The 55,147-nt window shown below is 72.2% G+C and carries 53 protein-coding genes (1 of these 53 cut by a window edge); 23 read left to right on the top strand and 30 right to left on the bottom strand.

The genetic code is table 11. The annotated features are described in order from the left end of the window. Positions 1-152 precede the first annotated feature (152 nt). From ABZ193_RS23995 to ABZ193_RS24005, 3 genes are all read left to right on the top strand, one after another. Positions 153-800: an amino acid ABC transporter permease gene (locus ABZ193_RS23995; protein ID WP_020419608.1), complete on the top strand. Its 648-nt coding sequence runs from the start codon at positions 153-155 to the stop codon at positions 798-800. After that, on the top strand, positions 797-1,657 hold the full coding sequence (locus ABZ193_RS24000) for an amino acid ABC transporter permease (protein ID WP_020419609.1): 861 nt from the start codon (positions 797-799) through the stop codon (positions 1,655-1,657). The genes ABZ193_RS23995 and ABZ193_RS24000 overlap by 4 nt, the downstream gene beginning before the upstream one ends. A gap of 123 nt (positions 1,658-1,780) precedes the next feature. Further along, positions 1,781-3,187 carry a hypothetical protein gene (locus tag ABZ193_RS24005; protein ID WP_354711526.1) on the top strand — a complete coding sequence of 469 codons (1,407 nt, stop codon included), beginning with the start codon at positions 1,781-1,783 and terminating at the stop codon, positions 3,185-3,187. Between the two features lie 5 nt (positions 3,188-3,192). Here ABZ193_RS24005 and ABZ193_RS24010 read toward each other — a convergent pair whose 3' ends face one another. From ABZ193_RS24010 to ABZ193_RS24030, 5 genes are read right to left on the bottom strand one after another with little or no spacing between them, the layout of a single operon-like run. After that, complete coding sequence (locus tag ABZ193_RS24010; RefSeq protein WP_020419611.1) at positions 3,193-4,584, bottom strand: glycogen debranching protein; 1,392 nt, start codon at positions 4,582-4,584, stop codon at positions 3,193-3,195. Next, positions 4,585-5,661 carry an ABC transporter ATP-binding protein gene (locus ABZ193_RS24015; RefSeq protein ID WP_020419612.1) on the bottom strand — a complete coding sequence of 359 codons (1,077 nt, stop codon included), beginning with the start codon at positions 5,659-5,661 and terminating at the stop codon, positions 4,585-4,587. Between the two features lie 9 nt (positions 5,662-5,670). After that, entirely contained in the window at positions 5,671-6,519 is an 849-nt protein-coding gene (locus tag ABZ193_RS24020; protein ID WP_237337229.1) for a carbohydrate ABC transporter permease, read from the bottom strand. Next, positions 6,516-7,409 (bottom strand): sugar ABC transporter permease, encoded by an 894-nt coding sequence (locus ABZ193_RS24025; protein ID WP_020419614.1) that lies wholly within the window; start codon positions 7,407-7,409, stop codon positions 6,516-6,518. The genes ABZ193_RS24020 and ABZ193_RS24025 overlap by 4 nt, the downstream gene beginning before the upstream one ends. A gap of 1 nt (position 7,410) precedes the next feature. Then, positions 7,411-8,730 carry an ABC transporter substrate-binding protein gene (locus tag ABZ193_RS24030; protein ID WP_020419615.1) on the bottom strand — a complete coding sequence of 440 codons (1,320 nt, stop codon included), beginning with the start codon at positions 8,728-8,730 and terminating at the stop codon, positions 7,411-7,413. Between the two features lie 78 nt (positions 8,731-8,808). On the opposite strand from ABZ193_RS24030, the gene ABZ193_RS24035 reads away from it, so the two are divergent. Then, positions 8,809-9,972, top strand: coding sequence for an ROK family transcriptional regulator (locus tag ABZ193_RS24035; protein ID WP_020419616.1), 1,164 nt, complete (start codon positions 8,809-8,811; stop codon positions 9,970-9,972). A 16-nt stretch (positions 9,973-9,988) separates the two neighbouring features. Further along, on the top strand, positions 9,989-11,701 hold the full coding sequence (locus tag ABZ193_RS24040; RefSeq protein WP_237337227.1) for a P-loop NTPase fold protein: 1,713 nt from the start codon (positions 9,989-9,991) through the stop codon (positions 11,699-11,701). Here ABZ193_RS24040 and ABZ193_RS24045 read toward each other — a convergent pair whose 3' ends face one another. From ABZ193_RS24045 to ABZ193_RS24060, 4 genes are read right to left on the bottom strand one after another with little or no spacing between them, the layout of a single operon-like run. Continuing rightward, positions 11,702-12,457 (bottom strand): succinate dehydrogenase/fumarate reductase iron-sulfur subunit, encoded by a 756-nt coding sequence (locus ABZ193_RS24045; protein WP_237337226.1) that lies wholly within the window; start codon positions 12,455-12,457, stop codon positions 11,702-11,704. It abuts the gene before it with no gap. Then, on the bottom strand, positions 12,454-14,364 hold the full coding sequence (locus ABZ193_RS24050; RefSeq protein WP_020419619.1) for a fumarate reductase/succinate dehydrogenase flavoprotein subunit: 1,911 nt from the start codon (positions 14,362-14,364) through the stop codon (positions 12,454-12,456). Before ABZ193_RS24050 ends, ABZ193_RS24045 begins: the two co-directional genes overlap by 4 nt. A 38-nt stretch (positions 14,365-14,402) precedes the next feature. Then, the gene (locus ABZ193_RS24055) at positions 14,403-15,209 is read right to left on the bottom strand and encodes a hypothetical protein (protein WP_020419620.1); all 807 of its coding nucleotides are present in this window, start codon (positions 15,207-15,209) and stop codon (positions 14,403-14,405) included. Beyond that, entirely contained in the window at positions 15,206-15,496 is a 291-nt protein-coding gene (locus tag ABZ193_RS24060; protein WP_017983947.1) for a hypothetical protein, read from the bottom strand. The genes ABZ193_RS24055 and ABZ193_RS24060 overlap by 4 nt, the downstream gene beginning before the upstream one ends. A gap of 235 nt (positions 15,497-15,731) precedes the next feature. On the opposite strand from ABZ193_RS24060, the gene edd reads away from it, so the two are divergent. The 5 genes from edd (at position 15,732) to ABZ193_RS24085 (ending at position 22,310) form a co-directional block, all read left to right on the top strand. Continuing rightward, the gene (edd, locus tag ABZ193_RS24065; RefSeq protein WP_354711528.1) at positions 15,732-17,600 is read left to right on the top strand and encodes a phosphogluconate dehydratase; all 1,869 of its coding nucleotides are present in this window, start codon (positions 15,732-15,734) and stop codon (positions 17,598-17,600) included. A gap of 8 nt (positions 17,601-17,608) precedes the next feature. Then, positions 17,609-18,232, top strand: coding sequence for a bifunctional 4-hydroxy-2-oxoglutarate aldolase/2-dehydro-3-deoxy-phosphogluconate aldolase (gene eda / locus ABZ193_RS24070; protein WP_354711529.1), 624 nt, complete (start codon positions 17,609-17,611; stop codon positions 18,230-18,232). Between the two features lie 122 nt (positions 18,233-18,354). Then, positions 18,355-19,791 (top strand): lipase maturation factor family protein, encoded by a 1,437-nt coding sequence (locus ABZ193_RS24075; RefSeq protein WP_354711530.1) that lies wholly within the window; start codon positions 18,355-18,357, stop codon positions 19,789-19,791. A 10-nt stretch (positions 19,792-19,801) separates the two neighbouring features. Beyond that, positions 19,802-21,319 (top strand): PLP-dependent aminotransferase family protein, encoded by a 1,518-nt coding sequence (locus tag ABZ193_RS24080; RefSeq protein WP_354711531.1) that lies wholly within the window; start codon positions 19,802-19,804, stop codon positions 21,317-21,319. Beyond that, positions 21,237-22,310, top strand: coding sequence for a pyridoxal phosphate-dependent aminotransferase (locus ABZ193_RS24085; RefSeq protein ID WP_354711532.1), 1,074 nt, complete (start codon positions 21,237-21,239; stop codon positions 22,308-22,310). Before ABZ193_RS24080 ends, ABZ193_RS24085 begins: the two co-directional genes overlap by 83 nt. Here the strand turns inward: ABZ193_RS24085 and ABZ193_RS24090 are convergent. Then, positions 22,299-23,441, bottom strand: coding sequence for an MFS transporter (locus ABZ193_RS24090; protein WP_354711533.1), 1,143 nt, complete (start codon positions 23,439-23,441; stop codon positions 22,299-22,301). The genes ABZ193_RS24085 and ABZ193_RS24090 overlap by 12 nt on opposite strands. Positions 23,442-23,507: 66 nt before the next feature. Between ABZ193_RS24090 and ABZ193_RS24095 the strand changes: the two genes are divergently transcribed. Beyond that, positions 23,508-25,118 carry an ArsR family transcriptional regulator gene (locus tag ABZ193_RS24095; protein WP_354711534.1) on the top strand — a complete coding sequence of 537 codons (1,611 nt, stop codon included), beginning with the start codon at positions 23,508-23,510 and terminating at the stop codon, positions 25,116-25,118. Positions 25,119-25,496: 378 nt separating this feature from the next. Here ABZ193_RS24095 and ABZ193_RS24100 read toward each other — a convergent pair whose 3' ends face one another. The 3 genes from ABZ193_RS24100 to ABZ193_RS24110 all read right to left on the bottom strand — a co-directional run bounded on the left by ABZ193_RS24100 (position 25,497) and on the right by ABZ193_RS24110 (position 27,476). Next, positions 25,497-26,033, bottom strand: a complete 537-nt coding sequence (locus tag ABZ193_RS24100; RefSeq protein WP_020419628.1) for a regulatory protein RecX — start codon at positions 26,031-26,033, stop codon at positions 25,497-25,499. A gap of 3 nt (positions 26,034-26,036) precedes the next feature. Further along, positions 26,037-27,077, bottom strand: coding sequence for a recombinase RecA (gene recA, locus ABZ193_RS24105; protein ID WP_017983956.1), 1,041 nt, complete (start codon positions 27,075-27,077; stop codon positions 26,037-26,039). Between the two features lie 204 nt (positions 27,078-27,281). Next, a complete protein-coding gene (locus tag ABZ193_RS24110) occupies positions 27,282-27,476 on the bottom strand; it encodes a DUF3046 domain-containing protein (RefSeq protein WP_017983957.1) in 195 nt (64 codons plus the stop codon). Positions 27,477-27,518: 42 nt separating this feature from the next. Between ABZ193_RS24110 and ABZ193_RS24115 the strand changes: the two genes are divergently transcribed. Continuing rightward, positions 27,519-27,644, top strand: coding sequence for a hypothetical protein (locus ABZ193_RS24115; RefSeq protein ID WP_020419629.1), 126 nt, complete (start codon positions 27,519-27,521; stop codon positions 27,642-27,644). Here ABZ193_RS24115 and ABZ193_RS24120 read toward each other — a convergent pair whose 3' ends face one another. Further along, entirely contained in the window at positions 27,645-29,495 is a 1,851-nt protein-coding gene (locus ABZ193_RS24120) for an Hsp70 family protein (RefSeq protein WP_020419630.1), read from the bottom strand. 112 nt (positions 29,496-29,607) lie between these two features. On the opposite strand from ABZ193_RS24120, the gene ABZ193_RS24125 reads away from it, so the two are divergent. Together ABZ193_RS24125 and def are read left to right on the top strand one after the other, a co-directional pair. Continuing rightward, entirely contained in the window at positions 29,608-34,224 is a 4,617-nt protein-coding gene (locus tag ABZ193_RS24125) for an ATP-dependent helicase (protein WP_354711535.1), read from the top strand. 81 nt (positions 34,225-34,305) lie between these two features. Continuing rightward, positions 34,306-34,806, top strand: a complete 501-nt coding sequence (gene def / locus ABZ193_RS24130; protein WP_020419632.1) for a peptide deformylase — start codon at positions 34,306-34,308, stop codon at positions 34,804-34,806. Between the two features lie 284 nt (positions 34,807-35,090). On the opposite strand, the gene ABZ193_RS24135 is transcribed toward def, so the two are convergent. From ABZ193_RS24135 to ABZ193_RS24150, 4 genes are all read right to left on the bottom strand, one after another. Continuing rightward, complete coding sequence (locus tag ABZ193_RS24135; RefSeq protein WP_235716184.1) at positions 35,091-36,191, bottom strand: GNAT family N-acetyltransferase; 1,101 nt, start codon at positions 36,189-36,191, stop codon at positions 35,091-35,093. Positions 36,192-36,284: 93 nt separating this feature from the next. Continuing rightward, positions 36,285-37,013, bottom strand: coding sequence for a VOC family protein (locus ABZ193_RS24140; protein ID WP_020419634.1), 729 nt, complete (start codon positions 37,011-37,013; stop codon positions 36,285-36,287). A gap of 44 nt (positions 37,014-37,057) precedes the next feature. Continuing rightward, positions 37,058-37,822 (bottom strand): maleylpyruvate isomerase family mycothiol-dependent enzyme, encoded by a 765-nt coding sequence (locus tag ABZ193_RS24145; protein ID WP_020419635.1) that lies wholly within the window; start codon positions 37,820-37,822, stop codon positions 37,058-37,060. After that, positions 37,819-38,328, bottom strand: a complete 510-nt coding sequence (locus tag ABZ193_RS24150; protein WP_020419636.1) for an SAV_6107 family HEPN domain-containing protein — start codon at positions 38,326-38,328, stop codon at positions 37,819-37,821. The genes ABZ193_RS24145 and ABZ193_RS24150 overlap by 4 nt, the downstream gene beginning before the upstream one ends. 423 nt (positions 38,329-38,751) lie before the next feature. Between ABZ193_RS24150 and ABZ193_RS24155 the strand changes: the two genes are divergently transcribed. After that, entirely contained in the window at positions 38,752-39,306 is a 555-nt protein-coding gene (locus tag ABZ193_RS24155; RefSeq protein ID WP_354711536.1) for a copper resistance CopC family protein, read from the top strand. Here ABZ193_RS24155 and ABZ193_RS24160 read toward each other — a convergent pair. Beyond that, positions 39,275-40,177, bottom strand: coding sequence for a DUF2268 domain-containing putative Zn-dependent protease (locus ABZ193_RS24160; RefSeq protein ID WP_354711537.1), 903 nt, complete (start codon positions 40,175-40,177; stop codon positions 39,275-39,277). The two genes, ABZ193_RS24155 and ABZ193_RS24160, sit on opposite strands and share 32 nt — an antisense overlap. 43 nt (positions 40,178-40,220) lie before the next feature. After that, complete coding sequence (locus tag ABZ193_RS24165) at positions 40,221-40,805, bottom strand: DUF5134 domain-containing protein (protein WP_354711539.1); 585 nt, start codon at positions 40,803-40,805, stop codon at positions 40,221-40,223. Positions 40,806-40,975: 170 nt separating this feature from the next. Here ABZ193_RS24165 and ABZ193_RS24170 point away from each other — a divergent pair, with 170 nt between their 5' ends. Beyond that, positions 40,976-41,476 (top strand): YbaK/EbsC family protein, encoded by a 501-nt coding sequence (locus ABZ193_RS24170; RefSeq protein WP_354711540.1) that lies wholly within the window; start codon positions 40,976-40,978, stop codon positions 41,474-41,476. Beyond that, entirely contained in the window at positions 41,473-42,042 is a 570-nt protein-coding gene (locus tag ABZ193_RS24175; RefSeq protein ID WP_237337214.1) for a GNAT family N-acetyltransferase, read from the top strand. The genes ABZ193_RS24170 and ABZ193_RS24175 overlap by 4 nt, the downstream gene beginning before the upstream one ends. Here the strand turns inward: ABZ193_RS24175 and ABZ193_RS24180 are convergent. From ABZ193_RS24180 to ABZ193_RS24195, 4 genes are all read right to left on the bottom strand, one after another. Continuing rightward, positions 42,027-42,920, bottom strand: coding sequence for an EamA family transporter (locus tag ABZ193_RS24180; protein WP_354711541.1), 894 nt, complete (start codon positions 42,918-42,920; stop codon positions 42,027-42,029). The genes ABZ193_RS24175 and ABZ193_RS24180 overlap by 16 nt on opposite strands. Before the next feature lie 420 nt (positions 42,921-43,340). Beyond that, positions 43,341-45,002 carry a DUF885 domain-containing protein gene (locus ABZ193_RS24185; protein WP_354711543.1) on the bottom strand — a complete coding sequence of 554 codons (1,662 nt, stop codon included), beginning with the start codon at positions 45,000-45,002 and terminating at the stop codon, positions 43,341-43,343. Positions 45,003-45,033: 31 nt separating this feature from the next. Further along, the gene (locus ABZ193_RS24190) at positions 45,034-45,918 is read right to left on the bottom strand and encodes a methylenetetrahydrofolate reductase (RefSeq protein ID WP_020419644.1); all 885 of its coding nucleotides are present in this window, start codon (positions 45,916-45,918) and stop codon (positions 45,034-45,036) included. A gap of 59 nt (positions 45,919-45,977) precedes the next feature. Beyond that, the gene (locus tag ABZ193_RS24195; RefSeq protein WP_354711545.1) at positions 45,978-46,985 is read right to left on the bottom strand and encodes a bile acid:sodium symporter family protein; all 1,008 of its coding nucleotides are present in this window, start codon (positions 46,983-46,985) and stop codon (positions 45,978-45,980) included. Between the two features lie 84 nt (positions 46,986-47,069). Between ABZ193_RS24195 and ABZ193_RS24200 the strand changes: the two genes are divergently transcribed. Next, the gene (locus ABZ193_RS24200) at positions 47,070-47,924 is read left to right on the top strand and encodes a LysR family transcriptional regulator (RefSeq protein WP_237337210.1); all 855 of its coding nucleotides are present in this window, start codon (positions 47,070-47,072) and stop codon (positions 47,922-47,924) included. Between the two features lie 12 nt (positions 47,925-47,936). Here ABZ193_RS24200 and ABZ193_RS24205 read toward each other — a convergent pair whose 3' ends face one another. Next, positions 47,937-48,284 carry a helix-turn-helix domain-containing protein gene (locus ABZ193_RS24205; RefSeq protein ID WP_020419647.1) on the bottom strand — a complete coding sequence of 116 codons (348 nt, stop codon included), beginning with the start codon at positions 48,282-48,284 and terminating at the stop codon, positions 47,937-47,939. Between the two features lie 53 nt (positions 48,285-48,337). Here ABZ193_RS24205 and ABZ193_RS24210 point away from each other — a divergent pair, with 53 nt between their 5' ends. Next, entirely contained in the window at positions 48,338-49,090 is a 753-nt protein-coding gene (locus tag ABZ193_RS24210; RefSeq protein ID WP_354711546.1) for an antibiotic biosynthesis monooxygenase, read from the top strand. Here the strand turns inward: ABZ193_RS24210 and ABZ193_RS24215 are convergent. Together ABZ193_RS24215 and ABZ193_RS24220 are read right to left on the bottom strand one after the other, a co-directional pair. Next, a complete protein-coding gene (locus tag ABZ193_RS24215; RefSeq protein ID WP_237337207.1) occupies positions 49,087-49,398 on the bottom strand; it encodes an AzlD domain-containing protein in 312 nt (103 codons plus the stop codon). The genes ABZ193_RS24210 and ABZ193_RS24215 overlap by 4 nt on opposite strands. Beyond that, a complete protein-coding gene (locus ABZ193_RS24220) occupies positions 49,395-50,057 on the bottom strand; it encodes an AzlC family ABC transporter permease (protein ID WP_027936111.1) in 663 nt (220 codons plus the stop codon). Before ABZ193_RS24220 ends, ABZ193_RS24215 begins: the two co-directional genes overlap by 4 nt. A gap of 69 nt (positions 50,058-50,126) precedes the next feature. Here ABZ193_RS24220 and ABZ193_RS24225 point away from each other — a divergent pair, with 69 nt between their 5' ends. From ABZ193_RS24225 to ABZ193_RS24235, 3 genes are all read left to right on the top strand, one after another. Continuing rightward, the gene (locus tag ABZ193_RS24225) at positions 50,127-50,684 is read left to right on the top strand and encodes an XRE family transcriptional regulator (protein ID WP_020419651.1); all 558 of its coding nucleotides are present in this window, start codon (positions 50,127-50,129) and stop codon (positions 50,682-50,684) included. 804 nt (positions 50,685-51,488) lie between these two features. Continuing rightward, positions 51,489-52,007: a PadR family transcriptional regulator gene (locus ABZ193_RS24230; protein ID WP_354711548.1), complete on the top strand. Its 519-nt coding sequence runs from the start codon at positions 51,489-51,491 to the stop codon at positions 52,005-52,007. Continuing rightward, entirely contained in the window at positions 52,004-52,780 is a 777-nt protein-coding gene (locus ABZ193_RS24235) for an alpha/beta hydrolase (RefSeq protein ID WP_354711549.1), read from the top strand. Before ABZ193_RS24230 ends, ABZ193_RS24235 begins: the two co-directional genes overlap by 4 nt. Here the strand turns inward: ABZ193_RS24235 and ABZ193_RS24240 are convergent. Beyond that, positions 52,777-53,529 (bottom strand): helix-turn-helix domain-containing protein, encoded by a 753-nt coding sequence (locus ABZ193_RS24240; RefSeq protein WP_354711551.1) that lies wholly within the window; start codon positions 53,527-53,529, stop codon positions 52,777-52,779. The two genes, ABZ193_RS24235 and ABZ193_RS24240, sit on opposite strands and share 4 nt — an antisense overlap. Positions 53,530-53,538: 9 nt before the next feature. On the opposite strand from ABZ193_RS24240, the gene ABZ193_RS24245 reads away from it, so the two are divergent. After that, the gene (locus tag ABZ193_RS24245; RefSeq protein ID WP_354711553.1) at positions 53,539-53,976 is read left to right on the top strand and encodes a VOC family protein; all 438 of its coding nucleotides are present in this window, start codon (positions 53,539-53,541) and stop codon (positions 53,974-53,976) included. 20 nt (positions 53,977-53,996) lie between these two features. On the opposite strand, the gene ABZ193_RS24250 is transcribed toward ABZ193_RS24245, so the two are convergent. Beyond that, positions 53,997-54,392 (bottom strand): transposase, encoded by a 396-nt coding sequence (locus ABZ193_RS24250; RefSeq protein WP_354711554.1) that lies wholly within the window; start codon positions 54,390-54,392, stop codon positions 53,997-53,999. A 62-nt stretch (positions 54,393-54,454) separates the two neighbouring features. After that, positions 54,455-55,147 carry the 3' portion of a PIG-L family deacetylase gene (locus ABZ193_RS24255; protein WP_354711555.1) on the bottom strand. 102 nt of this gene lie beyond the right edge of the window, so 693 of the gene's 795 nt are visible here — the last part of the coding sequence; its start codon lies off the right edge, out of view; it ends in the stop codon at positions 54,455-54,457.

A 55,147-nucleotide genomic window follows, 5' to 3' on the forward strand; every position in this document is an offset into this window, starting at 1 on the left:
TTTTTTTGTTGTTTGTTATTGTTTTTATGTGTTGTTATCTTCTGTAGTGTTATCCGGCGCTTCTTCAACGCCGGGGGGGGGGGTCGGCGCGAGCGCGCTCACCGGCCACACCCGTTTCCACCCATCAATCGAACCGCGGCGGGGAAGGCCCGATGGACGTCCTGCTCGACAACTTGGACCTCTACGGTCCGTTCTTCTGGACCACGATCAAGCTGTTCCTGATATCCGGTGTGGCGAGCCTGATCTTCGGCACGTTCCTGGCCGGCCTGCGGGTCAGCCCGGTCCCGGTGTTCCGCGCCGTCGGCGCCACCTACGTGACACTGCTCCGCAACACCCCGCTGACGCTGGTGTTCGTGTTCCTGGTGTTCGCCTACCCGCTGCTCGACATCCTCGACCTGAGCTACTTCACCGCCGCGGTCGTGTCGCTGACGCTCTACACCTCGGCGTTCATCTGCGAGGTCGTCCGCTCGGGCATCAACACCGTCCCCGTCGGGCAGGCCGAGGCCGCCCGCGCGCTGGGGCTGACCTTCACCCAGATCCTCGGCCAGATCGTGCTGCCGCAGGCCATCCGCTCGGTGGTGCCACCGCTGATGAGCATGCTCATCGCGTTGCTGAAGAACACCACCATCGCCGCCGGGTTCTCCGTCGCCGAAGCGGGCGCGATCCGGCAGTACCTGTCCGAGCGCGGTGACAACCAGCTGGTCGGCCTGCTGTGGGTCGCCCTCGGGTTCATCATCCTGGTCGCGGTCCTGTCGTTCATCCAGCGGACCCTCGAGAAGCGCTGGAGCGTGGCGCGATGAGCAACGTCCTGTTCGACGTCCCCGGTCCCAAGGCGCGTGCCCGCCACCGGGTGCTGGCCGTGGTCGGCAGCCTGATCGTGGCCGCGGTGATCGCCTACATCATCTGGCGCTTCATCGACAGCGGCCAGTTCTCCGCGCGGCGCTGGGAGTGGCTCCAGTACGCCCAGGTCCAGCGCGACCTCGTGGACGCGTTGCTGGCCACGTTGCAGGCCTTCGCGCTCGGCGCGGTCCTGGCGCTGGTGTTCGGCGCGATCTTCGCGGCCGGGCGGCTGTCCGACCACGCGTGGGTGCGCGGCGTCTCCACCGCCGTCGTCGAGTTCTTCCGCGCCATCCCGCTGCTGATCCTGATGTTCCTCTTCTACTACGGCGCACCGGTGCTGGGCGTGTCCCTGCCGCCGTTCGCCGCCGTGGTGCTGGGCCTGACCCTGTACAACGGGTCGGTGCTGGCGGAGGTGTTCCGCGCCGGCATCCTGGCGCTGCCGAGGGGCCAGAGCGAGGCGGCGTACGCGCTGGGCATGCGCAAGACGCAGGTGATGACGCTCGTCCTGATCCCGCAGGCGGTCCGGTCGATGCTGCCGACCATCATCAGCCAGCTCGTGGTGCTGCTCAAGGACACCGCGCTCGGGTTCCTGGTCACCTACCCCGAGCTGCTGTACTACGCTCGCTACATCGGCTCGCAGGGCACGTTCGGCCGCCCGATCGTGCCGTCCACGCTGGTGGTCGCGGCGATGTACATCGCGTTGTGCCTGCTGCTCACCGCGCTGGCGAACTACATCGAACGCCGCCAGCGGCGCAGCAAGAAGCACGTGGAAGTCCAGCGCCCGCCGACGACGGAGGACGTCGTGGGCGTGGCCTGATTCAGGCGGGAACGAGGGGCGTGACGGCTGCCGTCACGCCCCTCTTTTCGTTTCCGCACCGGCACCGCCGCGCCCGCGGATAACATGGATCATCCGCTGGTCCTGGCCGGGAAGTGACGCCACATGGGAAACCACCTCGAAACGTTCGCCAAGATCATCGGCAAGCTGAAGACGCCGCTCACGCTCGCCGGCCTGGCCGTGGTGATCCTCTACCTGCTCTACCAGCAGGTGCTCAACCTCAGCGTGCTGTCCCCACTGCAGGGCAACGAGACGTTCACGCTGGTCGATTCAATCGTGTCGAAGGTGTTCTGGCTGGCCGTGGTGGCCGTGGTGTTCGGGTTCGCCGGATTCGTGCTCACCGCGCTGCTCCCGCGCCGCACCAGGCCCAAGCAGGCGGTGGTGTCCCTGGTGGGCACCGCGCTCGACCCGGAACTGTCCAGTCCGGCCGCCAACCCGCCCACGGACAACCGGTACGAGGTGCTCGAGCAGAAGTTCGAGGTCGGCGCGATCGACTGCAAGTTCGTCAACCGCGGGGACGCGACGGCGTTCCTCGATTCCTTCTCGGTGCTCGTCAAGGGCGTCACCGTCGACCGGGCGCCGGTGCTGTCCTACAGCTACGCGGTGCGGGGCCGGTCCGTGGTCGTCTCGGCGCGCAACGCGGGCTGGGGCGCGGCCAGGCGGATGCGGTTGCGGCTCGTCGACCCGGTTCTGCCGGACCTGTTCCCCGCGCAGTCGGAGGTGACGGTTCCCGTCGTGGAGCCGGGGGCGACGGTTCCGGTGCTCCGCCTCGACCCGGACCCCGCCATCGCCGGCGCGATCGGCGACCTGAGGCGACGGCGGGCGGAGTTCCTGCCCAGCGTCGTCGAAGCGATGCGGCGGGAGGACGACTCGATCCGCGCGTCGGCGGACTTCCGGGCGTTGCTGTCCCACCACGAGCGCTGGCACGTCGGCGAGTACTTCGAGAACCTCCCCCGCGGTGACAGCCCGCGCCAGCAGTGGCACCTCCGCTACGTCGGCGCTCTCCCGGAGACGGCGGCGGTGCCGGTCGGCATCACCGTGACGGGGAGCTACGAAACCGAGGACGGCAACTCCCACGAGATCACCCGCACCGACGTGCGGTGCGCAATCGACGAACCGGTCTCGCCGGGGGTGCTCTGGCTCGGCGACCACGGGTTCTCCTACGAGTTCCACGAGGTCAGCCACAACGCGGTACCCCCGTCCACGGTGCACGCGGTGGTGCTCGACGCGGAGCCCGGACAGCGGCGGGACTACGCGTTGTCCAGGGCGATCGAACCCGGCGGTGTGGAGCGCTTCCACGTCGCGCTCGCCTCCGTCAAGTCGGCCACGTACGAGATCGCCCTGGGCTTCCGCGTCGACGGGCGCGAGCACATCTGGTCGAAACCGATGCCGGTCCGGCTGGAGCGCCTGCACGGCTCCGCTCTGCCGGACAACTTGACCGACGGCGCGTCCTTCGAGGTGCGGGACGGCCGCCTCGTCCTCGGCGGCCGCCGGACGTCGCCCTGGTGGTGACCGCGTCAGTCGGCGTCGGCGCAGAGCCAGTCCAGCACCACGGCCGCCGTCCAGCTCTGGTCGGTGCTGCCCAGCGGTTCGCCGGTGAAGGGCTCGTAATACTCGCCGAACGCGCCGTCGTCGGTCAGCCGCAGTCCGGCCTCCCGCAGCTTGCGAGCCCGCTCGTGCCAGCCGCGGCGCTCGAAGGCCCACCCGAACAGCCAGTTCACCACCGGCCACTGTGGACCGCGCCAGTACTGGCGCGGGTTGAAGCCCGGCCGCATCGGTGACACCGACGGCGGCACTGGCGCCAGCAGGCCGGGGTGGCCGCACCAGCGGTCGCTGTCCAGCAGCGACAGCAGGCGCAACTGGACCTCGTCCGGCGCGCCGCCGCACAGCAGCGGCGCGAACCCGGCGATCGTCTGCGTGTCGAGCCACCGGTTGGCGCGCAGGTCCCGGTCGCGGGCCATGCCGGACACCGCGTGGCAGCTCGCCGCCACCGCGTCCCGCGCCCGCGACGCCCACAGCGCCAGGTCCGCGAGCTTGTCCTCGGCCTGGCCGAACTCCGTGCCCAGCTCGATCAGCACGTCGCAGGACACCGCGAACAGCGCGGTGATGAACACGTCGCCGACCAGGAAGCTGGAGCGGCGCACGATCTCCTTCTGGTCGTACCCCGCGCGGCGCATCTCCTCGATGAGCCACAGGTAGCGGTCGTACTCCTTGTCGGTCGGCCGCTCGCTCGGGTCGCCGATGACGCGCACGTCCTTGCGCACGTACGGCGGCAGCTCGTCGCCCGGGTTGACCGCCGCGTAGGGCACGTCCCAGCGCGGCGAGTTGTCCATTCCGGACTCCCAGCCGTGCACGATCGCGATCAGCCCGCTCGACCCCGGGGTGCGGTACTCGACGAGCCAGCGGTGCCAGGAGTACAGCCTGGGCCAGATCGAGCGGGCGAACCGCTCGGCGTCGGCGCGGTCCTCCGGCGAGGACGTGCGCGCGATCTCCAGCATCCGCTGCACCGCGATCGCGTGCACCGGCGGCTGGCAGATGCCCGAGGTGCGCACGTCGCGCGGCCCGTCGACCGCCGTGTCGGTGCCCCAGCGGTCCGGGCCCGGGAAGTACGCGTCGTCGTCGGTGAAGACGATGTGCGGCACCATCCCGTTGCGCCACTGCGCCTTGAACAGGGTCTCCAGCTCGGCGACCGCGCGCGGCAGGTCGAGCCGGGCCAGGCCGATCGAGATGAACGCGGCGTCCCAGCTCCACATGTGCGGGTAGAGCCGCGGCGCCGCGGTGATCACGGCACCGGTGTCGTTGTCCCTCAGCACTCGTGCGGCCCGCGCGGCCAGGGTGGGCCTGGCGTAGCGGACCGGTCTTCTGCCGCCGGCGGCTCCTTCGCAGGGACTGGTGACGTCGACGGTCATCTACTTCGCCTCCAACAGGAGTTGGGTTTCGGGGTCGTACCACCGGCACTGCTCCGGTGGCAGGCCCAGCGTCAGGGTCTGGCCGGGCTCGGCGCGGAAACCCGCCGCGGCCTGCACTTTCAGCACCTGCCCGCACAACTCCGTGGTGAGCAGCGTCGAGGAGCCCAGCGGCTCGTACACCTGCACCTCGCAGCGCAGGCCGTCCGCGCCGGGCGCCACCGTGATCGACTCCGGCCGGATGCCGAGCCGCAACTCCTTGCCCCCGAACGTCTTCAGCGCGCCCGGGACCGGCAGCGTCTGGCCGCCGAAGTCGATCCGCGAGCCGTCGTCGCTGACGGTGCCGGTGAGGAAGTTCATCGGCGGGCTGCCGAGGAAGCCACCGACGAACTCGTCCGCGGGCTCGGTGTAGACGGCGACCGGGTCGCCGCACTGGGCGATGCGGCCGTCGCGCATGACGGCGACCCGGTCGCCCAGCGACAGCGCCTCGACCTGGTCGTGCGTCACGTACAGGGTGGTCACGCCGATCTCGTTGACCAGCTTCTTCAGCTCCGCGCGGAAGGACAGCCGCAGCAGGGCGTCCAGATTGGACAGCGGCTCGTCCATCAGGAGCACGTCGGCGTCCATCACGATCGCCCGCGCCACCGCGACGCGCTGCCGCTGGCCGCCGGACAGCTTCGCCGGGTACCGGTCCAGGTAGGGCGTGAGCTGCAGCAGCTCCGCGGCCCACTCGACCTTCTTGCGCACCTCGTCCGCCGGCACGCCGTGCACCCGCAGGCCGAAGCCGATGTTGTCGGCGACCTTCTTGTTGGGGAAGACCGCGTAGGACTGGAACACCATGGACAGGTTGCGCCGCCGCGGTTCCAGGTAGGTGACGTCGCGGCCGCCGATCACGATCTGCCCGGCGTCCGGGGTCTCCAGACCGGCGACCATCCGCAGCAGCGTGGTCTTGCCGCAGCCGGACGGGCCGAGCAGGACCATGAACTCGCCGTCGGCCACCTCCAGGGACACCTCGTCGGTGGCGCGGGCGGTGCCGCCCGGGTAGGTCTTCACGAGCTCGTGCAAGACGACCTCAGCCATTGCGCTCCCTCATCGCAGCGTGGTCCCCCACATGTTCACCAGGTACCGGCGCATCACGAAGATGAACACCAGCGCGGGCAGGATCAGCGCGAAGCCGCCGGCGAACCGGTAGGCCTGCGGCGCCTCCCCGAGCGAGGCCAGCACCTGGGCGGGCAGCGTCCGGTGCCCGAGCGTGATCACGGCGGCGCCGAGGATCTCGTTCCAAGACAACACGAACGTGAAGATCGAGGACGCGGCCAGACCCGGCAGCGCCATCGGGAACACGACCCGGCGCGCCGCCTCGAACCGGCTGCAGCCGAACACCTGCGCCGCTTCCTCCACGTCGGTGGGCACCGAGACGAAAATGCTCGCGCTGATCAGCACGGTGGTCGGCATCGCGAGCGTGGTGTGCAGCAGCGTCACCGAGAACACCGTGTCGTAGACGCCGGTGTTCAGGAACATCGTCGCCAGCGGCACGGACAGCACCACGATCGGCAGCGCGCGGGCCAGCACCATGAACACCTGGTAGGCGTCCTTGCCGCGGAACACCTGCCGCGCCAGCGCGTACCCGGCGGGCGCGCCGACCAGCAGCGACAGCACCACCGTGTAGACGCCGACGAGCAGCGAGTTGCCCAGCGCCGGGATGGTGCCGGTGGCCTGGACGAACGCCAGCAGCGTGTCCCCGGAGAACCCGCTCGGGATCAGCGGTTTCGGGAACTCCAGCAGCGCCTGCGGCGAGGACACCGCGGCCAGGCCGATCAGGACCATCGGCACGAGCATGAACAGGCTGATCAGGATGCACGCGACCTGGACGGCGACCGCGCGGCGACGGCGGCGACGCAGCGGCGCCCGGTCGATCGGGGGCAGGGTCGTGGTCACTTGGCCGCCTCCTGCTGCCGCATCGTGCGCAGGTAGAACAACGCCGTCGCCAGGGACAGCGCCAGCACGACGAGCGCCGCGGCACTGGCGACCGCCGGATTCTGCAGGTTCACGTACCACTGGTAGGTCTCCCCGACCAGCAGCGGGAAGTCCCGGCCGGTGAGGGCCTGCGCGACCGCGAACGCCTGCAGCGCCAGGATCGTACGCAGGATCAGCGCCACCTGCAGGCTCGGCTTGAGCTGCGGCAGGGTCACGTGCCACAGCCGCTGCCAGGCGCTCGCGCCGAACACCTGCGCGGCCTCGTCGAAGTCCTTGGGCACCATCTGGATGCCGGCCACGACGATGACGAACACCAGCGACGTGGCGCGCCAGATCTCCGCGATCACCACGGCCAGCAGCATCGTGCCGGTGTTGGTGTAGGTCAGCCACTGCACGCCGGTGTCCGAGACGCCCCACGACACCAGCAGCGAGTTCAGGTAACCGCGGCTGTCGAACACCGACAGCCACACCAGGCCGGCGGCCAGCTCGGACACCGCGAGCGGGATGGTCCACAGGTAGAAGTGGCCGGACAGGAACTTCGGCCGGGCCTGCACGAGCAGCGCCATCGCGACGGCCAGCACGAGCTGGACCGGCACCACGATGACGATCAGCAGCAGGGTGTTGCGCAGCGCCCGCAGGAAGTACGGGTCGCCGAAGAGCCGCTCCCACGCGGCGAGCGTGAAGCCGGAATCGTCGGTGAACGCGGAGATCAGCGCCTGGATCACCGGCCAGCCGAACAGGGCCAGCATGAAGACGATCGACGGCGCGAGCAGCAGCCACGGCGAGCCGGACAGGCGGCGGCGCTTCGCCACCGGGGTCTGGACCGGCGCGGGTGCGGTGGTCACGGCCATGTCAGCCCACCTCGCAACGCTCGGACGGCGGATCGGGCGCCCAGCACGGCACCTTCAGGTCGTCGAACACCTTCTGCAGCACCCGCGCCTGACTGTCCAAAGTCGACTGGATGTCGGCGCCGCCGAGGACGATCGCCTGGAACGAGTCCTTGAACGCCTTGGTGACCTCGCCCTCGCGGGTGCCGAGGCCGACCGGCAGCAGCGACAGGACCGAGCCCGGCGCGTCCCGCTGGCGCTGCACCGCGCCGGCCTCCATCTGCAGCGCGGGCGGCAGATCCGCGGGGATCTGCGCGTCGACGACCGGGAAGAACCCGTTCGAGCGCAGCAGCCCGACCTGCGCCTGCGGGGTCGACAGGGCCTGGATCACCTGCTCGGCCTGGCGGCGGTCGGTGCTGCCCTTCGGGATCGCGAGACCGAGCACGACGGCCATGTAGCCGAGGCCGCGGGGGCCGCGCGGCGCGGGCAGCATGCGCCACCGCCGCGGCTCGTCGCCGGGCGCGGAGACCAGGCGCGCGACGTGGTCCCAGCCGACTTTCACCGCACCGGCCTGCAGCGGCTCCTGCATGAAGTCGTAGGTGGTGCTGGACGGGCTGGTGTTGGCCCACAGCTCCTTGAGGTACTGCCACGCGGTGACGGCCTCCGGCGAGCGGAAGGTGGTGATCTGCCCGCCGGTGAACGAGGGCAGCAGGTAGCCCTGCAGGAACCGGTGGATGAGCCCCTTCGGCCCGCACGGCAGGCCCAGCACCGGCTGGTTGCCGTTGGCGCGGCGGGCGGCGATGGCCCAGTCCAGGAGCTGGTCGTAGGTCAGCGTCTCCGGGTCGGCGCCCGGCGGCAGGTGCGCCAGCGCGTCCTCGTGCGCGGCGAGCACGAAGCTGGCCTGCGCCCACGGGACGTACCAGGACTGCTGGGTGCCCGCCCTGGCCAGCGCCCGGAACTCCTCGGGAATCCCCTGGCCGGACGGCACCGCGGAGACGTCTTCGAGGTACTCCCCCGCGAGTGGCGCGAGGTCGCTGTGCGAGCCGCCGAGCAGGCCGACCTGGGTGCGCCCGGCGCCGACCTGGCTCTGCACCTGGCTGGCGAACGGGCCTTCTTCGATCGTGACGTAGCTCACCGAGCCCGGGACCGCGCCGGCCAGGAACGAGCGGAAGCGCTCGGCCTCGGCGACCGGCCGGAACTGCGTGGACAGGAAGACCATGCCGCCGCCGCCCGTGGTCGCGAAGCCGACGCACCCGGCGGCCGTGGACGCGGCGCCGGCCAGGAAAAGACCCCGGAGGACGGTACGACGGGTGGGGCCGCTGCCGGTCAGGCGGGCCGCGCGCATTCTTTTCCACCCCAGATTTCGCCGTCTACACTTCTGTCAGGTCATTGAACATAAGTCCTCGCGGGAGACCCTGTCAACATGCCCCCGGCACGCACCGGCTCGCCCACCTCGCCGGGCCACATCCTCGCGATCCTGCGCAGCGAGGGGCCGCTGACGCGGCAGCAACTGCAGGATCGGACCGGTCTGTCCCGCCCGACCCTGGTCGAGCGGCTCGACGTGCTGCAGCGGCTGAAGCTGCTGCGGCAGGTCGGGCACCGGGCCTCCAGCGGCGGCCGTCCCGCCGAGATGCTCACCGCCGACGACGTGGGCCGCACCGCGCTGGTGGGCGACATCGGCCAGCGGCACGCGACGATCGCCGTGGTCGACCTGCGCGGGACCGTGTTCGGCCAGGTCCACCGCCCGTTGCCGGTGGGGCACCGGCCCGCGGAAACGCTGTCCTTCCTGCTGGAGACGGGCCGCAAGCTGCTGGCCGAGGCCGGGCGCGCGGACAGCCTGTGCGCGTTCGGGCTGAGCGTGCCGGGGCAGATCGACCACGAGGCCGGCACGACGATCGCGCCGCCGTCGATGTCGGAGTGGCTCGGGGTGCGGTTGCGCGACACCTTCGCCGACGCGCTGTCGGTGCCGGTGTTCCTGGAGAACGACGCGAACGCGCTGGCGTTCGGCGCGTACTGCGACATGGACCGGCCGCGGGCGGCGCTGGTCGGGGTGAAGGTCGGCACCGGGATCGGCGCGGGCATGGTGATCTCCGGACGGGTGCACCGCGGCGAGACCGGCTGCGCGGGCGAGGTGGGCCACATCCGCATCGAGGGGTCCGATCTGCGCTGCGACTGCGGGCGGCGGGGCTGTGTTTCGGCGATCGCGAGCGGGCAGGCGGTGATCCGGACGCTGCGGCCGACGGGCGTGCGCAGCGCCGACGACGTGCTGCGCCGGGTGCGTGCCGGACACCCCGAGGCGGTCCGCGTGACGCGCGAGGCCGGCCGTCTGGTGGGCACCGTGCTGGCGACCGTGGTGACCATCGTGAACCCGCGCTACCTGCGGGTGGGCGGGGCGATCGGGGTGCTGCCGCCGTTCCTGGAGGGGCTGAGCGAGGTGGTGCTGGCAGGCGCGCACACGAGCTCGCTGGACGGCCTCGACATCGGGCCCTGCACGATCGGGGTCAACACCACGCTGACCGGCGTGGCCGGCCTCGTCGCGGACGAGGTGCTGGACCCGGCCGCGGTCGACGCGATGGCGTCGCGGTGACCGGTATAAACCAGGGGTGACCGCTTTCGACGACGACGGGTTCACCGTCACCGAGCCGCCCGGGGGCTACTCGGTCCTCAACGACTCCCCCGTCGGCGAGGGCGGCAACACCGACCTCCTGGAGTCGACGGTCATCGCGGGCAACCTCGCGGAGCTGATCCTCGCCTCCCGGGACGCGGCGCCGTTCACCGTCGCCGTCGACGCCGGGTGGGGCATGGGCAAGAGCAGCCTGCTGCGCGGCCTCGACACCGCATTGAGCGCGGACCCGGCGGTCAGCACGGTGTGGTTCAACGCCTGGACCGCCGAGCGCGCGGGCGCCGTCGAGGGCCTGATCAAGTCCGTGCTGCTGAGCTTCGACCGCAACGTGGTGCGGCGCGTCATCCGCGGCGCGTTGCGGCGCACGCACGTCGTCGGCGGGCTGCGCGCCGCCTCGCTCGTCGTGTCCAGCGTCTTCGGGCTCGGCCAGGTTGTGGACGCGGTGTGGCGCGCGCTGAGCGTGGATGCCAAGGCGCGCAACGAGATCAACACGGTCGTGCGGGAGATGGCGGCCGACTGGCTGGAGCGGGGCGGCGGCGCCGGGCAGCGACTGCTCGTGGTCTTCGTCGACGACCTCGACCGCTGCTCGGACGAGCGGATCTTCGAGGTCTGCGAGGCGATCAAGCTCTACCTGGACTCGCCGGGGATCGTGTTCGTGCTGGCCTGCGACCAGGCCGTGCTCTGGCGCGCCGTCGGCCACGACGACCCCGGCGCCGGCGTGCGGTACCTGGAGAAGATCATCCAGGTCAGCTACCCCGTGCCGCCGCCGAGCGAGGCGCTGGCGCGGAAACTGGTGGACGGTTACGTGAGCCGTTCCGGCACCGCGCACCTCTTCGACGACGCCATGAAGAGGCTGCTGATCGAGCGCACCGGCCGCAACCCGCGGCGCATCAAGCGGCTGATCAACAGCTTCGTGCTGGAGCACCACCTCGGCCGCGGCAGCGACGACCTGGACGCGGCGACGCTGGTCAAGGTCGTCCTGCTCCGGCACTTCTACCCCGAGTTCCACACCATGGTCGCGCTCGAAGGACCCGCGCTGATCACCCGCTTCCTGGACTACCACGACTTCCGCGAGCACGTCCGGCGCGGCGCGGAGCTGGACCCGGCCGCCAGGGACCGGCTGTTCGCGGCCACCGGCGTCACGCCGGCCGGCACCGCCGCCGACCTGGACAGCGTCACCCAGGACCTGCCCGTCGGCTTCCCGGAACTGGCCAAGGACAAGGAGTTCGTCGAACTGGTGCGCAGCCTGCCGCGGGACGGGCGGTGGCTGCGCCGCCCCCTGCACACCGGCGCGCGGGCCTACGGCGCGCCCCCGACCGGGTCGCTGCTCGGCATGCGGGTGCTGTGGATCGACGACAACCCGGCGGACACCGGATCGCTGCCCGACCTGTTCCGCGCGGCCGGCGCCCGCGTCGAGACCGCCACGAACCGGGACGAGGCCATGGCGACGCTGGCCCGGCTGAACCCGACGGTGATCATCTCCGACGTCAGCCGGGACGGCGATCCGCAGGCCGGGTTCACCGACCTGCGCCACCTGCGTGAGCACGGGAACTACACCGGGCCCGCGTTCTTCTACTGCGGGCAGGTGACGCCGTCCCGCCTGCAGAAGGCCAGGGAGGTGGGCGCGGACGGGATCACCACCTCGCCGCGCGAGCTGGCCGCCTGGTTGTCCGCCCTCGCGGACGAGGGTTGATCAGTCCGCCTTCCGCCGGAAGATCTTGCTGCCCAGCCAGACCACCGGGTCGTAGCGGCGGTCCACCACGCGCTCCTTCATCGGGATCAGCGCGTTGTCGGTGATGTGGATGTTCTCCGGGCAGACCTCGGTGCAGCACTTCGTGATGTTGCAGTACCCGAGCCCGTGCTCGTCCTGCGCCGCGTGGCGGCGGTCGGCCACGTCGAGCGGGTGCATCTCCAGCTCGGCGATCCGCATCAGGAACCGCGGCCCGGCGAAGTTCTCCTTGTTCTCCTCGTGGTCGCGGATCACGTGGCAGGTGTTCTGGCACAGGAAGCACTCGATGCACTTGCGGAACTCCTGCGAGCGCTCCACGTCGACCTGCTTCATCCGGTACTCGCCCGGTTTCAGGTCGGCCGGCGGGGTGAACGCGGGGATCTCGCGCGCCTTCGTGTAGTTGTACGAGACGTCGGTGACCAGGTCGCGGATCACCGGGAACGTCCGCATCGGCGTCACGGTGACGACCTCGTCCTCGGCGAACACCGACATCCGCGTCATGCACAGCAGCCGCGGGCGGCCGTTGATCTCCGCCGAGCACGACCCGCACTTGCCCGCCTTGCAGTTCCACCGCACCGCCAGGTCCGAGCACTGAGTGGCCTGCAGCCGGTGGATGATGTCGAGGACGACCTCGCCCTCGTTGACCTCGACGGTGAAGTCCTGCAGCCCGCCGCTGTTCGCGTCCCCGCGCCAGACCCGGAACGAAGCCTTGTAGCTCATGCCCGCCTCCCCGGGTGGTCGGCCAGCTCTTCGTCGGTGTAGTACTTCTCCAGCTCGCTGAGCTCGAACAGCTCCAGCAGCTCGGGCCGCATCGGCTCCTGGTCCTTCGGCGTGACCGTGACCTCCAGCGCCAGCGGATCGTCCCCGGACGCGCTGCACACGAGCAGCTTGTTGCGCCAGTGGGAATCCATCCGCGGGTAGTCGTCGCGGGTGTGCCCGCCACGGCTTTCGGTGCGCATCAGCGCGGCCCGCGCGACGCACTCGCTGACCAGCAGCATGTTCCGCAGGTCGACGGCCAGGTGCCAGCCCGGGTTGAACTGCCGGTGCCCCTCGACGGTGACGTTGCGGATCCGCTTCTTGATCTCGTCCAGCTTGGCCAGCGCCTGCTCGATCTCCTCGGCCTTGCGGATGATCCCGACCAGATCGTTCATCGACTGCTGCAGCTCGTTGTGCAGTGTGTACGGGTTCTCCTCGACGCCTTCGGCAGGCGGGTCGAACGGCACCAGCGCGGTCCGGGCCGCCTTGTCGACATCGGACTGCGCGACCGCGGGACGGGTCTCCAGACCCTCCACATAGGACGCGGCGCCGAGACCAGCGCGACGGCCGAACACCAGCAGGTCCGACAGCGAGTTGCCGCCCAGCCGGTTCGACCCGTGCATCCCGCCGGAACACTCCCCGGCGGCGAACAGGCCGCGCACGCTCGACGCGGCCGTGTCCGGGTCGACCTCGATGCCGCCCATCACGTAGTGGCAGGTCGGGCCGACCTCCATCGGCTCGGCGGTGATGTCCACATCGGCCAGTTCCTTGAACTGGTGGTACATCGAGGGCAGCCGCCTGCGGATCTCCTCCGGCGTGAGCCGGCTGGCGATGTCCAGGAACACCCCGCCGTGCGGCGAACCGCGGCCCGCCTTGACCTCCGAGTTGATCGCGCGCGCCACCTCGTCGCGCGGCAGCAGGTCCGGCGTGCGGCGGTTGTTCTCCTGGTCGGTGTACCAGCGGTCGGCCTCCTCCTCGGAGTCGGCGTACTGGCCCTTGAACACGTCCGGCACGTAGTCGAACATGAACCGCTTGCCCTCGGAGTTCTTCAGCACGCCGCCGTCACCGCGCACGCCCTCGGTGACCAGGATGCCCTTCACGCTCGGCGGCCACACCATGCCCGTCGGGTGGAACTGGACGAACTCCATGTTGATCAGGTCCGCCCCGGCGCGCAGCGCGAGCGCGTGCCCGTCACCGGTGTACTCCCAGGAGTTCGAGGTGACCTTAAAGGACTTGCCGATGCCGCCGGTCGCGAGCACCACGGCCGGCGTCTCGAACAGGATGAACCGGCCGCTCTCGCGCCAGTACCCGAACGCGCCCGCGATGCGGTCGCCGTCCTTGAGCAGCTCGGTGATCGTGCACTCGGCGAAGACCTTCAGCTTGGCCTCGTAGTCGCCGAACTCGCGCAGGTCCTCCTGCTGCAGCGAGACGATCTTCTGCTGCATGGTGCGGATCAGTTCCAGCCCGGTGCGGTCGCCGACGTGCGCCAGCCGCGGGTAGGTGTGCCCGCCGAAGTTGCGCTGGCTGATCCGCCCGTCCGCGGTGCGGTCGAACAACGCGCCGTAGGTCTCCAGCTCCCAGACCCGGTCCGGCGCCTCCTTCGCGTGCAGCTCCGCCATGCGCCAGTTGTTGAGGAACTTGCCGCCGCGCATGGTGTCCCGGAAGTGCACCTGCCAGCTGTCCCGCTCGTTCGCGTTGCCCATCGCGGCGGCGCACCCGCCCTCGGCCATGACCGTGTGCGCCTTGCCGAACAGCGACTTGCACACCACCGCCACCGACAGCCCGCGCTGCCGCGCCTCGATCACCGCTCGCAGACCGGCGCCGCCCGCGCCGATCACCACCACGTCATAGCTGTGCCGCTCGACTTCCATCGCCTGCCACCTAGTCCTTGGAGTCCTTGACGTCCTTGTCAGTCCACGAAACGCAGATCGGGGATGGCGCCGCTCGCCACGAGCATCACGTAGAGGTCCGTGACGACGAGCGTCCCCAGGGTGATCCAGGCCAGCAGCATGTGCCGGTTGTTGAGCTTGGTGACCTGGGTCCAGAGCCAGTACCGCACCGGGTGGCGGGAGAAGTGTTTCAGCCGCCCGCCGACCACGTGGCGGCACGAGTGGCAGGACAGGGTGTAGGCCCAGAGCATGATCACGTTGCCGAGCAGCACCAGGTTGCCCAGCCCGAAGCCGAACCCGCCGGTCTCGCCGTGGAACGCGACGATCGCGTCGTAGGTGTTGATCACCGAGATCAGCACCGCCACGTAGAAGAAGTAGCGGTGGGCGTTCTGCAGGATCAGCGGCAGCCGGGTCTCGCCCGTGTACTTGCCGTGCGGTTCGGCGACCGCGCACGCAGGCGGCGAGAACCACACCGACCGGTAGTAGGCCTTGCGGTAGTAGTAGCAGGTCAGCCGGAAGCCGAGCAGGAACGGCAGCGACAGGAACGCCAGCGGGATCCAGCCCGGCAGCTCCCCGAACGGCGTGCCGAAGTGGGCCGACCCCGGCACGCAGGAGTCGCTCAGGCACGGCGAGTAGAACGGCGTCAGGTAGCCGTACTCCGGCACGTAGTAGGCGGTGCGGACGAACGAGCGGATGCCCGCGTAGATGACGAACGTGGCCAGGCCGAGCGTGGTGAACAGCGGCGGCACCCACCACCGGTCGGTGCGCAGGGTGCGTGCGGTGATCCGGGCGCGCCCGCTAGCGGCGTTGGTAGCGGGCGCGCTCACCGCTGGTCACGGTGGTATCCGCCGACCCCTTCGTCGTCGGCCCCCTGCCACAGGGCCGGGTCGTACGGGCCGTCGGGGATCTTCACGACGGCCGAGGGGTCCAGCGGCTTGGGCTGGACCGGGACGCTGGGCTGCTCCAGGTCGCTCGCGTCGATGTCCAGGCGGTCGACGTCGTTGGCGAGGCGACGGACCGCGGAGGCGTCACCGTAGCGCGATCGCAGGGCGCCGACGCACTGCTTGAGCTGCCCGATCGTGCGGCGGAGTTCGGCGAGTTCGGTGGTGGTCATGACTACCTCCGGTCAGTTCGGCGGCGAGCCGGGGCTGGTACCGACTCTGCCGTTCGGCGTGCAATGTGACAAGTAGCACACAGTAGGTTGATGTTGTGATCGGGGTCACCTGAAACGATCTTCTTTATCGATTTTGATCCGGCCGATCCGGCAGCTACTGTGTCCACTGTCACGACCGTGCGACGCCAGCGAAGTCGTCAGCCGGACCAGCCGACGAGTTCCAGGTGGTTCTCCCGTGCGAAAAGCCCGAACACCCGTCCACCCCGTCGTCGAGGAAGTCACCGAGCGCATCGCCGCGCGCAGTGCCGCCACCCGCAGCGCCTACCTGGCGCGCATGGCCGCCGCCCGCGCCGAGGGGCCCGCCAGGGCCGGCCTCGCGTGCAGCAACCTCGCCCACGGCTTCGCCGCGTGCGGCGGCGAAGACCGCATCGCCCTGCGCGGGCTGCGCAAGCCCGGCATCGCGATCGTGTCCGCCTACAACGACCTGCTCTCCGCGCACCAGCCGCTGGACGAGTTCCCGGCGTGGATCAAGGACGCCGCACGCGAGGCCGGCGGGGTCGCCCAGTTCGCCGGCGGCGTGCCCGCCATGTGCGACGGCATCACCCAGGGCCGCGCCGGGATGGAGCTGTCCCTGTTCAGCCGCGAGGTCATCGCGATGGCCACCGGCATCGCCCTGTCGCACGAGATGTTCGACGGCGCGCTGCTGCTCGGCGTGTGCGACAAGATCGTGCCCGGCCTGCTGATCGGCGCGCTGGCCTTCGGGCACCTGCCCGCGATCCTGGTCCCGGCCGGGCCGATGACGTCGGGGCTGCCGAACAAGGAGAAGGCGCGCGTGCGGCAGCTCTACGCCGAGGGCCGCGCGACCCGGGAGGACCTGCTGGCGGCCGAGTCGGCGTCGTACCACTCGGCGGGCACCTGCACGTTCTACGGCACCGCGAACTCCAACCAGCTGGTCGTCGAGGTGATGGGCCTGCACCTGCCCGGCGCGAGCTTCGTGCACCCGGGCACGCCGCTGCGCCGCGCGCTGACCGAAGAGGCCGCGCGGCGGGTGGTCGCGTTGTCGCGGGAGGCCGGGTACACGCCGCTGGCCGAGGTGATCAGCGAGCGTTCGGTGGTCAACGGTGTGGTGTCGCTGCTGGCCACCGGCGGGTCGACCAACCACACGATGCACCTGGTCGCCATCGCCGCGGCGGCCGGGATCGAGCTGACCTGGGACGACTTCGCCGACCTGTCGTCGGTGGTGCCGCTGCTGGCCAGCGTCTACCCGAACGGCAGCGCGGACATCAACCACTTCCACGCCGCGGGCGGGGTGCAGGTCCTCATCGGCTCGCTGCTGGACGCCGGGCTGCTGCACGAGGACGTCCGCACGGTGGCCGGGGACGGGCTGTCGCGGTACCGGTCGGAGCCGGTGCTGGACGACGGCTCGCTGACCTGGCGCGAGGTGCCCGCGCGCAGCCTGGACGAGGACGTGCTGCGGCCGGTGGACAACCCGTTCGCGCCCGACGGCGGGCTGCGGATGCTGTCCGGCAGCCTCGGGCGCGCGGTGATGAAGGTGTCGGCGGTCGCGCCGGAGCACCGCGTGGTGCGGGCGCCCGCGCGGGTGTTCACCTCGCAGGAGGGTTTCACCGAGGCGTTCCGGGCCGGTGAGCTGGACCGGGACGTGGTCGTGGTGATCCGCAACCAGGGGCCGCAGGCGAACGGCATGCCGGAACTGCACGGCCTGACGCCCGCGCTCGGTGTGCTGATGGACCGCGGGCACCGGGTCGCGCTGGTCACCGACGGCCGGATGTCGGGCGCCTCGGGCAAGATCCCGGCCGCGATCCAGGTGACGCCGGAGGCCGCGGCGGGTGGTCCGCTGGCGCGGGTCGCCGATGGTGACGAGGTCGTGGTCGACGCGGTCGCCGGGCGGCTGGACGTGCTGGTGGACGAGGTCACGCTGGCGGCCCGGCCGCTGCGGGACGCGCCGCCGGATGAGGCATCCTGGGTCGGCACCGGCCGGGAGTTGTTCACCGCGCTGCGCCGCGCGGTCGGGCCGGCCGATCAGGGAGCCGGCGTGTTCGGGCCGATGACCCCGGGGCACTTCGGTGCGCCCGCGCGAGTGTGAGGAGAGACGTGAAGACAGGGCATGACGTGCTCGAGTTGTCGCCGGTGCTGCCGGTGGTCGTGGTGGACGACGCCGCGGACGCCGTGCCGCTGGCGAAGGCGCTGGTCGCGGGCGGGATCCGGGCGATCGAGCTGACCCTGCGGACGCCGGCCGGGCTGGCCGCGATCGAGCGGGTCGCGGCCGAGGTGCCGGAGATCGTGGTCGGCGCGGGCACCGTGGTGACGCCGGAGCAGGCTCGCCAGGCGGCGGACGCGGGTTCGGCGTTCTTGGTGACGCCGGGCTGCACGGACCGGTTGCTGGAGGCCGTGTCCGGGACGGGGTTGCCGTTCCTGCCCGGCGTGAGCACGGTCTCGGAGGCGATGCGCGTCACCGAACACGGCATCACCGCGCTGAAGTTCTTCCCGGCGGAGGCCAGCGGAGGGGTCGCCTACCTCAAGGCGCTCGGTGGGCCGTTGCCGCAGCTGCGGTTCTGCCCGACGGGTGGTGTCACGGTGCAGAACGCGCCGTCCTACTTCGCACTGTCCACAGTGGGCTGTGTCGGCGGAACCTGGCTGACCCCGAAGGACGCTGTGCGGGCCGGCGATTTCGGGCGGATCGAGCAGCTGGCGCGCGAGGCCGCGGCGCTGCGCTGAACGGTTTCGCGACCGCCGCCCGTGGGGGGGCGCGGGCGGCGGTCGCGAATTCAGCTCCCGATTGGGGGCCGGGCCGCCCGGGTACTAGCCTCACGGCACTCGTCTGGCGAGGGGAGATCGCCGTGGGATGGGAGTGGCTCGCCGATCCGGGTTACTGGGCGCCCCGGCTGCTGTTCCAGCGGGCGCTCGCCGCGATCTACCTCGTCGCGTTCCTGGGCGCCGCCCTCCAGTTCCGGCCGTTGATCGGCGAGCGGGGCCTGCTGCCGGTGCCCCGGTTCACCCGCCGCGTGCCGTTCCGCCGCGCGCCCAGCCTGTTCCACTGGCGCTATTCGGACCGGCTGTTCGCGGGCGTCGCGTGGACCGGCGTCGTCATCTCGGCCGCGCTCGTCCTCGGCCTGTTCGACCACACCCCCGTGTGGGCGACCATGCTGGCGTGGCTGGTGCCGTGGCTGCTGTACCAGTCGATCGTCAACGTGGGCCAGATCTGGTACTCGTTCGGCTGGGAGTCGCTGCTGCTCGAGGCCGGGTTCCTGGCGATCTTCCTCGGCCCGGCCGACACCGCGCCGCCCGTGCTCGTGCTGTGGCTGCTGCGCTGGGTGCTGTTCCGGCTCGAATTCGGCGCCGGGCTGATCAAGATGCGCGGCGACGCGTGCTGGCGCGACCTGACCTGCCTCTACCACCACCACGAAACCCAGCCGATGCCCGGACCGCTGAGCTGGCACTTCCACCACCTGCCCAAGCCGCTGCACAAGGTCGAGGCCGCGGCCAGCCACTTCACCCAGCTCGTGGTGCCGTTCGCGCTCTTCGCCCCGCAACCCGCCGCGAGCGCGGCCGCGCTGCTGATGATCCTCACCCAGCTGTGGCTGGTCGCCAGCGGGAACTTCTCCTGGCTGAACTTCCTCACCATCGCCATCGCGCTGTCCGTTGTGGACATCATCCCGGCGCCGGTCCCGGAACTGGCCCGACCGCCGGTGTGGCAGCACGCCCTCGTGATCGGGCTGACCGTGCTCGTCGCGGTGCTCAGCTATCGTCCGGTGCGCAACCTCGTGTCGCGCGAGCAGGTGATGAACACCAGCTTCGACCGGCTGCACCTGGTCAACACCTACGGCGCGTTCGGCAGCGTCACCAAGGTGCGGCACGAGATCGTCATCGAGGCGACCGACGATCCCGCGCCCGACGAGCACACCGTGTGGCGCGAGTACGAGTTCAAGGGCAAGCCCGGCGACCCGCGGCGGCGCCCACCGCAGTTCGCGCCCTACCACCTGCGGCTGGACTGGCTGATGTGGTTCGCCGCGCTGTCCACCCGGTACGCCGAATCGTGGCTGCCCGGTCTGGCGGAGAAGCTGCTGGCGGCGGATCCGGGCACGCTGAAGCTGTTGCGGCGCGACCCGTTCGACGGCAGGCGGCCGGCCTACCTGCGGGCGCGGCTCTACCGGTACCGCTTCACCACCCCGCGCGAGCGCAGGGAGACTGGGGCGTGGTGGGTGCGTGAACCGCGGGGCCCGGTGCTGCCGACCACGAAGCTCGGGCCGCACGGCGCGGTGGTCGCCGTCGACTGAGGAGGACGGGATGCACGCTGGCCGACTCGCGGAGCTGCTCGGCCGGTGGTCCAGCGGCAGCGAGCCGCTCTACCTGAAGCTGGCCGCGCGCCTGGAGGGGCTGGTCGAGCGGGGTGAGATCCCGGCCGACGGCCGTCTGCCGACCGAGCGCGCGCTGGCCGCGGAGCTGGCGGTCAGCCGCAACACCGCGGTCGCCGCCTACGACGTGCTGCGTGACCGCGGGCTGGTCGAGCGCCGCCGCGGCAGCGGCACGTTCGTGCGACGGCCGCCGCGGCCCGGGCGCGGGGTGGTCGCCGAGTTCAACCCGATGTTCCTGCACCTGCTCGACCCGGTGCCGGACCTGATCGACCTCACCTGCGCCGCGCCGCCGCAGCCCGCGTACCTCGCCGAGGTCGTCGCCGAGGCCGCGGTGGGCGACTTCGGCATCGGCTACCACCCGTCCGGCATCCCGGCGCTGCGGCAGGCGATCGCGGACCACTACGCCGCGCAGGGTGTGCCCACCGATCCCGCGCAGATCGTCGTCACCTCGGGCGCGCAGCAGGCGATTTCGTTGTTGGCGCAGCTGTTCCTGCGGCCCGGCGACGCGGTGGCCGCCGAGGAGCTGACGTACCCGGGCGCGCTGGACGCGTTCCGCGGCGGCGGGGCGCGCATCCTCGGGGTGCCGCTGACCGCCGACGGGGTGTCGGTGCCGCACCTCGCGGAGGTCGTCGGCGGGGCGAAACTGGTGTACCTGGTGCCGGCGTTCCAGAACCCGACCGGCTCGGTGCTGCCGCCGCACGCGGCGCGGCGGGTGGTGGCGCTGTGCGAGTCGCACGGGGTGCCGCTGGTCGACGACCACGTGCTCGCCGACCTCACGCTCGACGGTCCACGGCCGGCGCCGCTCGCCCGGCACGGGAGCGGGGTGATCAGCGTGGGGTCGCTGAGCAAGCTGATCTGGGGCGGGGTGCGGATCGGCTGGGTCCGGGCCGATCCGCGGACCGCGGCCGACCTGGCGCGGCTCAAGGCGGTCGCCGACCTCGGGACGGACGTCGTCGCGCAGGCGATCGGGGTCGCATTGTTCGCGCGGTTGGGACGGTTGCGGGCGGAGCGGCAGGCGGAACTGCGCGCGCGGCGGGACCAGGTGGTGCGGGACCTGCGGGCGGCGTTGCCGTCGTGGGAGTTCCGGACGCCACCGGGTGGCCAGACGCTGTGGATCCGGTTGCCTGGGGCCGATTCGCGGCGGTTCGCGCAGTTCGCGTTGCGGTACGGCGTGGCGTTGCTGGAGGGCACGTCGCTGGCCGCGCACGAGTCCAGCGGCGAGCACATCCGAGTGCCGTTCACCCTGCCGCCGGAGGCGTTGTCCGAGGCGGTGCGGCGGTTGCGGAAGGCGTGGGACGACTATCCGGGAGCCAATGACGCGGGATTGGCCCTGTCCGGCGCGGCCGCGACCGGCGAGGGTGATCGGCATGCGACGTTTCCCGCCGAGCGCGATGACGAGTCTGCTGGACGAGAGTCCCCGGTACGACCTGGCCGAGAGCACCTGCGGTGACCTGACGGTCGCCGAGCTGGTCGATGTCGGCAGGCTGACGAAGTTCCCGCTCGGGTACGGCACTTCCGCCGGTGACGAGGAGTTGCGGGCGCTGCTGGGCGCGCGGCTCGGGGTGTCCGCGGACGAGGTGCTGATCACGGCGGGCGCCGGAGCCGCGTTGTTCCTCGTCGGGCTGGTCGCCGACGGGGAGGTCGTGGTGGTGCAGCCCGGGTACCCGCCGATGCTCGGGCTGGCGCGGGGGCTCGCGGAACGGGTGCGGACGGTGCGGCTGCGGTTCGAGACCGGGTACCGCCTGGATGTGGCGGCGCTGCGGGCGGCGCTGACCGCGCGAACGCGGCTGGTGATGCTGGCGACGCCGCAGAACCCGGCCGGGGTGGCGTTCACCAGGGACGAGATCGACGCGGTGTTGTCCGCGACGGCCGAGGTGTGCCCGGAGGCGGTGGTGCTGGTCGACGAGACGTACCGGGAGGCGGCGTATGCGGAGATCGAGTCGTTCGCCTCGGTTTCGCCGCGGGTGCTGACGTGCGGGTCGTTCTCGAAGGCGCACGGCGCGCCGGGGCTGCGGATCGGCTGGCTCACCACGCGGGACCCCGCGTGGTACGAGGAGCTGCGCCGGACGAAGTTCACGAGCTCGGTGTCGTGCGGCACGCTGGACGAGTTCCTGGCGCTGGAACTGTTGCGGCGCGCGGACGAGGTGCTGGCCGGGAAGCGGGCACGGATGCGCGCCGGGCTCGCCGAGGTGGCCGCCTGGGTGCCGCGGCAGAACGGCCGGGTGACCTGGCTCCGCCCCGACGCGGGAGCTTTCTGTTGCCTGCGCGTGGATTCCGGCGCACCCGAGTTCTACGAACACCTGGCGACGGCCGGGGTGGCAGTCTCCCCAGGCGACTGGTTCGGCGACGACCCGGCCGTCTTCCGGCTCGGCTTCGCCCACGAACCGGTCGAGCGCCTGCGCGAAGCGCTGGAGCTGATGAGCCAGGCGCTACAGCCCTGACCAGAAGGCCAGCAGGCCGAGGCCTCGCAGCAGCCCCGCGATCGGATAGGGCGCGCGGAGACCGAAGAGGTGCGCGACGAGCCCGCCGGTGAGCGCGCCGAACGGCATGAGCCCCCAGCCGAGCATCCGGTAGACGCTGTTGACCCGGCCGAGGATCCCGGCCGGGACGAGCTGCTGCCGGAGGCTGACGGTGACGATGTTCCAGAGGGTGGTGACGAACCCGTTGGCGGCCAGCAGGAGAGCCAGCACCAGCGCGGTTGGGCTGAGGCCGATGGCCACGAAGATCACGGAGTTCGCCACCAGCGCGAGGCGCAGGGTGCGCCGGGCGCCGAGGCCGGCGGGGATGTCGAGCACCCCGGCGAGGAGGCTGCCGACGGCGGCGCCGGTGAGAAGCAGGCCGTAGCCGCCGGTGCTCAGGTGCAACGTCTGCGTGGCGAGCAGGACGAGGGTGGCGTTGCCGAGTTGCGCGCAGAAGGTGTTGACGGCCAGCAGCGCGGCGAGGGTGCGGAGCAGCTTGTGCCGGAGCAGCCAGCGCAGCCCTCCGGTGACCATCGAGCCGGTGTGCGCGGCGGGTCGTTGGCGGGGCAGCGTGGCGAGGAGCGCGGCGGAGACGGCGAATGTCACGGCGTCGAGAGTGAGGGGCAGCGCGGCGGAGACGGCGAAGAGGAGACTGCCCAGGGGTGGCCCGGCGAACTGCTGGCCGGTGGTCGTGATCGCCTGCTGGTAGCCGTTCGCCTTGGGCAGCAACGGTTTCGCGACGAGGTCGGGCAGGATCGCCTGTGTCGCGTTGCCGAAGAGGACCTCGCACGCGCCCAGGCCGAAGGCGATCGTCGCCAGTGCGGGCAGGGTCAGTGCGTGCAGTGCGGCGAGGACAGCGGCGGTGCCGGTCAGCAGCGCCTGCACGGTCTGGGTGCGCCACATCAGGGTGGCCCGGTCGCAGCGGTCGACGAGCGCGCCGGCCGGGAGGGACAGCAGCAGCCACGGCAGGTAGGTCACGGCGGACAGGACCGCGATCAGCCGCGGGTCGGGTGTCAGCGTGGTGGCCAGCAGGGGGATCGCCGCCGTGAACGCGCCGTCGCCGAGGGCGTCGACGGCCGATGCCCACCACAGCCGCCAGTAGGTACCGGTCATGCGGTGAGGGTGTCGGGCCCGGGTCGCAGTGCGGCACCGTTGAGCGGTGGGCTACATACTCGGATCATGCCCCTGACGGTCGAACTGGACGTGTCCGAGCTGGCGGCGACGCGGTTCGCGATCTCGCCGCTGTCGGAGACGGTCGCGGGGTTGCAGCAGCTGGCGGGGCACGTGCGGCGGGCGGTGCACCTGCCGTGGGTGCGGTGGGCGGAGGCCGAACTCGCGCGGGAGGCGCTGGACCTGCCGGGGTTGTGGCCGTTGATCGCCGGTGACCGGGCGAGCTGGCCGTCGTTCCTGATCCCGGCGCCGCGCGGAGCGGGTCCGTCGCTCGAGGACGATCTGGCGGTGGTGCGGCGGACCACGGCCGGCCAGGTGCGCGCGAGCCTGGGCCGCGTTTTCGGTGCTGATCTTCCGGACGGTGTGGCCGCTTTGGCTGCGCGCCCGAGTGCGGGCCTGGAAGCGATCACGGAGGAGCTGCGGGCGGCGTATGCACGGCTGATCGAGCCGCACTGGCCGCGGATCCGGGCGGTCCTCGAGGCGGACGTGGCGTACCGCGCGCGGCAGCTCGCAACGGGTGGGGCGGCGCGGCTGTTCGGCGGGCTGCACCCGGACCTGAGCTGGCGCGCGGGCCGGCTGGTGCTGGCTGGTGCGGACCGGGCGGTCGAGCTGGGGCCGGGCGGGCTGGTGCTGATGCCCGTCGCACTCGCCCCGGCGCACGTGATGATCAAGCGCCACACGACAACCCAGACGACGATCCGCTACCCGGCGCGTGGAGTGGGGGCCCTCTGGTCCGCGGCGATGGCGCCGGTGCCCCCTGTTCGCGCCCCGGCTCGCCGGTCCGCGCAGAGGGGAGCCGGGCCGCTGGCTGCTCCCGGGCGCGGTGCGGCTGGCCGATCCGCGCTCGGACCGGCGAACCACGCCGCGCCGGAGGCGACTGGTTCAGCGGAGCGAGCCGCGCCGCAGCCGGCGGGAGGCACCGCACCACCGGCAACGACTGTCCGCGGTTCGGCAGACCAGCCCGCACCCCAGCCGGCCCGCCACACCGCACCACCACCGGCGACGGTCCCCAACGCGCCAGACCAACCCACACCCCAGCCCGCCAAGCGAGCCGCACCACCGGCGGCGACTATCCAGGCCCCGGCAGATCAGCCCCACACTGCACCGCAAGCGGTGACTGGCCGCAGCACGGCAGACCAGCCCACATCCCAACCGGCCAGCCAAGCCGCGCCGCAGGCAGGGAACGACCGCGGGTCGGCGGACCTGTCCGCGCGACAGCCCGGGAGGCAAGCCGCGTCGCGGGTGGCGGGCATTCGCAATTCAGCGCACCGCTCCGAGCCACCAGCCGGCCGGGGCGCAGCATCGGGGGTAGCAGGCGTTCGCGGGTCGGCACGTGAGGCCGACATTCTCTGGGCGGCGCGGCCACCGTCGGCCAGCGCGGTGCGGTTGCTCGGCCGCGCCCGCGCCGAACTGCTGACGGCACTCCACTCACCCGCGACGACCACCGATCTGGCCCGCGCGCTCGCTGTGACGCCCAGTGCGGTGTCCCAGCACCTCCGCATCCTGCGCGAGAACGGTCTCGTGACGCGGGAGCGGTCCGGTCGCAGTGTCCTGTACGTGATCACGCCCCTCGGCGAGGCACTGATCCGTGTCGCGGGTGGGCGAGAGAACCAGCGGTGAGCGCGCGAAGTCGCCATTTCGTACGGCTGTCAGGAACGCATTTCGTGGCGTGAGTTGTCCACAGGGACCTCACGAAAAGTCATTCTCGTGGAGAACAGCCCGCCATGCGGCGGGCCGTGGGACCGCCGTTCGCTGGTTGCCCCGGATTGTGAAGAGGGCGAGGCCGGGTCGATCAGTCACTCGACCGCCCTGGGCCTTGCCTACCCGTACTCCTGTGCAATGGGGCGGCAGGGCTCGACCCACGACCGCGGCAGTGACCAGCACACGCCAGCCGCATCGCAGCCGGCCGCTGCCGTCCCACACACAGCGCACCCACGACAAAGCCCACCGCGGGAATCTGCGGTGGGCTCAGTCGTGGATACCAAGACAGCGCTGGGCTCAGTCCAGTGTCGCGTCGTCCAGGGGGGTGGCGTCCGCGCCGGCGTTGCGGAGCTCGTCGCGCACCACGGTGTACGCCAGGCCCTGCGGGTAGCCCTTCCGGGCGAGCGTGCCGAGCAGCCTGCGCGTCGCGGTCTGCTCGTCCAGCGTCGTCATCGTGCGGAGGCGCTTGCGCACCAGCTCGCGCGCCCGCTGCTCCTCCGACTCGCGGTCGATCTCGCCCGCCGCCTGGGCCGCCACCTCCGCGTCGACGCCCTTGCGCTTCAGCTCGGCGACCAGCGCGGTGCGCGCCAGGCCCTGGTAGGCGTGGCGCGAACGCACCCACTGCTCGGCGAACGCGGCGTCGTCGATCAGGCCGGCGTCGTCCAGCTTGCCGAGCAGCTGCTCACGGATCTCGTCGTCGAAACCCTTGCGCCGCAACGCCTGACGCAGCTCGTCCTTGGTGCGGGCGCGGATGGCCAGGAGGTCGAAGCAGACCTCCTTGGCCTTCTTCCACGCCTCGTCCCGGGACAGCTCCTTCGGGTCGAACCTGGGCATCGATCAGAAGTCGACCGGGGCGGGCTCGGCCGCCTCGGCGTCGACCTGTGGCCCGATGCCGAGCTTCTCCTTGATGCGCTTCTCGATCTCGTTGGCGATGTCCGGGTTGTCGCGCAGGAACTTCCGCGCGTTCTCCTTGCCCTGACCGAGCTGGTCGCCCTCGTACGTGTACCAGGCGCCGGACTTGCGCAGGATGCCCTGGTCGACACCCATGTCGATCAGCGAGCCCTCGCGGGACACGCCGACGCCGTACAGGATGTCGAACTCGGCCTGCTTGAACGGCGGCGCGACCTTGTTCTTCACGACCTTCACGCGGGTGCGGTTGCCGACCGCCTCGCCGCTGTCCTTGAGCGTCTCGATGCGGCGCACGTCGAGCCGGACGGAGGCGTAGAACTTCAGCGCCTTGCCACCGGTGGTGGTCTCCGGCGAGCCGAACATGACGCCGACCTTCTCACGCAGCTGGTTGATGAAGATCGCCGTGGTGCCGGAGTTGGACAGCGCACCGGTGATCTTCCGCAGCGCCTGGCTCATCAGCCGGGCCTGCAGACCGACGTGCGAGTCACCCATCTCGCCCTCGATCTCGGCGCGCGGCACGAGCGCGGCCACCGAGTCGATGACCAGGATGTCGAGCGCGCCGGAGCGGATCAGCATGTCCGCGATCTCCAGCGCCTGCTCGCCGGTGTCCGGCTGGGACACCAGCAGCGCGTCGGTGTCCACCCCGAGCGCCTTGGCGTACTCCGGGTCGAGCGCGTGCTCGGCGTCGATGAACGCGGCGATCCCGCCCGCCTTCTGGGCGTTGGCGACCGCGTGCAGCGCGACCGTCGTCTTACCGGAGGACTCCGGGCCGTAGATCTCGATGACCCGGCCGCGCGGCAGGCCGCCGATGCCGAGTGCGATGTCGAGCGCGATGGCGCCGGTCGGGATCACGCCGATGGGCGGGCGGGTCTCCTCGCCCAGCCGCATGACGGAGCCCTTGCCGTACTGCTTGTCGATCTGGGCCAGGGCGAGCTCGAGCGCCTTGTCCTTGTCGGGTGCTGCTGGCATGGAAATCCACCTCGTCGTCAGAGCCTGTGGGGCTGGTGTTCGAGTTTGTTTTCGCTGTGGCCCGAGACTACGGGCGGGGTCCGACAATTCCGGGCGCCGAGACGAGGCTGTGGATCGTTGACCCCGATGTGGACAACACAATAGCCGAACACGTGTTCGAGGCAAGAGCGACACACCCGCGAGCGCGGATTTTCCGGGAATCGGTCACCGGCGCTCCGGCGGGACGTCGAACTCCGCGCACACCGCCCGCCAGATCTCCTTCGCCGGGGTGCCCTCGGCCAGCGCCTGCTCGACGGTGCGGCCGCCGAGGCCGCTGAAGACGTGGTCCTTCGCCAGGATCTCCGCCCTGCCGGGCCCGAACTCGTCGGCCATCAGCTGGCGGAACACGGTGATGCGCATCGAACCCAGGGTAGCGACCGGCGCGCCGGGTACCGTGTCCGCATGACCTCCGCGCAGGAGATGCCGTCCTGGGGCCCCACCGCGATGACCGTGGCCTCGGCGGCCGTCCTGGTCGCCGCCCTTGTCGTGGCGCTGCGGGCGCTGTGGAACATGCGCAACCGGAAGTAGCTACTCCCCGGGCTGCACGTGCTGCTCGAAGTAGGTGGCCAGGTCGCCGGCCGAGAGCGGCGCCTGCCCGGTGCCCGCCTTCTGGTAGACCACCCCGGCCAGCGGCCGGTCGGCGACCGTGAACACCAGCACCGCCGAGCTCCGCGCGGACGCCGACGAGTAGCTGCCGTCCAGGCCGTTGCCCTTCCACCCGGCCCGCACCTGGTTGCCGCCGACCGCGCCGAGCAGCCGGTCGGTGTACTCCTTCACCTTCGCCGCGGACACCCCGTGCAGGTAGGTCACCTGCGCCCCGGCCAGCGCGGGCGCCGAGCAGGTGGTCAGCACGCCGATGTTCTCGTTCTCCGGCGGGGCGATGTCGCCGGTGCCCGCGCCCGGCGCGCACTGGCCGTCGGCGATCGTCCCGGCCAGCTGGCGCAGGCAGCCGGTGAAGCCGGACGGGTCGGCGGCGCCGGGCTGCTGGCACTCGGCGGCGCTGAACGTGGTCGCCGACGAGCTGGACGACGGCCAGAACAGGTAGGTGGCGACGGCGGCCAGCACCACCACGACGACCGCGGCGACGCCGGCGACCAGCTTCTTCCGGTCCTTCTTCGGCGGCGCGGCCGGGGGCATGCTGGGGAAGTTCGACGGCGCCGGCTGGTACCCGGCCTGCGGGTACGGCGACGCGCCAGGGTAGCCCCCCGGCGGGGTGCCCGGCACGGTCGCGACCGGGGGCGGCGGGAACCCCGGGGGCGTCCCGGTGGCGGCGACCTGCCCCTCGACGTTCTGCGTGCGCATGCTGATGCCGTCGCGGGCCACGTGGTGCGCGCCCAGCGCGACCGCGGTCTCCGGCTGGTCCAGGCTGGTGGGCACGATGCCGAGCTTCTCCGCGATCATCGACCCGACCAGCGGCAGCCTGCTCGACCCGCCGACGAGGTAGATGCCGGCCAGCCGGTCCGGGGACAGCCCGGCGGCGGCGACCGTGCGGCCCAGCAGCTCGACGCTGCGCAGCAGGGCCGGGCGCACCAGCGCCTCCAGCTCGCCACGCGTCACCAGGACGTCGTTGAACGGCTCGGGCATCGGCACCTCGGTCTGCGGCAGCCGGGACAGCGCCTCCTTGGCGGCCTTGACGTCCTCCTGCAGCGCGCGCCGGGTACGCCGGTCCGCGGTGGACTCCGGGCGCAGCAGCCGCTGCCAGCGCTGCGGGTCCGAGTGCGAGACCTCGCGGCCGACGTGCACCATCAGCGCCTGGTCGACGTCGAGCCCGCCGAGGTCGGGCAGGCCGTCCTCGGCCAGCACGGTGAACCCGTTCTGGGTGGCGCCGACGACCGCGACGTCGAACGTGCCCGCGCCCAGGTCGTACACCGCGAGCGCCTGGCCGGGCGCGGGCGAGCGGCCGGGGAAGGACGCGAAGTGCGCGGCCGCGGCGACCGGCTCGGGCACGAGCAGCAGCGGGCCGGTCAGGCCGGCCAGCCGCGCCGCGGACAGCAGCACGTTGCGCCGGGTCGGTCCCCACTGCGCCGGGTGGGTGAGGCGGACCTCGTCGGGCAGGTCGCCGCCGAGCTGGCGGGTGGTCTCGTCTAGCACGCGGCGCAGCACCGCGGCCAGCGCCTCGTTGACCGGCACGACGTCCTGGCCGAGCAGCAGCGTCTGCTCGTCCACGCGGCGCTTGGGGTTGGGCTCGAAGCGGGTGGGGTCCAGGCGGGCCCGGCGCTCGGCGTCGCGGCCGACCACGAGGGTGCCGCCCTCCTCGGCGAACACCGCGGACGGCATGGTGGCCGAGCCGTCCACCTCGACCACGCGCGGTGGCCGCCCGTGCGCGGACAGCACCGCCACGGTGTTGGACGTACCGAGATCCACCGACAGGATGCGCACAGCTCTTCCCCTCACGATCCACCCAGGCCAGGACGTGATGCTGCCACGCTGCCCGGGACCGCGCGTGCGGCACCCGCGAGAAATTGTCGTACCCCCCGGTCATGATGGATGCGTGACCGACGTGCTCGACCTGTTCTCGCCCGCCACCCGCGGCTGGTTCGCGGGTGCCTTCGCCGCGCCCACCGAGGCGCAGGCGGGTGCGTGGCGCGCGGCGCAGGCGGGTGAGCACGCGCTGGTCGTGGCGCCGACCGGTTCGGGCAAGACGCTGGCGGCGTTCCTCTGGGCGCTGGACCGGCTGGCGGCCGGACCACCGGCGGCGGACGCCCAGCGCCGCTGCCGGGTGCTCTACGTCTCGCCGCTGAAGGCGCTGGCGGTCGACGTGCAGCGCAACCTGCGGGCGCCGCTGGCGGGCATCCGGCAGGCCAGCCACCGGCTGGGGCAGACGCCGCCGGAGATCACGGTGGGCATGCGCACCGGCGACACGTCCGCGGCCGAGCGCCGCACGTTCCTCAAGACCCCGCCGGACATCCTGGTCACCACGCCGGAGTCGCTGTTCCTCATCCTCACCTCGTCGGCGCGCGAGTCGCTGCGCGGCGTCGAGACGGTGATCCTGGACGAGGTGCACGCGGTGGCCGGCGGCAAGCGCGGCGCGCACCTGGCGCTGTCGCTGGAGCGGCTGGACGCGCTGCTGCCGAAGCCGGCGCAGCGCATCGGCCTGTCCGCGACCGTGCGCCCGATCGACGAGGTCGGCTCGTTCCTCACCGGCGGCCGTCCGGTGCGGGTGGTGCAGCCGAAGACGGCGAAGACCATCGAGGTGCGGGTCGAGGTCCCGGTCGAGGACATGGCGAACCTGGACGCGCCCGCGCCGAGCCCGCTGGAGCGGCTGGACGCGATGCTGCCGGACGACGGCCCGCCGGACGAGCCGGCCGCGGTGCGCAGGCCGTCGATCTGGCCGTCGGTGGAGCAGCGGGTGCTGGAGCTGATCCGGCAGCACCGGTCGACCATCGTGTTCGCCAACTCGCGGCGGCTGGCGGAGCGGATGACGGCGCGGCTCAACGAGCTGGCCGCCGAGCAGACGGAACTGGCCGCCGACCAGCGGTTCCCCGCCGAGGCCATCGGCGAGTCCGGGCTCACCACGGGCGCGGCGCCGACGGTCGCGAAGGCTCACCACGGCTCGATGTCGCGCGAGCAGCGCACCCGGGTCGAGGAGGAGCTGAAGTCCGGGCTGCTGCCGTGCGTGGTCGCCACGTCGTCGCTGGAGCTGGGCATCGACATGGGCGCGGTCGACCTGGTGGTGCAGATCGAGGCGCCGCCGACGGTCGCGTCCGGGCTGCAGCGCGTCGGCCGCGCCGGCCACCACGTGGGCGCGGTGTCCACCGGCGTGATGTTCCCGAAGTTCCGCGGCGACCTGGTGTCCTGCGCGGTGGTGTCGGAGCGGATGACGGCGGGCGCGATCGAGGCGGTGCGCTACCCGCGCAACCCGCTGGACGTGCTGGCGCAGCACATCGTGTCGATGGTGGCGCTGGAGCCGTGGTCGGTCGAGGACCTCGCGGCGACGGTGCGGCGGGCCGCGCCGTTCACCGCGCTGCCGGACGACGCGCTGCTGGCGGTGCTGGACATGCTGGCCGGGCGCTACCCCAGCGAGGAGTTCGGCGAGCTGCGCCCGCGCATCACGTGGGACCGGGTGTCGGGTGAGCTGCGCGGGCGGCCGGGGTCGCAGCGGCTCGCGGTCACCTCCGGCGGCACGATCCCCGACCGCGGGCTGTTCACCGTGATGACGCCGGGCGGCGACGGCAGCCCCGGCTCGCGGGTCGGCGAGCTCGACGAGGAGATGGTCTACGAGTCGCGGGTGGGCGACACGATCCTGCTGGGCACGTCGTCGTGGCGGATCACCGACATCACGCACGACCGGGTCATCGTGGTGCCCGCGCCGGGTGAGCCGGCGCGGATGCCCTTCTGGAAGGGCGACGCGCCGGGACGGCCGCTCGAACTCGGCCGCGCGCTGGGCGCGTTCGTCCGCGAACTGTCCAGTTCGGACGACGAGAAGGCTCGCGAGCGGGCCCGGCAGGCGGGTCTGGACGAGCTGGCGTGCGACAACCTCCTGACCTACCTGACCGAGCAGAAGGCGGCGACGCGGCACGTGCCCAACGACCGCACGATCCTGCTCGAACGCTTCCGCGACGAGCTGGGCGACTGGCGGGTGGTGCTGCACTCGCCGTTCGGCGCGCAGGTCAACGCGCCGTGGGCGCTGGCGATCGCGGCCCGGCTGCGGGAGCAGCGCGGGGTGGACGCCCAGGTGATGCACTCCGACGACGGCATCGTGCTGCGCCTGCCGGAAGCGCTGGACAGCGACGGCGCCGAGGTCACGATCGGCACCGACGACGTGCTGGTCGACCCGGAGGAGGTCGAGCAGATCATCGTCGCCGAGGTCGGCGGCTCGGCCCTGTTCGCCGCGCGGTTCCGGGAGTGCGCGGCGCGGTCGTTGCTGCTGCCCCGGCGCGATCCGCGGCGGCGCACCCCGTTGTGGCAGCAGCGCCAGCGGGCCTCGCAACTGCTGTCGGTGGCCGCGAAGTACGAGCGGTTCCCGGTGGTGCTGGAGGCGATGCGGGAGTGCCTGCAGGACGTCTACGACGTCGGTGGCTTGCGTGAGCTGATGGCCGACGTGCGGGCGCGGCGCGTGAAGGTCGCCGAGGTGGAGACGCCGTCGCCGTCGCCGTTCGCACGCAGCCTGATGTTCGGCTACGTCGGGATGTTCCTGTACGAGACGGACGCGCCGCTGGCCGAGCGGCGGGCGGCGGCGCTGTCGCTGGACTCGACGCTGCTGGCCGAACTGCTGGGCACCGAGGCGATCCGGGAGCTGCTCGACGCCGAAGTGGTCGACGAGGTCGAGCGCTCGTTGCAGCGGCTGGAGCCGGACCGGCACGCGCGCAACGCCGAGGAGACCGCGGACCTGTTGCGGTTCCTGGGTGATCTGTCCGACGAGGAGGCCGCGGCGCGCGGCGTCCGGCGGGAGTGGCTGGACGAGCTGGTCGCGCAGCGGCGGGTCATCCGGGTGCGCATCGCGGGCGTGGACCGCAACCTGTCGATCGAGGACGCGGGCCGGGTGCGGGACGCGCTGGGCGTGGCGCTGCCGATCGGGGTGCCGGAGGCGTTCACCGAACCGGTCGCCGATCCGCTCGGCGATCTGCTGGCCCGGTACGCGCGGTCCCGCGGGCCGTTCTCCGCGCACCAGGCCGCGGAGCGGTTCGGGCTGGGGCCCGCGGTGGTGACGGGTGTGCTCGACCGGCTCACCGCCGAGGGCCGCCTGGTGCGCGGCGAGCTGCGGCCGGTCGGGCATCCGGAAACGCACGGCGCGGGCACCGAGTACTGCGACGCGGCGGTGCTGCGGCGGTTGCGGCGGGCGTCGCTGGCGCGGCTGCGGGCCGAGGTCGAGCCCGTGGAACCCGCGGCGCTGGGCCGGTTCCTGCCGTCCTGGCACGGCATCGGGGCGCGGATGCGGGCCGCGCCGAGCGTCGACGACGTGCTGTCGGTGGTCGAGCAGCTGGCGGGGGCGCCGCTGCCGGCCAGCGCGCTGGAGTCGCTGATCCTGCCGAGCCGTCTGCCCGGGTACTACCCGGCGCTGATGGACGAGCTGATGACCGCGGGCGAGGTCGTGTGGTGCGGCGCCGGGGCACTGGCCGGTGGCGACGGGTGGGTGTCGCTGGCGCCCGCCGACGTGGCCGACCTGCTGCTGCCGGAGGCCGACGAGGAGGCGCCAACCAGCCCGCTGCACGAGGCGATCCTCGCCGCGCTGGACGGCGGCGCGTTGTTCTTCCGCCAGCTCGTCGACCGGGTGACGCCGCTGCTGGACAGCGCGCCGAACGACGCCGACGTGGTGGGCGCGCTGTGGGACCTGGTGTGGGCGGGCACGGTCACCGGCGACACGCTCTCGCCCCTGCGGGCGCTGGTGTCGGGCAAGGGCGCGGCGCACAAACCCCGCCAGGCGACGCCACGCAGCAGGTACGGACGGATGCGCGCGGGGCGGCCTGCGATGCCGTCGCGCACCGGGCCGCCGACGGTGGCCGGGCGGTGGGCGCTCACGCCGATCCGCGAGTCCGACCCGACGCGGCGCACGCACGCGCGGACGGAGGCGTTCCTGGAGCGGCACGGGGTGCTGACGCGGGGCGCGCTGGAGACCGAGCGGGTCACCGGCGGGTTTTCCGGGATCTACAAGGTGCTGCGGGCGATGGAGGACTCGGGCCAGGTGATCCGCGGCTACGTCGTGGAAGGCCTGGGCGCGGCGCAGTTCGCGGCGCGTGGCGCGGTCGACCGGCTGCGGGCGATGTCCGATCCGAGCGGCACGCGGCGGCCGGACGCGATGACCGACGCCGTCGTGCTGGCGGCGACGGACCCGGCCCAGCCGTACGGTGCGGCGCTGTCGTGGCCCGCGGCGCTGGGCGACACCAAGCACCGCCCGGCACGCAAGGCAGGCGCGCTGGTAGTGCTGGTCAACGGCGTGCCCGCGCTGTACGTCGAACGGGGCGGCCGGTCGCTGCTGTCGTTCACCGAGGACGAGCCGACGCTCAAGGCGGCCGCGCACGCACTGTCCCGCGCCGTCCGCGAGGGCTGGCTGGGGCAGCTGGCGGTCCAGCGGGCGGACGGCGAGCAGGCCCTGACCTCCGCGCTGGCCGACGTCCTCCGGGACGCGGGCTTCCGCGCCACCCCGAAGGGGCTCCGGCTACGAGCTTGAGATCACGTCACCCTCCGTTGGCTCACTCCGGGCGAGCACGATTTACTTTTCGTGACCCGAACGAGTGAGAGGACAACCCTGATGGCGTTGCGGGAGCTGCGGTACTTCGGCGACCCGGTGCTCAAGACGGTCTGCGATCCCGTGACCACGTTCGACAAGAAGCTCGAGCAGCTGGTGACCGACCTGCTGGACAGCGTGCGGCCGGACGGGCGGGCGGGGCTGGCGGCGCCGCAGATCGGGGTGAGCCTTCGGGTGTTCAGCTACGAGGTGGACAACCTGTTCGGGTACGTGATCAACCCGGAGATCGTCGAGCTGTCCGAGGAGACGCACGAGATCAACGAGGGCTGCCTGTCCGTGCCCGAGCTGTGGTTCCCGACCCGCCGGGCGAAGCGCGCGGTCGTGCGCGGCGTCGACCTGCGGAACGAGCCGGTCACCGTGGAGGGCGAGGACGTGCTGGCGCAGTGCCTCCAGCACGAGACCGACCACCTCGACGGCGTGCTCTACCTCGACCGGCTGGAGAAGGACCGGAAGCGGCAGGCGCTCAAGCAGGCGCGTGACAAGGACTGGTTCTGGAACCGCTGACCCTCGCGCAGAGGCGGCCGCGAGCCCGGTGAGCGTGGCCCGCGAGCCGCGGTGGGCGCTGCGCTGGGCATCGCCGGAAGGCTGCGGAGCTCCGCCAACGACACGACCGTCTCGGCGGGCACTCCCCGGGCGTCGTGAGGGCCGCGACGAGCGCGGCCCCGAGCCGCCCCGCGCGGCGATCTTGGGCGACCCAGCGCGTTGTGGGAAAGCGATCTCGCGGCGCGCCCGCGGCTTCCGCGCCGACAGCGCGCGGAAGCCATCACTGCGGCGACCGTCGCCGCGGGCTACAGCTCGCTCAGCACCCGAGCACCCGCGGCCTCCAGATCGATCCGCATCAGCCCCTCCTCCTCCGGCGGCTCCGGCGCCAGTCCCGCCCGCCGCGCGGTCCGGTAGATGCCGTCCCGCCCGGGCAGTGACACCGCCACCAGCCTGCGGCAGCCGCGCGCCGCGGCGATCTCCGCCAGGCGGCCCATCAGCGCGGTGCCCACGCCGTTGCGCTGCCAGCCGTCCTCGACGAGCAGCGACACCTCGGCGATCTCGCCCGTCGGGCCGGGGATGAGCTGTCCGACGCCGATCACCTCGCGCCCGCACACCGCGAGCAGGCTCATCCCCCGCGGCGGCACCAGCAGCCGGTGCAGCCAGCGGCGCGGCATGGTGCGCATCCCCGTGTGGTAGCGCGCGAAGAGCGTGGTCATCGAGCACCGCGCGTGCATCGCGGACACCGCCTCGGCGTCGGCCGGCTTGCCTTCGCGCAGCACGACCGCCGCGCCGTCGGCGCAGGTCAGGGCCAGCGGGCTGGACACGTTGCGCCGCGCGCCGTCCAGCAGTCCCAGCAGCGCCTCCGCGCGGGTCAGTTCCAGCTGCACGAACGGGGCCCACCGCCGCCGGGCTACCAGCGCGGTCTCCCCGTCCACCGCGAACACCACCCGGTGGCCGCCCTCGACGCGCGCTGGGTTGGCCTCGGCCAGCGGCACGACCGTGACGAGATCCGCGGTCAGCACCTCACGCAGCACCTCGGCCCGGCGCGACGGGTCGTCGACCGCCCGCGCGGCCGCGGTGAGCGTCGCGGCGGAGGCGTCCACCAGCTCGCGCACGTCGGCGTCGGTGATGCACGAGCACTCGCACCCCTCGGCCTGGATCGCCGCGACGAGCTGCTCCTTGGTGAGCCCGGTCGCGGGCCGGATCACCACCTCGTCGAGCACCCCGCCCGGCACCGGGAGCACGTTCAGCCCCAGGATGTTGCACTCCAGGTCGGCCATCCGGATCGCGATGCGCGCCAGCATGCCGGGGTGGTCGTCCATCCGGATGCGGACCCGCCAGACGGCCGACGAGACCTCGTCCTCGACGACCGGCTGCGGCACCGCTCTTCGCGTGCGAATCAACATCCCATAACGATCGCCCACGGTTGTTGCCGAGCGTGGACGCGTGTGTTTCGCCCGTGTCAGGCTCCGGCCGCCGCCGCAACGGCGCCGAAACACTCAGCGCGGCGACAGCACGCAGAACTCGTTGCCCTCCGGATCGGCCAGCACGTCCCACGGGACGTCGCCCTGACCGATGTCGATCCGCCGCGCGCCGAGCCCGCACAACCGGTCCGCCTCGGCCGCGGTGTCGCCGTCCGCGAACGGCGCGACGTCCAGGTGCAGCCGGTTCTTGCCGGCCTTCGCCTCGTCGCTGCGCAGGAACTCCAGCCACGGCCCGCGCCCGGTCGGCGCGCGCAGCCCGACGATCACCGGCTCCTGGTTGCCGATCCGCCACCCCGCGGCCTCGGCCCAGAAACCGGCCAGCGCCAAGGGATCGCGGGCGTCCACGACGACCGCCGCGATGGCCTCCGTCGTGGTGTAGCCGGGCCGGGGTTCGAGCACGCAGAATTCGTTGCCCTCCGGGTCGGCCAGCACCTCCCAGGGGACCGCGCCCTGGCCGATGTCGCGCTTGCGCGCGCCCAGGGCCAGGGCCCGGTCCACCTTGGCCGCCTGGTCCGACGGCGACGTGCTGGCGAGGTCGAGGTGCACCCGGTTCTTCACGGCCGGGTCCTTGGCCTCCGGCACGGTGCCGAAGACCAGCAGGAGGCCGTCGTCCCCGGGCGCCTCGACGTCGATCTCCTCGTCGTCGGCGAAGGTGATCGTCCAGCCGAGCAGCTGCGCCCAGAACTCCGCCAGCTCCCGGGGCCGGTTCGCGTCGATCACGAGGCTGTCCAGTCGTGTCGCCATGCCCGGGACGATATCCAGCAACGCTTCCCCACGTCCTGGAATTTTCACTTCGTCGCCAGGCGCAGCAGCGCCCAGAACTGCCCGATCGAATCGTCGCTCCGCTCCCAGGTGACCGACCCGTGCCCGAGCCTGCCCCACAGCCACTGGTAGACCGCCATCGGCGGACCGGTGACCAGTCCGTTCGCCCGGTCGGTGTCGGCGGCCGAACAGCGCCAGGCGACCGTCTCACCGGGCCCCGCGCGGGCGATCCAGTCGTGGCCACCGGTGCGGATCCCGACCGATCCGGTGAACGTGCCGGACAGTCCGAGCATCGGCAGCCGCTGCCCGAACCACAGCGCCAGGATCTCGTCGATGCCGTCGATCGCCACGTCTTCGTCGACCTCGGTGACGATCCGGTTCGCGGCGTTCTGGAGGTCGATCCGGTGCACCGTGGTCTCGTGCGCCATGCGGCGGCACCAGAACCCGTAGGTGCGGTCGGCGGGCCACCAACTGGCCGCGTGCTCGGCGGGGTCGTGCGAGGTCAGCTCGCGGTACAGCGCCGCGAACCCCTCCCGCAGGTACTCCTCACCGCTCTGGCCGTCCGCTGGGTCCCGCTGCCAGTCCGAGGGGCGCCTGCCCTCGGTCATCCAACCCGTGGCGACGCGATAGACGCCGCCGACGTGCCGGACCACCTCCCCGATCGTGAGACCGGGTGTGGTGGGGACCGGCGTGTCCGGCGCCGCCTCCCGCGCCGTCGCGGTGAGCCGGTCGACCTCGGCGCCCAGCACGTCCAGCAGGCGGCCGTGGTCGACGAGTGCTTGCCCGGTCATCGCCTTCGGGACGCCTTCCTCAGGGTCGGCGGCGCGTCGCACTGCCGCACCCGGCTCGGGGTCACGGGCGTCCGCCCGTGGACGAGGTCGCGGGCCAGCTCGACGAACAACGCGGACTGGCGCAGCAGCTCGTCGGCCCGTTCGGGGGTGATCCGGCGGGTGTTGCCCGCCTGCGCGGCGGCGCGGGCCGCCGAGTGCGCGGCGAAGTAGGCCGTCCAGTCGGTCAGCTCGGGCGCCGCCGTCTCGAGCAGCACCCAGACGCTGGCCGGGCGGGCCCGGCCGCGGTGCGGACGGCCGCTCGCCGCGAGCACCGCGGCGCCCGCGCGGAGCGCGGCCAGGTACGCCGCGATGAACCTGGGCGCCGGCTGGGCGGCGTGCCGGGCCTCGGCGAGGCCCCGCCGGGCGTCGGCGAGCAGGGCCGTGGCGGCGGGTGCCGCCGGAGGACGGACCGGTAGCGGCAGCGCCGGCTGCCTCTCCTCGGCGTGGGATGCGATGGCAATGGACATTGCCCCTCCCTCGGAACAACGTGCTGGTGGCGGCCCCCGGTGCCGAAACGCTTCCCCCGTTCCGGCACCGGGTGGCCTGACCGGCGAGCGCTCACCGGATGTCGAACTCTTGTTCGAGCGAGTTCCAGCGTAGCTTCGAACACCTGTTCGTTCAAGTCCTCGAATGACGTGGTGTGCCGCACTCCAGCGCGTTCGATCACACGATCGGGTCAGAACGGAAATTCCGCGGAACTCGCCCCGGGGACCCGGCGACCTGCACGACGTCACGCCGGGCCGGTCCGCCGCCCAGCCCACCTGCCCGGTGTCACACACCCCCCGCACAACGCGCGGGAAAGTGGTTCAATGCCGCGGGAACTTTCCCGCGTTCGCGGACGACGTGGATCACGGGCCTCCCACACCCGACTCCCCCAGGAAGGTGCGCCCATGCTCGTCCGGCGTCTGTCCGTCGCGCTCGCACTGGCCGGCACGGCGCTGCTGGCCGCCGCGCCCGCCGCATCGGCCCACACCACGCTGCAGAGCAGCGACCCGGCCGAAGGCGCGGCGCTGTCCACCGCGCCGCGGCAGGTGAGCCTCAAGTTCGGCGGCGCGTTCACGCTCCCGGCCGACCCGATCCGGATCACCGGCCCGGACGGCGCGCAGTGGCAGGTCGGCCCGGCGACGGTGACCGAGCGGACCCTCACCGCGCCGGTCCAGCCGTCCGGTCCCGCCGGGGCCTACGTGCTCACCTGGTCGATCGTCACGGCCGACGGCGACCCGATCAGCGGCCGGATCAACTTCTCGCTCACGGCGCCCGCCTCCACACCGTCGCCGACTGCGGTCACGCACTCGTTCACCGCCACGGAGAGCCCGGCCGCCCCGCAGGCGGCCGAGACGCCGGACGACGGCGGCTTCCCGGCCTGGGCGTGGATCGTCCTCGCCGTGGTCGTGGTCGCCGCCGTCGCCGCGGTCATCGTCCGGGGGCGGCGTTCATCGAGCTGAGGGCGGTGTCGATGACCTCCCGGCTGTCCACCAGCAGCGCCTGCGCCGCGGTGCGCCCCGTCGCGGCCAGGTACGCGTCGACCAGCCGGTTGCCCACGGCGTAACCGGCGCCGGTGGGCAGTCCGACCGGCGTGGCGCCGTACCGGATCGCGTGCGCGTCGCCGTGCACCCACGCGGTGAAGTTCTGCATGCCGGTCACCTCCAGGCCGGAGACGACCTTGGCGAACACCGCGTCGTCGTGCAGGTGCGGCAGGCCGACGCGGGCGTAGCCGAGCTCGTCGCCGTACAGCTGGCGGGCGAACGCGTCCGCGAGCCCCTCGGACACCACCTGCTCCCCCACCGTGACCGTGGCCGGGTCCCAGACCACGCCGCCGCTGGAGTAGCGGAGGTTGTGGTTCAGCTCGTGGACGGCGGTCGTCTCCAGCCGCGCCAGGTTCTCCGGGAACGGCCAGAAGTTGAGGAACAGGTAGCCGGACACGCTGCCGTTGGCCGTCATGCCCAGGCTCGTGCCCATGAAGTGCTCGTCACCGGGGTCGCCGAGGACGATCAGGACGGTGATGCCGGGCACCGCGAGCTCCGGGGTCGCCTCCAGCTGCACGGCGACGGCGTCGCGCAGCGCGCGCTCGATCCGGCCCCACGCATCCGCGTCGTGCAGCGCCTCCAGCGCCTCCAGGCACTTGTCCTCGTCGCGGTCGAGCGGGAAACCCGAGCCCATGCGGTGCATCGCGACGAGGTCCACCTCGCCGGGGAAGTAGCGGTACATGCCTGCGGCGGGCCGCAGCATCGCTTCGAGCAGCGCGACCCGCTCCTCCCGCGGGGCGCGCAGGATCCGCCGCATGGCGGGGTAGGTGTCCAGAACCGTGATCGTCATGGGCGCGACGCTAAAGCCTCCAGCTAGGGGAGACTCAACCCGTTTAGAGCATCGGCACGAGCATCGCGGCCATGCCGGCGCCCATCATGGCCCGCGCGGCGCCCGTGCCACGACCGCCGGGCCCGCCCCGCACCGCGCGCCAGCCGGACAGGGCGGTGTCGGCGGCGAAGTACACGACCAGACCGGCCATCACGGCGGGCAGCAGGAACCCGGCGGACGCGCTGGAGTGGCCGCCGTGGTCACCGCTCGCCGCGGGCGCGCCGCCCATGGCGCTGACCATCGCGAGCATCGCCACCGCGCCCAGCAGGTGGTGCGTCGCCGCGGAGCGCCACCGCGGCAGGCCGGGCGCGGCGCGGAACAGCGTGGCCGCGAACCAGGCGGCCATCGCAACGAACACGACGTTCCAGGCGATCGCCGGGACGGAGTTCCCCCACGGCACGAACATCAGCGCCATCGCCACGGCCATCACCGAGTGCGCGAGCGCGGACTCGCGGTCGCCGGTCACCCCGTCGCAGCACGCCGCCCACGACCGGGCCGCCGGGGCGAGGACCTGGATCAGGGAGAAGACCGCGAGCACCGTGAACAGGCCGGCCAGCGACCAGCCGAGCCATGCCGGGGAGGAGAACATGCGGGGCCACCTTTCGCACGGATCGGCTCACGATATCGTTGGCGGACAAGGAAAAACACGCTCGACGGGCGGGCGTGAAAAGTCCCACGGCCGGGAACTCCCGGGCCGCTCCGGACGACTGGGCGGGGATACGCGTCGCCACCGGCCGCGGCCCGTGATCTCATATCGGTATGAGCAGCCTGGACCATCCGGCGGTGGCCAAGGTCGCTGCCGCGCTCGCCGAGGCGGGCAAGCACGACGCCGCTGCCGGCATCCGCATCCTGCCGGCCGAGGTGCGCACGGCCGCGCAGGCCGCCGAGGCCCTCGGGGTCGAGACCGGCGCGATCGCCAACAGCCTCGTCTTCCGCGCGGTGTTCGCCGACCGCACCGTCCCGCTGCTGTCGCTGACCTCGGGCGCCCACCGGGCCAACACGGACACCCTCGCCGCGCTGGCCGGCGCCGAGTCGGTGGAGAAGGCCGACCCGGCGTTCGTGCGCGAGCACACCGGGCAGGCCATCGGCGGCGTCGCCCCGGTCGGGCATCCGGCCCCGGTGCTCACCCTCGTCGACACCGCGCTGCAGGCCTACGACACGGTGTGGGCGGCGGCCGGGCACGCCAAGTCGGTCTTCCCGACCACCTTCGCCGACCTCGTCGCCGTCACCGGCGGACAGCCCGCGGACGTCGCGTCATGACCACCTCCCTGCACTACACCCAGCTGTCCGCCGACGACTTCCGCACCCGGCTGCGGGAAGCGCTCGCCATCTACGTCGAGGCGATGCGCTACCCGCCGGGCACGGCCGAGCAGCGCGCCCCGATGTGGCTCACGCACGCCCTGCGCGAGGGCTGGCGCTGCATCGCCGCGTTCGACGCCGAGGGCACGATGCTCGGCATCGCCTACGGCTACCGGGGCGCGCCCGGCCAGTGGTGGCACGAGCAGGTGCGGCGCGGGCTGACCTCCGCGGGCGGCGAGCAGCTCGCCCAGCAGTGGCTGGCCGACTACTTCGAGCTGACCGAGATCCACGTCCGCCCGGCGAGCCAGGCCCGCGGGATCGGCGAGGACCTGCTGCGCCGCCTGCTCGACGGCGTGCCCAACCGGCACGTCCTGCTGTCCACGCCGGAGGGGCCGAGCCGGGCGTGGAAGCTGTACCGGCGCCTGGGTTTCGTCGACGCGCTGCGCGACTACCACTTCGCCGGTGATCCACGCCCGTTCGCCATCCTCGGCCGCACCCTGCCGCTGGAGCCTCAGGACCGCAGGTAGCCCACCAGCAGTCCGGCGCCGAGCAGTGCGCCGCCGCACCAGCCCTGGACGCCGAGGTCCTCGTGCAGGACGACGGCGGACAGGATCGCCGCGGTGAGGGGTTCCAGCAGGGTCGCGAGCGCCGCCACGACGGGCCGCGCGGCGCCGAGGACGCGGAAGTACAGCACGTACCCCAAGCCGGTCGGCACGACGCCGAAGTACAGCGCGACCGCGAGGACGTCCAGCCGCAGCGGCAGCGCCATGCCGAGGACCAGCCCGGCTGGCAGCAGCAGGAGCCCGCCGGTGAGCAGCCCGAACGCGGTGGTGCGCTGGTAGTCCAGGCCTTCGACGGGACGGCGCAGCGCCAGCGTCAGCACGCTGAAGCCGGCGCCGGCGGCCAGTGCGAACGCCACGCCGCCGAGCAGCCGCCAGCCGCCCTGGCCGGGGGTGGCGGACAGCAGCGCGAGCCCGGCCAGCCCGAGCGCGACCGAGACCAGGGTCAGCGGGCCGGGCAGGCGGCGGGCGCGGACGGCCGTGGCGGCGGTGACGAAGACCGGCACGCTGCCGATGGTGACCATCGTCGCGGTGCCGACCGAGGTCAGCGTGACCGCCGCGAAGTACGCCGCCTGGAACGAGCCGAGTAGCCCGCCGGCCAGCGCGATCCGGCGAACCACCGGCTTGGTCCAGACCATCCCGCGGAGGCCGCGGGAGAGCCACAGGAAGACCACGAGCGCGGCGCCGCCGAGCAGCAACCGGTACGTGGCAACGGAAATCGCGGAAAGACCACCGCGGGTGGCGAGCAGCGACCCGGACAGCCCACCGGTGCCCCACAGCACCCCGGCGACGAGCAGGGTCAACGACGATCGGGCGCGCGCGGGCGCCTCGACGGAAACGGACATGGGAAATTCGCTCCTGCGTCTGATGTGGACAATGCCGTGGACGCGGGGCGATGCGGCATCACGAAACCCGTGATGCCTTGTGGCGCCGCAGAAGTGCGGCGAGAAGCGACCGCCCCGCTAGGCCGGGGGCGGCGGGGTGACGAGGAAGACCCGGTGCATCACGATGTCCTTCAGTCGTTGTTCCTAAGCGGCGGAGCCGCTTGCGGTGGGGCCGTCAGCCGGCACCGCCGCGGGTTCTGAGGTGGTTCCTGGCGAAGACAGCGCCGACGTGGTGAATCGGCATTCATGAGGAGGCGATCCCACAGCCAGGGGCCGCCTGGAATCGAGCCAGTCGCGCGGAGCGCGTCCGTTGAGGGTGGTGGTGGGCTGGCGGGAGGGGCCGCTACCCGCACCACCACGCAAGCCATGGTTGAAACTCCCCTAGTCGAGTTCGGCGAGCTGTTCGCGGAGGGTGTCCAGGCCCATGCCGCCCAGGCGGAGGGCCTTCGTGTGGAAGTCCTTGAGGTCGAACGCGTCGCCCTGGCGCTTGCGCGCGTCCTCCCGCGCCTCGATCCACAGGCGCTCCCCCAGCTTGTACGCCGGGGCCTGGCCGGGCCAGCCGAGGTAGCGGTTGATCTCGTCGCGCACCAGCGGCTCGTCGGTGATCGTGCGGGTCAGCATGAACTCCAGGCCGAGGTCGGGCGTCCACCGCTCGCCCTCGTGGAAGCCGGTGCCGGACGGGATCTCCAGCTCCAGGTGCATGCCGAAGTCGACGATCACCCGCGCGGCGCGGAACAGCTGCTCGGACAGCATGCCGAGCAGGTCGCCGTCGTCGGCGAGGTAGCCGAGGTCCTGCATCAGCCGCTCGGCGTAGAGCGCCCAGCCCTCGCCGTGCCCGGACGTGAACGCCAGCAGCCGCTGGAACCGGTTGAGCGACTGCTCGTGCACGGCGGTGGCGATCTGCAGGTGGTGGCCCGGCACGCCCTCGTGGTAGACGGTGCTGACCTCGCGCCAGGTGGTGAACTCGTCGCGGCCCGGCGGCAGCGACCACCACATGGTGCCGGGACGGGTGAAGTCCTCGTTCGGGCCCGTGTAGTACGCGCCGGCGCCGCCGCCGGGCGGGGCGATGCGGCAGTCCAGGGCCATCAGCGGGTCCGGGATGTCGAAGTGCTTGCCGCGCAGGTCGGCCAGCGCGGTGTCGGACAGTTCCTGCATCCACCGCTGGAACGCGTCCCGGCCCTGGACCTGGTAGCGCGGGTTCGCGTCCAGCGCCGCGGCGGCGTCGGCGAGCGTGCCGCCCGGCGCGATGCGCTCGGCGACGGCCTTCATCTCGGCTTCCAGCCGCAGGAACTCGGCCCAGCCCCACTCGTAGGACTCGCGCGGGTCGAGCTTCGCGCCGATGAAGTACCGCGACCAGAGCCGGTAGGCGTCCTCGCCGACGGCGTCCTTCGCGCGGGCCTTCGGCGCCAGTTCGGCCCGCAGGAACCCGGCGAGCTCGGCGTAGGCCTCCTGGGCGGCGCGGGCACCGCGGTCGAGGTCCGCGCGCGGCGCACCGTCGGGCGCGCCGGCGACCATGTTCTGGAAGAAGCCGGTCTCCCCGGACAGCCCGGCCCACGTCTCGGCCTGCTCGGCGACCTTGGTGACCTGGCGCAGCGCGGGCGCGTTGCCGGCTTCGACGGCGGCGAGCAGGGACGCGCGGATGCCGTCGACCGCGTCCGGGACCTTCGCCAGGCGCTTGGCGATGGTCGCCCACTGCTCGGGCGTGTCGGTGGGCATGAGGTCGAACACCATGCGCAGGTCCTGCACCGGGCTCGCGATGACGTTCAGCGACGCGACGTCCAGGCCGGCGTCGTGGATCTCCAGGTCCAGCCCGATCCGCTCGGTGAACACGGCCTTGGCCGCGCGCTCCCCGGCGTCGGCGGGCTCGGCGGCGGTGACGGCCTCCAGCGCCCGCCGCTCCAGCGCGGCGCGGGCGGCGTAGCCCTCCGGCGAGTAGTCGGTGAGCTGGTCGTCGTAGCCCGGGATGCCCATCTCGGTCGCCGCGACGGGGTGCGCGGCGGCGAAGTCCTCGACGAACTGGTCACAGATCTGGTGCACGCCCATGGATGCAACCTACCTGGCGCGGCAACCGGGTTTACGCGCGAGCGGGCACCAGGCCGAGCCGGTGGACCACCTCGCGGGTCGCCTTGGACCGGTTGAAGGTGTAGAAGTGCAGGTCCGGCACGCCTTCGGCGATGAGCCGCTCGCACAGCTCGGTGACCACGTCCAGGCCCTCGGCGCGGAACGCCTTCGGGTCGCCGGCCAGCGGTTCGAGCCGGTCCAGCAGCCGCTGCGGCGCGGGCGCGCCGGACAGCCGGATCGTGGTGTGCAGGGTGCGCGGCGTGGTCAGCGGCATCACGCCGGGGATGACCAGCGCGTCGCAGCCCGCGGCGGCGACCCGGTCGCGCAGCCGCAGGAAGTCCTCGGCCTCGAAGAACAGCTGGGCGATGCCGAAGTCGGCGCCCGCGCGGAACTTGCGCACCAGGTACTTCGTGTCGGTGTCCAGGTCGAGCGAGCGCGGGTGGCCGTAGGGGAACGCGGAGACGCCGACGCAGAAGTCGCCCAGCGAGCGGACGAGCGCGACCAGCTCCTCGGCGTAGCTCAGGCCCTGCGGGTGCGGCACCCACTCGCCGTACGGGTCGCCCGGCGGGTCGCCGCGCAGCGCGAGGATGTTGCGCACGCCGACGGCGGCGTACCAGCCGATGACGTTGCGCAGCTCGGCGACGGAGTGGTCCACCGCGGTCAGGTGGGCCATCGGCACCAGCGTGGTCTCGGTCGCCACCCGCGCGATGCTGCGGATGGTGCCGTCCCGGCTCGACCCGCCCGCGCCGTAGGTGATCGACATGTAGGCGGGGTCCAGCGGTTCCAGCTCGCGGATCGACCGCCACAGCACGGCTTCGTCGGCCGCGTCGCGGGGCGGGAAGAACTCAATGGAGAACGCCGGGGACTCCCCTCGCAGGCGCTCGATCACCGACGTCATGCGGGCAATGGTAACCGGTGTCCGAAAGGTGGGAAATGAGGTCCGCCACCTGGGAAGGGCTAACGCACCGCGGTCGCAGCGGGTTGGTCCGCGCCCGCCTTGGCGCCCCACCGCCTGGCGAGCACCGCGCAGATCATGAGCTGGGCCTGGTGGAACAGCATCAGCGGCAGCACGATCAGGCCGACCGTCTGCGCCGGGAACAGGACCGCGGCCATCGGCAGCCCGCTGGCGAGACTCTTCTTCGACCCGGCGAAGATGATCGCCACGCGGTCCGCGCGGCCGAAGCCCAGCTTCGGCGTGACCAGCTTGAGGGTCCAGAACACGATGTAGAACAACGCGAGGTTGACGACCACCAGCCCGCCGAGCGCGAGCGGCGTCAGCTGGTGCCAGATCCCGGCCACGACGCCCTCGCTGAACGCCGCGTAGACGACCATCAGGATGACGGTGCGGTCGGCGCGGCCGAGGACCTTCTTGTGGCGCGTGATGAACCCGCCGATCCAGCGCCGCGCGATCTGCCCGGCGACGAACGGCACGAGCAGCTGCAGCACGATCGAGGTGACCGCGTCGAGCGAGAAGCCGTTGCCGGTGCTGTGCAGCAGCAGGCCGACCAGCAGCGGGGTGATGACGATGCCCAGCAGGCTGGAGAACGACGCCGCGCAGATGGCGGCGGCCACGTTGCCCTTGGCGATCGAGGTGAACGCGATCGAGGAGTTGACCGTCGAGGGCAGCGTGCACAGGAAGATCACGCCGGCGGCCAGCGCGGGGGTCAGCACGGACGGCACGAGCAGTTTGGTGGTCAAGCCGAGCAGCGGGAACAGCACGAACGTCGTGGCCAGGATCACCAGGTGCAGCCGCCAGTGCTTGAAGCCGGCCACGGCCTCGGCGGTGGACAGGCGCGCGCCGTAGAGGAAGAACAGCGCGCCGACGCCGATCGAGGTGACCCAGGAGGCGATCTCCGCGCCCTGGCCGCGCGCCGGCACCAGGCAGGCGACCCCGACCGCGGCGAGGATGCCGATGATGAACGGGTCGATGCGGAGCTTGGCGAGGAGCGCGGCGGGGCTTTTCACGCTCCCGATGGTCCGCCGGACTGGGCCGATTGTGAAGTATGATGAAGGGCATAACTGCTATCGCGATTCGCGATGGAGGCCGGTGTGCTCGATCCCGTGTGGCTGCGGACGTTCCTGACGGTGGCCGAGACGCGCAGCTTCACGCGCGCCGGGCAGCGGCTCGGGCTGCGGCAGTCCACGGTGAGCCAGCACGTGCGCAAGCTCGAAGAGGCGACCTCGCAGCAACTCCTGCTGCGCGACACCCATTCGGTGTCGCTGACGCCGGACGGTGAGGCGATGATCGGGTTCGCCGGGACGATCCTGGAGGACATCGAGCGGGCGCTGGCCTACTTCGCCGGGCCGGAGTTGCGCGGGCGGGTGCGGTTCGGCGCCTCGGAGGACTTCGTGGTCGGGCCGCTGCCGGAGATCCTGCGCGAGTTCCGGCGGCTGCATCCGCTGGTGGACCTCGAACTGACCGTGGATCTGTCCGGTGTGCTCTACGAAAAGCTGCGCGCGGGCGAGCTGGACCTGGTGCTGGGCAAGCGGCGCGCGGGCGACGAGGCGGGAAGTCCGTTGTGGACGGATCCGCTGGTGTGGGTGGGGCGCGAGGGGTTCGAGCTGGAGCCGGGCGCGCCGGTGCCGCTGATCGCGTATCCGCCGCCGAGCATCACCCGCGCCAGGGCACTGGAGTCGTTGCAGGACAACGGAAAGCCGTGGCGTATCGTCTGCACGAGCGGCAGCCTGAACGGCCTCCGCGCCGCGGCGCTCGCCGGTCTCGGTGTCGTGGTGTTCGCGCGGAGCCTGATCCCGGCCGGGCTGGTGGAGCTGCCGGCCGGCCACGGACTGCCCGACCCGGGCGAGGTGCAGTTCCTGCTGACCACCCGCTCGACCACACCACGCGGCCCCACGGCGGCGCTGTCGGAAGCGATCCGCGCGGAGGCCAACCGGCTGCACGGTTGACCGGAACCGCCGCTACCCGGCCGGTTCGATGCGCACCCCCTCCCGTTCGGCCCGGCGCTGTCCCCAGTCGTGCAGGATCTGCAGCGCCGGAGCCAGCTCGGCGCCCTCCGCGGAGAGCCGGTAGGTGACCGAACGGACCCCGCCGTCGTGCACGAACCTCTCCACCAGCCCGGCCGCCTCCAGTTCCCGCAACCGCGTCGTCAGCACCTTCTCGCTGATCCCCGGCATCCGCCTGCGCAGCTCGCCGTACCGGTGGTCGCGCTCCTTCAGGTACGCCAGCACCACCACGGCCCACTTGCCGCCGATGACGTCGACGGCGAGTTCGACCGGGCAGTGGTAGCGCGTGCGAGTCGTGTCCACGCACCACAAAGTACGTACTTGCCGGGCCACCGCACAGGTGCTCGACTTGACCGATGCTCACCGAATACATCCGGTACCGGATTCCCGCCGGGCAGGGCGCGGAATTCGAGGACGCCTACCGGCGCGCGTCCGCGCACCTGGCCGCCGCTCCCGAGTGCCACGACTTCGAGATGACCCGCTGCGTGGACGAACCGCAGTGCTACGTCGTCCGGCTGACCTGGACCTCCGCCGACGCGCACCTGACCGGCTTCCGGAAGGGCCCGCACTTCCCGCCCTTCTTCGCCGAGGTCCGCGGTTTCGTCGACGCCATCGAGGAAATGCGCCACTACGAACCCGTCGACATCGGCAGTCCGCTGCCGAGCCTGTACGAGTGGGCGGGCGGCGCCGAGGCGTTCGAGAAGCTGTTCACCGCCTTCTACCGGAAAGTGCCTGCGGAAGACCTGCTCGCGCCGCTGTTCGCCGGCACGGACGCCGAGCACGCGCAGCACGTCGCGCAGTGGGTCGGCGAGGTGTTCGGCGGTCCGAAGGACTACAGCACGCGCCGCGGCGGTCACCGCCACATGGTGTCGAAGCACCTCGGCAAGGCGATCACCGAAGAGCAGCGCCGCCGCTGGGTCGACCTGCTGCTGGAGACCGCGGACGAGGTGGGCCTGCCGTCGGACCCGGAGTTCCGCTCGGCGTTCGTCGCCTACCTGGAGTGGGGCACCCGGCTGGCGGTGTTCTTCTCGCGTCCCGGCGCGCGCCCCGCCGTCGACGAGCCGATGCCGGTGTGGGGCTGGGGTTCCGTGCGCCCCTGGCAGGGCTAGGGCACGCCGGCCAGCCGCAGCAGCGCGGTGACCGCCGCGGCGGCGACGACCACCACCAGGAACGGCGCCTTCCGCCAGGCGAGCACGCCGCCGACGGCAACCCCGATCGGGCGGGCGAACCCGGCGAAACCGTGGCCCTCCGCGAGCGCGCTCGTCGCCACCACGGCGACCAGCAGGACCGTCGCCGAGACCGCCATCAGGTTCTGCACCCTGGGCGAGAGCTGGATCCTCGACTGCAGCAACGGCCCGGCGAACCGGAAAGCGAAAGTGCCCGCGGCGAGCACCGCGATCGCGATCAGCAGGGTCATCGCCGCACCACCAGGACCAGCACCCCGGCCAGCGCGAGCAGCACCGGCAGGCCCGCGGGCAGGAACGGGGTGGCCGCGAGCGCGACCACCGCGCCGGCCAGCGCCGCGTGCCGGGTGCCGCGGTCCTTCAGCGACGGCAGCACCAGCGCGAGCAACACGGCCGGGAAAGCGGCGTCCAGCCCGAACGCGTCGGTGTCGCCGATGACCGTGCCCGCGAAGGCGCCCGCGACCACGCCAAGGTTCCAGGCCACGAAGATGGCGATCCCGCAGGCCCAGTAGGCGGTGCGACGACGCGCGGCGTCCTCCTGTGCAAGCGCGAACGCCACGTTCTCGTCCGTCATCAGGTGGCTGCCCAGGATGCGCCCGCGGCGGCCGAGCACCTCGCTGACCGCCATGCCGAACGGCAGGTGCCTGCTGTTGACCAGCAGCCCGGCGACCGCGGCCGCGAACGGGCTGCCGCCCGCGGCCACCAGCCCGACGAACAGGAACTGGGCCGCGCCGGCGAACACCAGCAACGACATCACCACCGGCAGCCAGGCGCCGAAGCCGGACCCGGTGCTGATGGCGCCGTAGGAGACGCCGACGACCCCGTCGGCCAGCGCCACCAGGGCGACGTCACGCAGCAGGCGACGGTCGAGTGTTCGGTATATCGTACGCATCACCTTCCATACTGAACACCGACAAAGCGTTCGTCAAGGCGAACAACCGGACTTCTGGAGCGAACACGCATGGCTGAGCGCGGCGCACCACTGGACGTCATCGCGGCTTCCCTGCGACGGGAACGCGCCCGCACCGGGCTGTCCCTCAGCGAGGTCGCCAAGCGGGCGGGTATCGCCAAGTCGACGTTGTCCCAGCTGGAATCCGGTAGCGGCAACCCGAGCGTGGAAACGTTGTGGGCGCTCAGCGTGGTGCTGGACGTGCCCTTCGCGCGACTGGTCGAACCGGTGCGGCCGCAGGTGCAGGTCATCCGCGCCGACGAGGGGCCGACGTTCTACTCGGAGCGCTCGGACTACGTGGCAACGCTCGTGGCGTCCTGTCCACCGAACGCGCGCCGCGACATCTTCCGCATCGCCGCCGAGCCGGGCCCGCCGCGCCGCTCGGACCCGCACATGCCCGGAGTGGTGGAGCACGTCGTCCTCAGCGCGGGCCGCGCCCTGGTGGGCCTGACCGACGAGCCGGTGGAACTCGCCCCCGGCGACTACATCGCCTACCCGGGCGACGTGGAGCACATCTTCCAGGCCCTGGAGCCGGGCACCCGCGCGGTGCTGATCTCCGAGCACACCTAGGCGGCGCGGTAGCGGGTGGCGAGTTCGTCGAAGCGTTCGATGACGTTGCGGCCGCGGTAGTCGTGGGCGTTGAAGGTGGGTGGGCGTCCGCCGCGAGAACCGCGGCGTTTTGCCGCGCCCGATCTGGTCGGCGGGTTCGGGGATGATCGCGCGAATTCCGCGGCGGCGCAGGTGTTGGCGGATGGCGCGGGAGGAGTAGGCCTCGTCGCCGCGCACGAGGTCGGGTCGGGTGCGGGTCGGCCGTCGCCCAGCCGGGGGACCTGCAGGTGGGCCATGAGCGGTTCGAACATCGGCGAGTCTCCGGCCTGCCGGGCGGTGAGCCGGGTGACCAAGGCGCGGCCGTGGCCGTCGGCCAGCCGGTGGATCTTGGTGGTCGGGCGGCTCGATCCCGGGTTTCGTGTAGTTCGATCCAGCCCCCTGCGTGGCGGGTGATGGTGGTGGCGCGCTGGTGGGCGCGGGCGATCGTGGAATCCACCGAGATCGCCCAGTTGATCTTGCCCGGCCGCGTCCGCGGGTGGCCAGCGGCCGGGCCAGCACCGCATCCCAGACGCCCTGGGCGGCCAGGCGGCGGTGCCAGGTCCAGGTTGTTTGCCAGGCGCCCGAACACCGCAGGCACATTCCGCCACGCGATCCCGCACCGGTAGCGGTAAATGATTCCCTCCGCCATCGCCGGGCGTCGGAGAACGGCCGCCCCGGTTTACCGGTCCGCACCGGCAGCAAGTCCACCATTCCAGCAACCAGCCAGCACCTTTGCCAGACACGCCCTAGTTGACAAGTCGAATAGGTGAGTTGTCTACTAGCCCTGTGGTTCTCTCCCGCATCATCCTGGGCCTGCTCGCCATCGCGCCCATGACCGGTTACGACCTCAAACGCCACTTCGACTCGACCGTCGGGCACTTCTGGTCGGCCGACCGGGCGCAGATCTACCGGACGCTGGCCCGGCTCGTCGCCGATGGCCACGCCGAGGTCGAGAAGGTGCCCGGGGAACGGGCGCCGGACCGGCAGGAGCACCGCATCACCGCGGCGGGCCGGGCGGCTCTCGCCGAATGGCTCGCCGGCGAGCCGGAGCGCCACGTCGAGCGGGATCCGTTCCTGGCGCGCGTGTTCTTCGGCGACGGCCTCGACGACGACGGCCTCCGGTCGCTGCTCGCCCGGCGCCGGGAGGAGGTGCAGGCGCGGCTGGAGCGGTTCGAGGGCATGCGGTCCGAGGCCGCCGCGCCCGACCGCGCCGCCCGGCTCCGCCTGGCCACGCTGGACAACGGCCTCGCGCACCTGCGCGCCGAACTCGCCTGGCTGGACGAGGTCGAGGAGGAGTTCGCGTGACCGGCTTCCCCGAAGTGCACCACGCGCGGACGGCCGCGGCGCACCCGCCGCTGGTGATGCTGCACGGCGGCAACGCGGCGAACTGGATGTGGGAGCCGCAGGTGCCAGCCCTGACCGACCGGACCGTGCTCACGCCGGACCTGCCCGGTTTCGGCGAGCGGGTCCACGAGGACTGGCCGGGGCTGGACGCGGTGGCCGACGACGTGGTGCACCGGGTGCGCGCGTGCGGCGTGGACGGCCCCTTCGACCTGGTCGGGCTCTCGCTGGGCGCGGTGACGGCGGTGCGGGTGCTGGCCCGGCATCCCGGCCGCGTCCGCTCGACGTTCCTGACCGGGGCGCCGCTCGCGCGGCCCGGCGCCGCGGTGCGCCTGATCGCCCGGCTGCAACTGGTGTTCTGGCGGGCGCCGTGGTTCTGGCGGGCGCTGGCCACGAGCTTCGGGCTGCCTGCCGACGCCAAGGAACGCTATGTGGCGCACGGGTTGTCGGTGCGCCGCGAGACCGCGTCCGCGATGTTCGCCGACGTGTACGCGGGCGGCGTGCCGGTGGAACTCGGCCACTACACGGGACCGCTGCTGGCCGTCGCGGGCGAGAAGGAAGACCCGGTGGTGCGCCGCTCCTTGGCGACGCTGGCACGGATCGCGCCACAGGCCCAGGTCCGGCTCGCGCCCGGCATGCACCACGTCTGGAACGTCGAGGACCCCGTCCTGTTCAACGACGTCCTGCGGGCCTGGCTGGACGGCGCCACGGACCCGCGGCTCCTCCCGGCGCGTTAGAAGACGGCCACCGCGCCCGCGGCGTCCGGCGCGGCCAGGCCGTGGCGTTCCCGGACCAGCACCGCGGGCGTGACCCCGGCCAGGTCACGCGTCTCGCGCGTCAGGTGGGCCTGGTCGGCGTACCCGGCGGCCACCGCGGAGTCGGCCAGCGAAGACGGGCGCACGGCGTCCGCGCTGCGCAGGAAACGCTGGAACCGCACGATCCGCTGCAGCGCCTTGGGCCCGAGGCCGACCTGCTCGGTGAACAGCCTGCGCAACTGGCGGCCCGTCAGCGAAACCTCGTCCGCCACCGCGTCCAGCGGCGCGCCCCGCCAAATCCGGCTCACCGCGTGCCGCACCCGCGGATCACCCGGCCGGGGCCGCAGCTCCGACGGGAAAACACCGCGCCACACCGATTCCGCGACCGTGCGGGCGGCCGCGTCCGGCAGCACCGCGCTTAACGGCACCACCGCGTCCCGCACCTCGTCGCCCGGCAGGCCCAGCACCGCCGCGGTCGCCTCGGTGCGCAGCCGCAACCCGCGCAGCTCCGCGCCGGGCGGCAGCAGGTGCAGCGCGGGCGCCAGCGTGGGCCCCACCAGGTAGGCCGCGCCGGTCGACGCGACGATCACGTCCGCCGCCGCGTCCGGCACCACCCGCTGCACGAACTCGCCCGGCACCCGCTGCGCCCACCAGCAGCGCACGACACCGGAACCCACCCGTTCGCGGTAGGTGTCCGTTTCGTTCAAGCCCTCCCCGGGCTCGGCTGCCATGCTCCGAGTATGGAACAAAGCCTGCAGATCATCACGGTGTCCACCCGGGACCTCGACGCCGCGAGGGCGTTCTACGTGGACGGGCTCGGCTGGAAGCCCCTGCTGGACGTGCCCGGCGAGATCCTGTTCTTCCAGGTCGCCCACGGGGTCGCGCTCGGCCTGTTCGACGCCGTGAAGTTCGCCGAGGACCTGAACACCACCGACGTCACCGGCCCGGCCGGGCTGACCCTGTCCCACAACCTGCCCGGCCCGGACGCGGTGGACCGCTGCCTGGACGCCGCGGAGCGGGCCGGTGCGGAGATCCTGAAACCCGGCCAGCGGGCCGCGTTCGGCGGCTACCACGGCCACTTCCGCGACCCGATCGGCCTCATCTGGGAGATCGCGCACAACTCCGGCTGGGCCGTGGACCCCGACGGCACGGTGCGGATCGGTCTCATCGACGCCTAGACGAGCGATGCGTAACTCGGTTAGTGGTCGTGGGCGGTCAGGGAGCGGGTGGTGGGTTGGCCGGTGGCGCGGTGGTGCCGGATGGCGGCGGTGAGGGCTAGGAGGCGTTGGGCGATGCGGACGCCGAGGCCTTCGATGGTGCGTCCGCCGTGCTGTTCCAGGTTCAGTTGGCCTGTGAGGGTGTCGTTGACCGATTCGATGAGCTGGCGGATGGACTTGAGCAGCGGCTCACCGGGATGGGGCTTGCGGTTGCGGTAGGACGACCGGATCAGCCGGACGCCGCGCTGGGTGAGGTAGTGGTCGAGTTCGCGGGAGACGTAGCCCTTGTCGGCGATGATCAGCAGTCCGGGGCGTTCGGTAAGCAGGTGGGGTTCGTGGTCGCAGATCGCCATGAGTACCTGCCGCTCGTCGATCACAAACGGATCTTGAACACCCTTCGTCCGTCTCCAGACACCACCCGGACTTCCGCATTACTCGTCTAGAGCCCCGCCATCAGGTCGGTTTCGGTGATGCCCGGCCCCTGGCCCGCGCGGATGAACCACTCGGTGCCGAAGGCGTGGGTGAACGCGTCGTCGGGCATCGCCAGGAACAGGGACTGCTCGCTGATCTGGCTGGCGTGCGCGCGCATCGCCGCGCGCTTGGCCTCCAGCCACGGCCGCACGTCGACCGCGGCGGTGATCTCCGCGGCCGGCTTGCCCAGCTCGGCGAGGCCGTCGACACCGGGGATCGTGATGCCGGACTCGGCGGCCCGTGCGGCGTACTCCGCCAGCCCGGCCCGCATGTGGTCGGTGTTGACCGTGCTCTGGTACACCCGCGGCGTGCCGGCCAGCTCGGCGGCGCGCATCCCGACGCGGTGCACCTGGATGTGGTCCGGGTGGCCGTAGGTGCCGTGGTCGTCGTAGACGGTCAGCACGTCCGCCTGCTCCTCGCGCAGGATCGCCGCGAGCTTCGCCGCCGCCTCCTCCACCGGCGCCCGCCAGAACGAGCCGGGCAGGTCGTTCTCCGGCGTGCCCATCATCCCGGAATCGGTGTAGCCCAGGAACTCCAGCCGTTTCGCGCCGAGGATCTCGGCCGCCGCCCTGGTCTCCTCGACCCGGCGCTGCCACAGCGGCTCGTCGTCGGCGAGGAAGCCGGGCGGCACCTCGCCGTGCTCGCCGCGGGTCGCGACGAC

It is taken from the genome of Amycolatopsis sp. NPDC006125 (assembly GCF_040614195.1).
Lineage (GTDB): Bacteria > Actinomycetota > Actinomycetes > Mycobacteriales > Pseudonocardiaceae > Amycolatopsis_E > Amycolatopsis_E tucumanensis.

What these genes read in the sequence shown, in the direction of transcription:
- ABZ193_RS24220 (WP_027936111.1), bottom strand. Translation starts at nt 50,057, where the DNA reads ATGCGTACGATATACCGAACACTCGACCGTCGCCTGCTGCGTGACGTC.
- recA (WP_017983956.1), bottom strand. Translation starts at nt 27,077, where the DNA reads ATGCCAGCAGCACCCGACAAGGACAAGGCGCTCGAGCTCGCCCTGGCC.
- ABZ193_RS24060 (WP_017983947.1), bottom strand. Translation starts at nt 15,496, where the DNA reads ATGACCACCACCGAACTCGCCGAACTCCGCCGCACGATCGGGCAGCTC.
- ABZ193_RS24115 (WP_020419629.1), top strand. Translation starts at nt 27,519, where the DNA reads ATGACCTCCGCGCAGGAGATGCCGTCCTGGGGCCCCACCGCGATGACC.
- ABZ193_RS24030 (WP_020419615.1), bottom strand. Translation starts at nt 8,730, where the DNA reads ATGCGCGCGGCCCGCCTGACCGGCAGCGGCCCCACCCGTCGTACCGTC.
- ABZ193_RS24150 (WP_020419636.1), bottom strand. Translation starts at nt 38,328, where the DNA reads ATGTCCATTGCCATCGCATCCCACGCCGAGGAGAGGCAGCCGGCGCTG.
- ABZ193_RS24140 (WP_020419634.1), bottom strand. Translation starts at nt 37,013, where the DNA reads ATGGCGACACGACTGGACAGCCTCGTGATCGACGCGAACCGGCCCCGG.
- ABZ193_RS24145 (WP_020419635.1), bottom strand. Translation starts at nt 37,822, where the DNA reads ATGACCGGGCAAGCACTCGTCGACCACGGCCGCCTGCTGGACGTGCTG.
- ABZ193_RS24245 (WP_354711553.1), top strand. Translation starts at nt 53,539, where the DNA reads ATGGAACAAAGCCTGCAGATCATCACGGTGTCCACCCGGGACCTCGAC.
- ABZ193_RS24165 (WP_354711539.1), bottom strand. Translation starts at nt 40,805, where the DNA reads ATGTTCTCCTCCCCGGCATGGCTCGGCTGGTCGCTGGCCGGCCTGTTC.
- ABZ193_RS24185 (WP_354711543.1), bottom strand. Translation starts at nt 45,002, where the DNA reads ATGGGCGTGCACCAGATCTGTGACCAGTTCGTCGAGGACTTCGCCGCC.
- ABZ193_RS24025 (WP_020419614.1), bottom strand. Translation starts at nt 7,409, where the DNA reads ATGGCCGTGACCACCGCACCCGCGCCGGTCCAGACCCCGGTGGCGAAG.
- ABZ193_RS24155 (WP_354711536.1), top strand. Translation starts at nt 38,752, where the DNA reads ATGCTCGTCCGGCGTCTGTCCGTCGCGCTCGCACTGGCCGGCACGGCG.
- ABZ193_RS24170 (WP_354711540.1), top strand. Translation starts at nt 40,976, where the DNA reads ATGAGCAGCCTGGACCATCCGGCGGTGGCCAAGGTCGCTGCCGCGCTC.
- ABZ193_RS24110 (WP_017983957.1), bottom strand. Translation starts at nt 27,476, where the DNA reads ATGCGCATCACCGTGTTCCGCCAGCTGATGGCCGACGAGTTCGGGCCC.
- ABZ193_RS24210 (WP_354711546.1), top strand. Translation starts at nt 48,338, where the DNA reads ATGCTCACCGAATACATCCGGTACCGGATTCCCGCCGGGCAGGGCGCG.
- ABZ193_RS24215 (WP_237337207.1), bottom strand. Translation starts at nt 49,398, where the DNA reads ATGACCCTGCTGATCGCGATCGCGGTGCTCGCCGCGGGCACTTTCGCT.
- ABZ193_RS24090 (WP_354711533.1), bottom strand. Translation starts at nt 23,441, where the DNA reads ATGACCGGTACCTACTGGCGGCTGTGGTGGGCATCGGCCGTCGACGCC.
- ABZ193_RS24160 (WP_354711537.1), bottom strand. Translation starts at nt 40,177, where the DNA reads ATGACGATCACGGTTCTGGACACCTACCCCGCCATGCGGCGGATCCTG.
- ABZ193_RS24225 (WP_020419651.1), top strand. Translation starts at nt 50,127, where the DNA reads ATGGCTGAGCGCGGCGCACCACTGGACGTCATCGCGGCTTCCCTGCGA.
- ABZ193_RS24135 (WP_235716184.1), bottom strand. Translation starts at nt 36,191, where the DNA reads ATGTTGATTCGCACGCGAAGAGCGGTGCCGCAGCCGGTCGTCGAGGAC.
- ABZ193_RS24005 (WP_354711526.1), top strand. Translation starts at nt 1,781, where the DNA reads ATGGGAAACCACCTCGAAACGTTCGCCAAGATCATCGGCAAGCTGAAG.
- ABZ193_RS24015 (WP_020419612.1), bottom strand. Translation starts at nt 5,661, where the DNA reads ATGGCTGAGGTCGTCTTGCACGAGCTCGTGAAGACCTACCCGGGCGGC.
- ABZ193_RS23995 (WP_020419608.1), top strand. Translation starts at nt 153, where the DNA reads ATGGACGTCCTGCTCGACAACTTGGACCTCTACGGTCCGTTCTTCTGG.
- ABZ193_RS24000 (WP_020419609.1), top strand. Translation starts at nt 797, where the DNA reads ATGAGCAACGTCCTGTTCGACGTCCCCGGTCCCAAGGCGCGTGCCCGC.
- ABZ193_RS24095 (WP_354711534.1), top strand. Translation starts at nt 23,508, where the DNA reads ATGCCCCTGACGGTCGAACTGGACGTGTCCGAGCTGGCGGCGACGCGG.
- ABZ193_RS24100 (WP_020419628.1), bottom strand. Translation starts at nt 26,033, where the DNA reads ATGCCCAGGTTCGACCCGAAGGAGCTGTCCCGGGACGAGGCGTGGAAG.
- ABZ193_RS24050 (WP_020419619.1), bottom strand. Translation starts at nt 14,364, where the DNA reads ATGGAAGTCGAGCGGCACAGCTATGACGTGGTGGTGATCGGCGCGGGC.
- ABZ193_RS24190 (WP_020419644.1), bottom strand. Translation starts at nt 45,918, where the DNA reads ATGACGTCGGTGATCGAGCGCCTGCGAGGGGAGTCCCCGGCGTTCTCC.
- ABZ193_RS24080 (WP_354711531.1), top strand. Translation starts at nt 19,802, where the DNA reads ATGCACGCTGGCCGACTCGCGGAGCTGCTCGGCCGGTGGTCCAGCGGC.
- ABZ193_RS24035 (WP_020419616.1), top strand. Translation starts at nt 8,809, where the DNA reads ATGCCCCCGGCACGCACCGGCTCGCCCACCTCGCCGGGCCACATCCTC.
- ABZ193_RS24010 (WP_020419611.1), bottom strand. Translation starts at nt 4,584, where the DNA reads ATGACCGTCGACGTCACCAGTCCCTGCGAAGGAGCCGCCGGCGGCAGA.
- ABZ193_RS24240 (WP_354711551.1), bottom strand. Translation starts at nt 53,529, where the DNA reads ATGGCAGCCGAGCCCGGGGAGGGCTTGAACGAAACGGACACCTACCGC.
- ABZ193_RS24175 (WP_237337214.1), top strand. Translation starts at nt 41,473, where the DNA reads ATGACCACCTCCCTGCACTACACCCAGCTGTCCGCCGACGACTTCCGC.
- ABZ193_RS24180 (WP_354711541.1), bottom strand. Translation starts at nt 42,920, where the DNA reads ATGTCCGTTTCCGTCGAGGCGCCCGCGCGCGCCCGATCGTCGTTGACC.
- def (WP_020419632.1), top strand. Translation starts at nt 34,306, where the DNA reads ATGGCGTTGCGGGAGCTGCGGTACTTCGGCGACCCGGTGCTCAAGACG.
- ABZ193_RS24045 (WP_237337226.1), bottom strand. Translation starts at nt 12,457, where the DNA reads ATGAGCTACAAGGCTTCGTTCCGGGTCTGGCGCGGGGACGCGAACAGC.
- ABZ193_RS24085 (WP_354711532.1), top strand. Translation starts at nt 21,237, where the DNA reads ATGCGACGTTTCCCGCCGAGCGCGATGACGAGTCTGCTGGACGAGAGT.